Below are 55,754 nucleotides of genomic sequence, written 5' to 3' on the forward strand. Positions count from 1 at the left end.
TATCGCCCTGTGTGATTTACTGAAAGCCGTATCAATTGCCCCATCCGGTGGCATTGCCAAAATGATGATCGCCGCCGGCGATGTGCAAGTTGATGGCCAGATTGAAACCCGCAAAACCGCCAAAATCCGCGCCGGAATGGTAGTGAGTGCGCTGGGGGAGACGATCAAAGTCGTTTGATATGTAATTTGGGTTGCTTTGAAAATATATCTTCAGACCGACAAAACGCGGGCTGTACTGCTGTATTGGCCCGACGGCTGATTTTGCGTGGGGTGCCGAAAAAATGGAATTTAAATAGGGAGAAAATTTTCTAGTAACTTGCCCATGAAAGCCCGGTTTCTTGCCTATGATTGAGACTGCCCGCCGTTGCGTCGCAATGGCACTGTGTCTCTGACCGGCCTGCTTTTCAGTGGAGCACCCCAATGAATACATCATTCCTTGCATTTCCTCTGTCGTATGCTCTGCTATGCGCAGGCTTTTTCCCAGTAGTACTGAAGGCGGCTGACACCGTCGAGCCGGAACCACCTGCCGAACGCAATTTTGAGGCCGAGTTCTCTGCCAACCAGTCCGATCCATTCGGTTTTGTTGCAACCGGAGAATTAACCGGACTCTTGGGGGAGCAGTATCCTGTCTATTCCCGTCTGCAGCTGGGGCAGAATTATCGTGAATTGCTGATGCGGGCGGGGCTGCCATTATTTGGCCAGCAAGGTTTGATTGTTTTAACCGGTCGTGGTCTATATTCGCGTCAGGAGTATGATTTTGGTTCTTCTTTGACCAAAGCGTGGACTCGCGAATCGACTTTCGGCATTGATATTAGTGGCAAGCTGTTTGGCTTTAAAACGGGTGCCTACGGTAGCTATAGCAAGGCTCCGGCTAAAGACTTAGGGAGCGTGTTACAAACCATAGAAACGGATGATGTTTATCGGCAATATCTGCAACCACGGCGTTTGTCGGGTAATCGGGACTGGTCTGGCGGCCTTATGCTTAGCGGTGTAGTTAATCCGACTTTGCGTACTAGCCTGAGTCTGGGGGTTCAGCGGGTTGAGCGTATTTTAAGTAGTGGCACCCAAGTAAATACCGGCATGACGAGTAGTCTGGCCGTGGATTGGCTGCCTGGTGGCGGTAGTATGCTCAATGTGAATGGCAATATTAGTCGTGACACTTATGGCGCGAACATTCGCTTCTATTACCCTATAGTTCGTCAGGTTTCGGCATTTGTTCAATGTAATGGCAGCCGTTATCGCGCAAGTCGCGATAATCAGCTTGCATGCGGGGTCGGTGTGCAATACCGTTTTGGCGCCTCGCCCGCGATAACTACGTTTGAAACCGATACTCCAGATACCTTTACTCCGCGCGAATTGATGGATCAAACACGCCAGATCCCGGTGTATGCAACCCATAGCACTACGCCGGTGCAGGTAGATAACACGGCCAGCCCAATACTGCTGACAGAAATCAGCAAATCCGGCCTAGATGACAATAGTTCATTTGACCGGCAAACCGGTGATATTGTGGTTACGACAAACAGTAATCTGGTCTGTGGTAGTCCGCTGCGATTTACTCGTATCATGGGAGGCAGTGAGGCTAGTTTGCCTCTGAGTCTGCTTAGTACTAATCCGTCCAGTACGCCACAAGTGATCCGCTTCGATACACGTGGTTTGCGTCCTTATCTGCAGGGAGGGGCTGCTCCTGCTACATTCATCGCCAGTTTTGAGCAGTGTACGGTGACTTTGACCAGCTCTGGAGAGCAGCTGATCATCCGCAGCGTAACGACCAAACCCAATCTGCCGGATTCACCCTCAATGCTGCAGGCACCATTAGTGAGTATCACGGGGACGGCCAGTTTAAGTATCAGTAATCGCCTGACTGATCCGGATGGTTTGCGTAATATTGAATACCTGCTGTATTCAGCTAGAGGCGAGCTGATTGGCCGCAATAGCAGTGGCAGTTTTAGTGGATTGAACGCTAATACAGTCTATCAGGCTCAGACCCGCGCCGAAGCGTTGAATAAATCAACTGGGGTCTATAGCCAGATTACCTCTCCATTGACTACAGCACAAACACAGGCCGCGACGCCGCCTGTTGTTGGCAATGTGCCGGATCAGAATGGCCAGGTTGGCAGCGCAATATCGCTGACTCTGAGCAACTTTGTCACTGCAAGTAATGGCGATGCAATTACCGGCTACATGCTAAGTGGAGCACTGCCATCCGGTCTGGTTTTCGATAGTACTAGCGGGGTGCTAAGTGGCACGCCGACTGCTGTTGGCTTTGCCACGCTTAGCCTGAGTGCAATGGATAAGGATGGTGTGTCAAATAGTGATAGTTTTGTACTGACAATCGACCCCGCTCCCGTACCGCCCGTGGTGGCCAGTATTCCTGATCAGATAGCGCAAGCGGGTTCCGCGTTTTCCTTGAATCTGGGTAGTTTTGTTAGCAGTACGAATGGCGATGCAATTACGAGCTATATGCTCAGTGGTGCTTTGCCATCCGGCCTAGTTTTCAATAGCAACACGGGTATATTGAGTGGCACGCCGATCGCAGCAGGGACAGTAACACTTGATTTTAGCGCTGCAGATAAAGATGGTGTTTCAAATAGTGATCGTTTTGTACTGACAATCGCACCTGCTCCCGTACCGCCCGTGGTGGCCAATATTCCTGACCAGACCGGACAGGTTGGTTCCGCATTTTCGCTGAATCTCGGCGGTTTTGTCGCCGCTACAAATGGTGACGGAATTACTAGCTATATCCTAACTGGTGCTTTGCCATCTGGCTTGGTTTTCAATAGCGGCACGGGGATATTGAGTGGCACGCCAATAGCGGCTGGGACGGTAACACTCAGTTTTAGTGCCGCTGACAAAGATGGTGCTTCGAATAGTGATAATTTTGTACTAACCATTATTCCTGCGCCCGGCACTCCTCCGGTTGTTGGTTCTATCTCGGATCAATTTTATAACTTTGGCACCTTCTCGCTCAATTTGTCCAATTTTGTAACGCCAACCGATGGTGATCCGATCTTGAATTACAGCTTGAGCGGCTCTCTGCCCGCTGGCCTGAATTTCAATTCATCTACCGGTGTCATTTCTGGCCTTGTGAGTGACACTTCCGGTCTGGATTTCCCGCTTAGTTTTTCGGCAACAGACAAGAATGGACAATCCAATGTTGTTTCTTTTACGCTGATTAACAGTTTCTAAGTGAAGGATAAGCAGCTTGGTTTCGGGGGTGGTGATGTGTTCCCATGAGTATATGCGAGGGTAGGTTAAACAAATAAGTGCAATAAGGGATTGATCTTGCATGAGTTGATACTGCCAGAGGCAGATCGTTTCCCCAACAATTTTACTGAAAAACCTGACGATATCTTCGATTAAACCGAATATTAATCTGTCTTTATCTTATTTAATCTTGTAAGTGCTGCTGCGGCCTTGATCGACAATTTTGACGAAAACCGTGCAGCGCACATAACAAACAGACGAAGAGGGTAAACATGGTTTTTCTGAGAGATATCAGGGTGGTGTTGGGGGTTGCTGGTGATTGCAACCGGTATTCTGGTGCATTTTTTTGTTGCATCGGTGGCCGCCAATCACGTGGGCGTTGAATTTAACAGGATTGACGGCCGTGTCGAGCCTGTGCCTTTATCGAGTGGCTGGCACATCATCGGGGTTGGCACCAGCGTGGTCGAATTTCCGACCTTTACGCAGACCTATACCTGGACGCAGCAACGGGGCGAGAGCGCGGGTGGCGATGAATCGATGAATTTTCAGGTCGCCTCCGGTGTGGTGATTAATGCGGATATCAGTATTTCTTACAGCATTGATTCAAGTAAAGCGCCTGTGCTGTACCAGAAATATAAACGCGGTTATGAAGAAATCACCAGCCAGATTATCCGCAATGCTATCCGCAATGCGCTGAATAATTATGGTACAGCCTACGATGCCGAAGGCCTGCTGGCTGGTGGCAAAATCCGTCTCGCTGAGCAAGTACGGGCCAAAATTAATCAGGAAATGAATCAATACGGCATCGTGGTTGAGCAATTTGGTTTTGTGAACGAAATGCGCTTACCGCCCAATATTCAAAACGCGATCAATGCCAAGATTCAAGCCACGCAAGAGGCGCTGCAATCAGAAGCTTTGCTGCGCAAAAACCAAGCCGATGCCGCCAATGCGGTTGCGGTAGCCAAAGGTAAGGCCGAGGCGAAAATTGCCGAAGCCGAGGGGGACGCTAAAGCGCTGGAAGTGGTCGGTGAAGCGATCAAGAAATACGGCGCCGAAGCGGCGCAAGTGAAAAACCAAACGCTGTGGATTGAGAAATGGAATGGCCAATTGCCAACGACAAGTTTGGGCAATAACACCACGGCGATGGTGGGCGTGAAATAAGTATCTGGAAATAGCAAAAAATACCCCTGCAACGATTTAGCGGCAGGGGTATTTATCTTTTGGCTATGCTCAATATGGCTTTCGAAGGTATACCTATTCCAGTATCCCTTCGGCCACATTGCCCCACGGGCTGTCTTCAACGTAGATTTTTTTGCCTTTGAATTTGAGCTTTAGGCTGTAGCGTTCGTATTCTTCGGGCGGGAAGCTTTCGATCAACAGCGTTGTTTTATCCTGCCATTGCATCCGCGCTGCGTATTGGCTGTTCGGTGCAGACTTTACTGCTTCGTTGTTGACCGGATATTGATACGTTGAGTATTTCCATTCACCTGCAAAGCCAGTAGGGATTTTTTCGATAATGTGTGGCATGTCTTTTAGGTGATATTCAAGTGTCGCTTGATCTTTTGCTAGCGTGAACTTGATTTTAGATAGCCAAAAATCATTAAAACGAATTGCTTTATGGTGCAGTTTCTTTTCCAGCGGTGAGCGCAAAGTGCTTGCCGCAGCGCCTTGTTCAAACTGGCTGATCTGCTCTGCTAATTGTTGCGTAGCGGCTGGATCGCTGGCGGCCGATGTATCACTTTGTAAAAAGCGCTGACCGACTTGATCAAGCCCAATCACGTCCATTTCTTTGAGCGGGCTTTTGGCCGTCATCACCATCGTGATATTTTCTTTGGGTAAAACCGCAATCGTTTGGCCACCCCACCCATTGCTGCGTACCAGCCCTTGCCGACCCACCACTGTGCGCCGTAGGCAGGGATGTTAGAAAATTTACCCACCGTGGCTACTCGCTGTTGCGTACTGTAGGTAATCCATTGTTGAGGAATGATTTGCTGGCCTTGCCACTTTCCTTGCTGGCGGTAGAGCTCGCCAAATTTGAGCATATCGCGCGGCAAAATATACAGGCCGCGACCGCCACCATATTGACCATGCTTGTTTTGTACCCAGCGGGTATTTTTGATGGCCAGCGGTTTAAATAGTTTGGCTTCGGCGTAATCGGCCAATGGCATACCTGTGGCCGCGCTAATCAAGGCGCCGAGCAAATCCGACTCGGCGCTGTTGTAGGTAAATTGACCGACTTTATCGGAGTTAATCGGATAGCTTAAATACGCTTTGATCCAATCGTCGGCCTCGCGCACTTTGCCCCAATCATTGAAGGCGCTACCAAAATATTCACTTTTCCATTCAACGCCGGTCGACATGCTGGCCAATTTTTCAACCGTTAGGATTTTGGCGTTTGGCAATTCAGCATACTGCGGCAGGATGTCGGCTACGGTGTTGCTGAGTTTCAATTTACTCTCGCCAATCGCGATGCCGAGCAAGGCCGAAACGACGCTTTTGGTTACCGAATTGATCTGATGCACGATATCACTGCGATTGGGGGCGGCGTAGGCCTCGAGCACGATCTGGCCATTGCGCGCGATAATCACGCTATCGACATTGGTGCCCGGCGTTTGCAAATACTTCATCATATTCGCCAATTTGCTTGAGCTAAGGCCTTGGCTTTCTGGGCTGACCTGATCGAGTGATGCGGCAAGACTAGGGTTGGTACAGATTAGAGAAAAGGTACTGGCAATAAGGAAGGGCTTCATCGGCAAATGTTCAATGGCTGTCATTAAAATTTCTCAGATATTTTGTCTGGTTTAATTATTACAGCAATCAAGGTTTACAGATTCAGCCGATTACGCCGGTTTGTAGCCCCTGCCCAAGTGTAGCTATTGAGCTAAAGTCCATGCTGCGGCTGTGCCGTATAGACAAAAGCCAGACAAGGCACGCTGTGCACTGTCTGGCTTTTGGAGATGGCTTGAACAGGGGTTGCGACTATTCAATCATCTCTTTGTAGGCGTACCACGTGGCGTGCCCAAGTAGTGGGAAGATCACAATCAGGCCGACCAGATAGGTGGCAAAGCCAATTGCAGTCAGGATAACGATCAGTGCGGCCCAAATCACCATGGTGCTGATGTTTTCTGCTACAGCACGCAGGCTTGTCATCATGGCTGTAACACTATCTACTTCTCTGTCGGCCAACATCGGGATCGATACGGCAGTCAGTGCAAAAACAAAGCAGGCCAGCAAGAAACCTGCTGCCCCCCATACCAGTGTGAAATTGAGGTACTCGCCAGTTAGTGCCTCAATGATTGAGGCTCCGACGGGCACCTGGCCGTTGTATAACAATGCAAACAGAATGGCCGAGACACGCTCCCACGCAATCGCTACCATGCCCAGTATCACACCCAGAAATGCGATCTGGCTCAGATTGCGGGTCACGTCACGCAGCGATTGCATAAATGAGGTCGTCCGGCCTTCTTCCCGCTCGCTGGTCAGCTCGTAAATACCAGCAGCAGCCAAGGGCGATAACAGCAGAAAACCGGTGATCAGTGTGGTAAAGAAATGGCCGTTTGGATCGGCGATGCCCAGCATCAGCCAGCCCACAGTAGTAATGATGAGTCCATATGCCAAGCTCGGGCCGGGATGTTGCAGCAAATCGGCCATCCCCATTTTCAGCCAAGCCAGCGGGCGATCGGCTGTGACTTTGCGGGTTTTGGGCAGCGTGAAGTGTTGATCCAGTTCGCTTAAATGCAGGTCCATGATCATGCTCCCGAGATAGGCTTTGAGAAGGCGGTAATGATTCTTGTTAGACCGGATTGAAGCAGGATGTTGGTTCGAACCGACGGGCGGCTATGTTGCGATGCAATAAAAACTGGCTAAGAATCAATAACTTGCCAGAGCTGGAAACTTTGCTAGCTTATAGAAAAGCGCTGCTGGTTGTCAGCAGGGGCGGAGATTGCAGCGATGAACCTTTCTTGTCGTCATCACCGAAACATCTGCATTGCCATCGCCAGTGTGGCCACTGTGCCTGTAATGGCAGCAGGCGAATTCTGGACATTCACGCCGCCAGCGAGCCAGATGGCGCTGAATATCGAAGGCTTACATAGCTATCTGATGGTGGTGATTCTGGCGATCTTTGTGCTGGTGTTCGGCTTTATGTTTTATGCGATTTTGCGACACCGCAAATCACTGGGGCATGTGGCCAAGCCATTCCACGAAAACGTTACCATCGAGATTCTGTGGACCCTGATTCCTGCCATTATCTTGTTGGCCATGGCTTGGCCAGCCGCCAGTGTGGTGCTGGCGCAGAGAGACACGCGGGGTGCAGCCATGACGATCAAGGCCACAGGTTTTCAGTGGTTCTGGTCTTACGATTATCTTGATTACGGTTTTGGCTTCAAGAGCAAGCTGGCTACGCCACGTGCCCAGATTGATAATCATCACGGTGAAGGGCAGGCCAAGGGCGAGCATTATCTGCTGGAAGTTGATCATGAAGTGGTGGTGCCGGTTGGGCAAAAAATCCGCATTTTGACGACTGCAAATGATGTGATTCATAGCTGGGGCGTTCCCGCTTTTGGCGTCAAACAGGATGCAATTCCCGGCTTTATCCGTGATACCTGGTTTACTGCCGACAAAATCGGCACTTTCCGTGGTCAATGTGTTGAGCTGTGCGGCAAGGATCATGCCTTTATGCCGATTGTGGTGAAAGTAGTCAGCCAGACCGACTTCAAGCAGTGGGTGGCCGAGCAACAAGCTCGCGCCAAGGCCATGAAGGACGACCCGAACAAGACCTGGACTCAGCCCGAGCTGCTGGCGCGCGGCAAGCAGGTGTACGAAGCCAATTGTGCTGCGTGCCATAAAGTGGACGGTACTGGCGGCGGGCCTTTCCCCAGCATGGTGGGTTCTAAGCTGGTTACAGGTGATAAGGCCGGGCATGTACAGATGGTGCTCAATGGCAAAAATGCGATGCCAGCCTGGGCTAGCTTGTCCGACGTCGAGATTGCCGCTGTGATTAGTTACGAGCGCAATAGCTGGGGCAATCAAAGCGGCTTTGTATTGCCTGCCGAGGTTCGGGCAGCCCGAGGAGCGAGTCAATGAGCACAGTGATCAAGGCGGCAGATACAGTTGATACTCACGGGGTAGATACTCATGGGGGGCATCACGCTGAACACCATGCTGGATGGGTGCGCTGGCTATATGCCACCAACCATAAAGACATTGGCACGCTTTATTTGTGGTTTGCCTTTGCCATGTTCATTACCGGCGGAGTGATGGCGCTGGGCATCCGAGCCGAGCTGTTCCAGCCCGGATTGCAATTCTGGCAGCCCGAATTCTTCAACCAGCTCACCACCTTGCACGGCATTATCATGGTGTTTGGCGCGATCATGCCCGCGTTCACTGGCCTGGCCAACTGGATGTTGCCGCTGATGCTGGGCGCGCCGGATATGGCGTTTGCGCGGATGAATAACTGGAGCTTCTGGCTGCTGCCTCCTGCGGCTGCACTGCTGCTGATTTCGTTGTTTGTCCCCGGTGGCGCAGCGGCTGGCGGCTGGACTTTGTATCCGCCGCTGTCGGCGCAAGCTGGGATGGGGATGGATCTGGCGATTTTCAGTATTCACCTGCTGGGTTTGAGCTCGATTATGGGCTCGATCAATATCATTACCACCATTCTGAATATGCGTGCGCCGGGCATGACACTATTGAAAATGCCTTTGTTTGCTTGGACATCGCTGGTGACCGCGTATCTACTGATTGCTGTGGCACCCGTGCTGGCCGGGGCGGTGACCATGTTGCTGACCGACCGGCATTTCGGCACCCATTTCTTTAGTGCTGCTGGTGGTGGTGATCCGGTGTTGTTCCAGCATATTTTCTGGTTTTTCGGCCACCCCGAGGTCTACATCATGGCCTTGCCCGCGTTCGGGATTGTTAGCCAGATTATTCCCACCTTTGCCCGTAAGCCACTATTTGGCTATGTCTCGATGGTGTATGCCACCTGCTCGATTGCCATTCTGTCGTTTATGGTCTGGGGCCATCACATGTTTTCAGTCGGCATGCCCGCTACGGCGCAGCTGTTTTTCATGTTTCTGACCATGCTGATTGCCGTGCCAACCGGAGTCAAAGTATTTAACTGGATCGCCACCATGTGGCAGGGTAGCCTGACTTTTGAAACGCCGATGCTGTTTGCGATTGGTTTTGTCTGCCTGTTTACCGTTGGCGGTTTTTCCGGGCTGGTATTGTCAATCGCGCCGGTCGATACGCAAATGCACGATACCTATTATGTGGTCGCGCATTTTCACTATGTACTGGTCGCTGGTGCTTTGTTTAGCCTGTTTGCCGCGGTGTATTACTGGCTGCCGAAGTGGACGGGCTATATGTATCACGAAGGCCGCGGCAAGCTGCATTTCTGGTGGTCGATGGTCTGGTTTAACGTCACCTTCTTTCCAATGCACTTTCTGGGGCTGGCCGGTATGCCACGGCGTATTCCGGATTACGCCTTGCAATTTACCGATTTCAATACGGTAGCCAGCGTGGGAGCATTCTGCTTTGGTCTGGGTCAATTGCTGTTTTTTTATAATGTGATTCATACCATTCGTGGTGGAGTAGGGCCCGCGCCTGCGTCTCCATGGGAAGGCGGCAATACACTGGAGTGGGAAGTCGCCTCGCCTGCGCCGCACCACACTTGGGAAAGTCCGCCGGATATTGAAACAGTCAGGCGCGGCCTGATCGCGCAGGCCGTGGAGGAAAAACCGTGAATTCGAACATCAAAACAGCACTTAAACTCACTGCTCTGGCGCTGCTGTTTTTCTGCCTGGCTATTATCAGGCAGCTATGGGTATTGAGCTAAAGGCTAGATGAATATTGCTCTGCAGCTCATTACATGGGTGGGTATGTCATGACCTCAAGCACTGCGCAACGCAAAAATCAGGTGTTGGCCGTCAAGCTCGGCCTGCTGGCCTTGCTGATGTTCGGCTTTGGCTATGCCTTGTCGCCGTTTTATGCCGCCTTCTGCCAATGGCTAGGAATAGATCGCGCCGATGCCAGCCTCACCCGGCCCGGTACATCGATCCGGGTAGAGTTTGACGTGAATGTCGCACCCGGTCTGCCCGTGGCGATGCAGGCACTCGATGGCGTGGTGACCGCGCAGGCGGGTGGCTTGCTCAAATCCCGCTTTGTGCTGCGCAATGATAGTGACCAAGCGCTCACGGTGCGGGCGGTACCCAGCTTTGCGCCGGTCCGCGCTGCTGGTTTGCTGCAAAAGCTGGAGTGTTTCTGCTTTGACGCCCTGACTTTGCAAGCACGCGAAACGCGCGAAGTGACGGTGGTGCTGCTGATCGCCGAGCAGTTACCGCTAGAAATGGGCGCTGCCACCCTGTCATATAGCCTGCAACGCGGTGCTGCCGCCGGGGCGGGCTAGGGGATGTGGGATAGCATACGCGCGGTTCTGGCTGCATTTTTTGGGGTGCGCAGCCGCGAGCAGGCCCGGCAGCAATTCAAACCGGTGCAGTTGATTATGGCCGGGTTGTTGTGTGCGCTGCTGCTGGCTTTGCTGGTGTATGGCGTTGTGCAGTATCTGGTGAGCAGAGCAGGTCTGGACTGAACTCGGGGGTGGAGTATGAATGTCGAAAACGGAGTCCATGACGCGCACTATTATGTGCCGCCACCGTCGCGCTGGCCGATTGTCGGCTCGGCCGCTTTGTTTCTGCTGGGGCTGGGGGCGGCCTTGTCGATCAACCAAGTTGTGCTGGGCAACTGGGCCTTGCTGGCCGGGTTTGCCATTCTATTCTGGATGTTGACTGGCTGGTTTGGCGATGTGGTTCGCGAATCCGAAGCAGGACAATATGGGCAGCAGGTTGATTACTCGTTCCGCTGGGGGATGAGCTGGTTCATCTTTTCCGAGGTGATGTTTTTTGCCGCGTTTTTTGGCGCCCTGTTTTATACCCGCCTTATCTCAGTGCCTGAGCTGGGGCTGGCTGGTGATACGCAAAGATTGCTCTGGCCTGCTTTTCAGGCAGGCTGGCCACTGGAAACCGGCCCGAAAGCGGCTGATTATGCCGCGATGCATCCTTTGGGCTTGCCAGCGATCAACACGGCGCTGTTGCTAACGTCGGGAGCCACACTCACCTGGGCGCACTGGGGCTTGCTGCAGCAGAAACGCCAAGTATTAAGCCGGGGCTTGGCCGCGACCATTGCACTGGGTGTGCTGTTTCTGGGGCTGCAGGCGTATGAGTATCACCACGCCTGGACCGCGCTGAATCTGACACTGGCATCCGGTGCTTATGGCGCGACGTTTTATCTGCTGACCGGCTTTCATGGCATGCATGTGCTGGTGGGGACGCTGATTTTGATCACCATGTGGTTGCGCGTGCAACGTGGGCATTTCACGCCCATGCAGCATTTCGGTTTTGAAGCTGCGGCGTGGTATTGGCACTTTGTCGATGTGGTGTGGCTGCTGCTGTTTGTGCTGGTCTACTGCCTGTAAAGCAGGTCCCGCCCACACGCCCAATGACACGTGTCTGCTTCACCTGAATCTTGCGCTGGGCTCGCTATAAATTTCTCTATAAATAAATAAGTACAGCAGCGATTGAATGACGCTAATGGATGAAATAGCGACTAAGCAGTAGCAAGACAAACAGCGCTATCGACAGTCCTACGCGCCAGGCCAGCATCTGCCACATTGGCTCGGACGCACCGCGAATCAAACGCAGCAAGGCCTGCCCGAGGGCAAGCAAGATGGCAAGGAGGAGCACAATGACCACAATTCTCATACCGGATTCTCCACATCTGCCTGCCGGACAGCACCGAGACGACGGGCATTCCCGCCATTCACGCGGAGCTGCCATTTTGCTTTCCATGATTGTGCTGACCCTGTGTCTGGGCGTCTGGCAGCTATGGCGCGCTTACGACAAGCATAGGCTACTCAACGAGATTGCGCGGGTACAGGCTTTGCCCGAATTAAGCTGGGAGCAGGGCGTGCCGCCAGTCTGGCGGCATGTTCAGTTGCAGGGGCGCTGGCTTGGCCAGCATGAAATCTGGCTTGATCATCGCACCCAGGCTGGCCGCGTCGGCTATCACATCATCACGCCATTTTTACTGAAAGATGGCACGATCCTGATGGTTAATCGTGGCTGGTGGCCAGCGAATGAACAGGCACAGCCGCCCGCGGCCAAAGGCATGCCGCCAGTGGTGGTACAGCCCTGGCCGCGTTATATCGAGCTGGGTGCTGCTCCTGTGCAAGGGCGCGTTTTTCAGAATCTAGATCCGGGGCGATTTGCCGCCTGGGCTTATCTGCCTTTTCCTGCAGCCTATGTGCTCGCCCGCGAATCGGCACCAGGCTTGAGCCCGCTGGCGGCCGAGCGTCCCTTTGGCGTTGAGCGGCACTTAGCCTATGCGGTCAGCTGGTTTTTGCTGGCCGGAATTGGTAGCCACCTGTTCCGGCGTTATCAACGAGGAGGTATAGGGGTATGACGTTGCAGCATAGAAACAGAATGATTTTGCTGTCGATACTCGGTATGTGTATTTTGCCCATTCTACTGGCCCAACTGGCGTGGCAATGGGCCAGGCCACAAGGCGGGAGCAGTTTTGGCCAATTACTGGCTCAGCCCTTGCTTGAACCGGCGGTGCCGCCGGTGTGGCAATTACTGGCTTACTCTCAGGATGGATGCGGAACTCAAAGCCATGAGCTGGCGCAGTGGGCAGGGCAGCTACAAAAGGCGCAAGGGCGCGTGCAAGAGCGGATCAAAGTGGCCGCCTGTCCGTCTTTGCCGTCGTCAATGCAGAGTGGTATTTATCTGATTGACCCGCACGGCAACGCGGTCTTGCGCTATACGCCGACGCAGCTGGCCGAGGCGGGTGGGCGACAGGCTGCGCTGCGCGAAATTGGTCGGGTGCTGAAAAACAATCCGGGGCTTTAAATGAGCAAATTCAGCCGTTCCCTTTTGTTGCTGTGTATCGCCTGGACTGCCGTGCTGATGACGCTGGGAGCCTATGTGCGGCTGGAAGACGCCGGGCTGGGTTGCCCCGACTGGCCGGGCTGTTACGGGCACCTGACTGTGCCGGATGAACATCACGAGCTGCTGCATGCCGAAAACCGCTTTGGCATGCCGGTTGATATTGGCAAGGGCTGGAAAGAAATGATTCACCGCTATGTTGCGGGTGGGTTGGGTTTGCTGGTGCTGGCCTTAAGCTTGCTGCTGGCGCGTGAACGCAGGCAGCATGGCCAGCCTGTTTGGCCAGCTTTGCTGCCGCTGGTGCTGGTGCTGGTGCAGGGCGCTTTTGGCATGTGGACAGTCACGCTGAAACTGATGCCTGTGGTGGTCACCGCGCACCTGATCGGCGGCATGCTGATTCTGATGTACTTATTGTGTCTGGCGGCTCGCGACATGCCTGGCTGGCCGTGGCCGGCAGCGCTGCGCCCTTTATGGTTGCTGGCCATTGCGCTCGTTGGCCTGCAGATTGTGCTGGGGGGCTGGGTCTCGACCAATTATGCCGCGCTGGCTTGTGATGGGTTTCCACAGTGTCAGGGGCGCTGGGTGATGAGCGAGGGCTTGCTGGAAGCCTTGCGGCCAGATCGTGCGCTGGGTGTCAGCGCCGACGGCCAGCCGCTGATGATGCATCATCTGGCCGCGATCCACTGGTTGCACCGGCTGGGGGCATTATTGGTTTCGCTCACGCTGTTGTTGCTTAGCTACCGCTTATGGCCATTGAGTGCGCGCTATGCCCTGCTGATTCTGCTTGCCTTGCTGCTGCAAGTGGGCTTGGGTATCGCCAATGTCCTGCTGGGATTGCCGCTCTGGCTGGCTTTGGCGCATCACAGTGGTGCAGCCTTGTTACTGGCGATACTGCTGTTTGGCTTTGCCCGGTACCGGCCCCAATTTCACGCAGTGGTCGTGGCGCCGCTGAGCCGCTTGGCTGCTGAATCCGGCGTAGCCTGAGTTTAAATTTCTGGTTTGCATCTGCATCTTCATCTGTAGCAGGGGGGCGAAAATGGCTGTTTCAGAGCTAAATACACCGCAGTTGGGGCTGGCCTTATTCCGTCTGGGTAAGCCGCGTGTTGTCGCACTGATCGTTTTCTGTGCCTGGATCGGCATGTTGCTCGCCAGCAGCAACCAGTTTCGTCCCGGGGTGATGCTGGCCGCGATTCTTGGCATCGCTCTGATTGCCAGCGGCGCAGCCTGTGCCAATTGCCTATTTGAAATTGAACGAGATGCGCTGATGCTGCGCACCCATTTACGGCCTTTGCCGCAAGGGATGATCAACTGGCAGTGGGCAGCGGCGTATGCTTTATTGCTCACGGTGAGCGGGGCATTTCTGCTCGGGCAGTTTGTAAATACCCTTACCCTGTATTTAACGCTAGCTACCTTTATTGCTTATGCTGTGGTCTATACCCGCTGGTTAAAACCAGCCAGCCCGCAGAATATCGTGATCGGCGGCGCTGCTGGCGCCATGCCGCCTATTCTGGGCTGGGCGGCGATGACCGGGGAAGTTTCAGCCATCGCGGCGTCGCTGTTTTTGATCATCTACGCCTGGACGCCACCGCATTTCTGGGCGCTGGCGCTGTACCGGATGGAGGATTATCGCAAGGCGGGCTTGCCCATGCTGCCCGTGACCCATGGCCGGGCTTTTACCCGGCTGGCTATCTGGCTATATAGCTGGATTTTGGCTGCCACGACGCTATTGCCCGTGGCCGTCGGATTTTCGGGCGGGGTTTATCTGCTGGCGAGTCTGGGCTTGAATGGCTGGTTTTTGCTGGGAGCGTGGCGGGTGTATCGCAGCGACGCTGATGAGGATGCCCGTCGCTTGTTCCGTTGTTCAATCTCGTATCTGGCGTATCTGTTTCTGGCCTTGCTGATCGATCATTATGTTTTTGCCCTTTAAAACATGCTGATCATTTCCTGGCAGGCTTCATCCATTTCACTGCACAGATCGGTGTACTTGGCGTGGCTTAGTTCTTTGGGCTCGTGCAAATCGGGCAGATCCAGTTTTTGCATTTCGGCAAAGCCACCAGCAAACAGATTGGCCACGTAGATCACTTCACCCAGATTGCGCGGCGTATCAATAAAGGGGCGTGGCTGGTCGATTTCATTGACTGCTGCAACCACTTCTTCAGGCAATCCTAGCGAGTCGAGCAAGATGGTGCCAACACTCTCATGCCATTGCGCAACCAGATATTCGACGGTTTTCGGGCGCTCGGATAATTCGGGGTAGCGTCCGGCGCGGTCAAGCATGAAAAATGCGCCCAGATCGTGCACCAGCCCGGCCAACATGGCAATTTCGGGGTTAACACGGGTCAGGCGTCGGGCAATCACGCGGGCGATCATCGCCGTTTTCAGGCTGTGGATCCAGAACCAGTTGGCGGTATTGTCAAAGGCGCTTAATTCGCGCGATCTGACCAGTTGCTGCATCGCGCAAGCCAGCGCGGTCGAACGCGCGGTTTCCATGCCAAGGCGGGCGAGGGCCGAACCCAAATCCAGGACCATTTTACCCATCGGGTTGTAGACGACCGAATTGGCCAGCTTGAGCAATTTAGCCGTGATCAGCGGGTCTTTCTGGATCTCATGCACAATGCGTTGAACCGACGCGGTTTTACTCTTCATGACCGTGCTGATTTGCACCGAGGCGTCAAAACAGGTCGGGAAAATCACTTCATTCTCAAGCTCCTTGGCAATGTCGATCAACATGCTCAAGCGCTCATCATGCAGCTGTTCCGGTGTTTTATTGGCATATTGCAGAATGGACATGATTTTCAATTCTGAAAAGTCGATACACCAGCATAGTTAATGTCTGCGCCCAGTACAAAATTTGTTGCGATGCAAAAATGGCCGGATGGGCGATCAGGGACGGGGAAAGCGATGGCGCCTCCCGTCCCGTACTGGATCAGAGCGCAATGCTCTCGATGTGATGGCAGGCAATCATGCGATTGGCCAATGGGCGTAGTGGCGGCACCTCGGCCCGGCAACGCGAGTCGGCGTAGGGGCAGCGGGTGCTAAAGGCACAGCCAGTGGGGGGATTCAGTGGCGATGGCAGCTCGCCGGTGAGCTTCATTTTGGCGCGGCGGTCTTCCTGCCGGATTGCCGGAGTGGCCGACATCAGCGCGCGCGTGTACGGGTGCAGCGGCTGCTCGAAAATGGTTTTCTTGTCGCCGTATTCAACGGTGCTGCCGAAATACATCACCATCACATCGTCGGCAATATGTTCGACCACCGCCAGATTGTGGCTGACAAACACATACGCCGTGCCCAGCTCGTCCTGCAGATCCATAAACAGATTCAGAATCTGCGCCTGAATCGATACATCCAGCGCCGACGTTGGCTCGTCAGCCACCAGCACGGCGGGCTTGAGCATCATTGCGCGGGCAATCGCAATCCGCTGGCGCTGCCCGCCGGAAAACATATGCGGGTAGCGGTGATAGTGCTCGGGGCGCAGCCCGACAATGTTGAGCATCTCGCGAACACGCTCTTCACGTTGCTGCGCATTCAGATCGGTATTGAGCAGCAAAGGCTCGGCCAGCATGCTGCCAATCTGTTTGCGCGGATTCAGGCTGGCGAATGGATTTTGAAAAACCATCTGCACCTTGGGGCGCAAGGCTTTGAGTGCTGCGGCATCGGCGTTGGCGATATCTACACCGTCAATCACCAGATGGCCCGAGCTGGGCTCTTCGATCAATGTGAGCTGACGCGCCAGCGTCGATTTGCCACAGCCCGATTCGCCGACGACGGCCAGCGTTTTGCCTGCGGCAAGCTGGAACGACACATCGTTCAGCGCTTTGACCGTAGCATGGCCTTGCATAAATCCACGGCTGACGGTGTAGTGCCGCGACAGCCCCTTGGCTTCCAGAATGTTATTGGGTGTATTTTGATTATTCATGGGTGGGTATCCCGCTGGAGTCCAATGGGGTAAAGCAGCGTACGCTAGTACCCATTAGGGGTAATAGAGCAGGCTTGGTGCTGCGGCAGGTGTCGGTGACGTAAGGGCAGCGCGGGCTGAGTAAACAGCCTTGTGGCCTATCGTATTGGCCAGGGACGACCCCGGCCAGCGTTGACAGGCGGCGCGCGCCCTTGCTGTGTTCCGGAATCGACGAAAGTAGCGCCTGGGTATACGGATGGCGCGGCGTGGCAAACAGTGCATCGGTGGCGCTGCTTTCAACGACTTCACCGGCGTACATCACCACCATGCGTTGCGCCACTTCGGCGACGACGGCCAGATCGTGCGTAATCAGAATCAGCGCCATCTCATTCTGTTTCTGCAGATTGACCAGCAGCTCCATGATTTGCGCCTGTACCGTCACATCGAGCGCGGTGGTTGGTTCGTCCGCGATCAGGAGTTTGGGCTCGCAGGCAATCGCCATCGCGATCATGACGCGCTGGCTCATCCCGCCCGAGAGTTGGTGTGGATAGGCTTCCAGCCGTGATTTGGCATCAGGGATTTCCACTTGTTCGAGCAATTCCAGCGCCCGGCGTCGTAATGCTGCGCCGCGTAGCGGGGTATGCAGCTTGAGCGTTTCCATCAGCTGAAAGCCCACGGTATACGCCGGATTCAGGCTGGTGAGTGCATCCTGAAAAATCATCGCAATGTCTTTGCCGATGATCCGACGCTTTTGCGCCGCTTTCATGCCGAGCAAATCCTGGCCGTTAAACTGCAGGGCATCGGCGGTGACGCGGCCCGGTGCATCGATCAGGCCCATCATCGCCAGCATCGTCACCGATTTGCCCGAACCTGATTCGCCGACGATGCCGACGATTTCGCCACGGTTGACCGTCAGATCAAGGCCGGAAACGGCGTGAAACGGCTGCGCTGTGTTGCCAAAGCTCACATTGAGATTGCGAATGTCTAATAAACTCATGCTTGGACCCTCAGGCTAATTTTTTCAGTTTCGGGTCTAGCGCATCGCGCAAACCATCGCCCAAGAGATTGAGCGCCACCACGGTCAGCAAAATCGTCACGCCGGGCATGGTGACTACCCACCACGCGCTGTCGATGTAATCACGCGCCGACGCCAGCATGGTGCCCCACTCGGGCAGCGGCGGCTGTGCGCCCAGCCCCAAGAAACCCAGCGCCGCAGCGTCGAGAATCGCTGATGAAAAGCCCAGCGTGCCTTGTACGATCAGCGGTGCCATGCAATTGGGCAGTACGGCGTTAAACATCAGACGCAATTTGCCCGCACCGGCCAGCCGGCTGGCGACGACATAATCTTTATTCAGCTCGGTCATCGCCGATGCGCGCGCTAGACGAACGTAAGATGGCAAAGACACAATCGCAATGGCCAGCATGGTGTTCAGCAGGCCCGGCCCCAGCACGGCCACGACGGCGACCGCGAGCAGCAAGGAGGGCAGCGCCAGCATAATGTCCATCAGACGCATAATGCCGTTGCCGAGCATTTTCGGATAAAACGCCGCCAGCAAACCCAGCACGATGCCGGGCAGCATCGACAATGCCACCGAGACCACGCCGATCATCAGGCTCAGGCGTGCGCCGTGCATCAGCCGCGACAGAATATCCCGCCCCAGCTCGTCGGTGCCCATGATATGCAGCCAGCTGCCACCGCTAACCCAGACGGGTGGCGTCAGCAAGGCATCGCGGTATTGCTCGATGGGTGAATGCGGCGCCAGCCACGGCGCAAACAGCGCGGCAATGACCAGCAGGCCGAAGAAAATCAGCGCAATCAGCGCGCCACGATTGGCGCTGAACGACTGCCAGAATTCCTTTAATGGTGAAGGGTAGCTCAGTGCGCCAGCGGCATCGTTCAGTGTTGTTTGAATAGGTGTGCTCATACTTACCTCGCGTGGCGGATGCGTGGGTTAATCACTCCGTAGAGGATGTCCACCAGCAGGTTGACGGAAATCACCAGGGTGGCGATCAGCAAAATGCCGCCCTGTACGACGGGATAATCACGGCGGGAAATCGAATCGATCAGCCATTTGCCAATGCCGGGCCAGGAGAAGATGGTTTCGGTGAGCACCGCGCCAGCGAGCAGCGTGCCCACTTGCAGGCCGATCACAGTGACCACAGGCATCAGCGCATTGCGCAAGGCGTGCACGATCACTATGCGCGTGCGGCCCAGCCCTTTGGCGCGGGCAGTGCGGATATAGTCTTCGCGCAGCACCTCCAGCATGGCCGAGCGTGTCATCCGGGCAATCACGGCCATCGGAATCGTTCCCAATACCACGGCGGGCAGCACCAGATGGTGCAGCGCCGATTTGAAAGCACCTTCTTCACCCGAGAGCCAGGTGTCGATTAGCATAAAACCGGTGACCGGATTGATGTCATATTCCAGCGCGATTCGGCCGGAAACCGGCGTCCAGCCCAGATGCACCGAGAACAGCATAATCAGGATCAGCCCCCACCAGAAAATCGGCATCGAGTAGCCGGTGAGCGCACCGCCCATCGTCACGTGATCAATCACTGTGCCGCGGCGCGTCGCCGCCAGCATGCCTGCGGGCAGGCCGATGGCACAGGCAAACATCATCGCGCACACGGATAGCTCGACGGTGGCCGGGAATAATTTTAGAAATTCGCTCAGCACTGGCTCTTGCGTCACAATCGACTGGCCGAAATTGCCCTGCAGCACATTGAGCACATAGTGCCCGTATTGCACATACAGCGGCTGGTCCAGCCCGAGGCGCTGCATGGCGGCGCGATAAAACTCGGGGTCGATCTGGCGCTCGCCCATCATCACCAGAATCGGATCGCCCGGAATCATGTGGATGAGCGCAAAAGCGAGCAGGGTCACGCCGATAAAGGTCGGAATGACGACCGCGATGCGGCGTAAAATGAAACTAAACATGCTGACTCTCCCAGCAAAATGCGCGGCATTTCGCAGCGGGTTGGCAAGCAGTGGCGTTTCTGCAGCGGCCGGCGTTGGCGCACTGGATGCGCGGGGCGTCAGTGCGGGCTCTGGTGTGCAGAAAGCAGCCTGGCTACTTGTTTGGAAAAATCGCAGCCCGGTGGCGGGCTTGCAGGGTATATCAATATAGCCCTGATCTGACAATGCTTACAGCTTGATACTAACAGGTGTATGCGGAGCGCCACGCGGCACTCCGCCGCGCCAGGGTCGCAAGCAGGCCCCGGCGCGAATGGCCTTATTTCAGGCTCACACCGTAGAAGGAGTTCAGACCAAACGGGCTGATCTTGAAGCCTTGTACTTCCTTGCGCATCGGCTGATACACCGTCGAGTGCGCCAGTGTGGTCCATGGCAGCTCGCGTTTGAAAATCAGCTGGGCTTTTTCATACAGCTTCACGCGTTCGGCCTGATTGGTGGTGGCGCGGCCAGTGGTGATCAGATCGTCAAATTCCTTATTGCACCAGCGCGCGTAGTTATTGCCGCCAACTGCTTCGCAGCCCAGATTCACGCCCAGCCAGTTATCAGGATCGCCATTGTCGCCAGTCCAGCCGATCAGCAGCGTGTCAGCTTCGCCCGCTTTGGCGCGCTTGATGTACTCGCCCCATTCGTAAGTGACAATCTTGGCCTTGATGCCGATTTTTGACCAGTCGTTCTGGATCATTTCGGCCATCAGCTTGGCGTTCGGGTTATACGGGCGTTGCACCGGCATCGCCCACAAAGTTACTTCGGTGCCCTCGGCCACGCCGGCTTTTTTCAGCAGCGCTTTGGCCTTGGCCAGATCGAGTGACGCATCTTTCAGGTTTTTATTGTAAGACCACTGGGTGGGGGGCATCGGGTTGGTCGCAACCTGGCCTGCGCCCTGGAAAACGGCGTCAATGATTGATTTTTTATTGATCGCCATATCGAGCGCCTGGCGAACTTCCAGCTTGTCGAATGGTTTGCGCGTCACGTTATAGCTTAGCCAGCCGGTATTAAAGCCTGCCTGACTCGGCACAACGAGTTTGGGATTGGTTTGCATGGCTTTCAGATCGGCCGGTTTCGGGTAGGCCATTACATGGCATTCACCTTTTTGTAGCTTCTGATAGCGCACCGACGCATCGGTGGTGATGGCGAAAATCAGCTTATCGAGCTTCACATCACCCTTGCGCCAGTATTCCTTGTTCGCGTCGTAGCGGATATTGGCGTCTTTCTGGTAAGACTTGAAAACAAAGGGGCCAGTGCCGATAGGCTGGGTGTTGAGCTGCTGCGCTTTGCCCGCTTTGAGCAGGCCTTCGGCGTATTCGGCCGAATGAATCGAGGCAAACGACATCGCCAGATTTTGCAGGAAGGCAGCGTCAACTGTTTTCAGTTTCAGGCGCACAGTGTACGGGTCTACTTTTTCAATCCCGATCAGATTGGTGTCCAGCGCCATATCGGACGCGTAGGGGAAATCGGTCGGTGCGGCTTTATTAAAAGGGAAATTCTTGTCGGTAAAGCGCTTGAACGAGAACACGACGTCATCGGCGTTAAAGTCGCGCGTTGGCTTGAAATACGGCGTGGTGTGAAATTTCACGCCTTTGCGCAGCGAGAAGGTGTAGCTCAGATTGTCGGCGCTAACGGTCCATTTTTCGGCCAGACCGGGGCGAATCTGTGTCGAGCCGGGAGAAAACTCGACCAGACGATTGAAAATGGTTTCGGCTGAGGCATCAAAATCGGTGCCGGTAACATGGCGAGCCGGATCAAAACCGGACGGGCTGCCTTCCGAGCAATAAATCAAAGTACCGGCCGCACTGGCGGTGCCGCTGATCAGTGCAATGGCACTGGCGATGACGACGCGACGCATTTTCAAGGTCATAGTATTTCTCCACAGGAGTGACTGACACTCTTACATTGATGGGACAGGTGAATCGTAGTCTGACGCCCGGCAATCTGACATTCGGACTATCCCGCACGAATCATGAGCTTATGATTCAAGTCAATATTGCGAAACGGGGATGTTGAAGCGGCGGTGCTGAGCGGATTTTTCCGCGTCGCGGAGGAGGGCGTGAGCAGGCCAGCCGAGGTGAAGGCCAGGATCATCGCAACGGCGCTGCTGCCCGCGCACCGTTGCGATTGGCTAGGAAATATTTCGCGTTGAGTTTAAAGGGTATTGCTCTGTAGCTGTTTTATAGGCTGATCTACAGGGCTATACCCTGGTTTAGTTGAGAATCAACGTCGCCGTGCGGCCATGGCCGTGGGTTAGCACCGGACGCGCTTCGCTGCTCATGATGGTGCGGCCGTTTTGCCGCAATTTGGCACTGACCAGATAGCGGTGTTTAGGGTTGATGGCCGCCGGATCAAAGCGCAATACCACCGCTTTGGGCGTGCCTTTTTCCAGAATCTGGCTGTGTCGGGCGACAACTTCACCGGCCTTGCTACTATCCAGATTACGCAGCTCAAGCACCTGTTCGCTGCCGGGCCGCAACGCACGATCAAGCCAGTGCACATTCACCGAGACGGTTTCTACGGCCTGATTGATGACCACCCCATACATCGAAAAGCTTTGGGTCAGCTCTTCGCTACTGAGGCGTAGTGCGGCAAATTGCTGCGCGGCAGCGCTGCCCGGCTCGAATGGATGATCGCCCGCCAATTGGGCGAAATAAGTACGCTGGCCATCCGTGCCCAGCAGCAGGGTATTGGCCGGTAGCTGGCCGACTGGTCGCTGGCTGGCGGGGAAAACCAGCAGATTGAGCAAGCGCGCGCTGGTGCCGTTTTCAGTTTGAAAATGGTATTCCAGCTGATGCGTGGCCGTGTTGCCCTCGTATTGAATGGCCGGGTCAATATCGCTGCCAGCCTGCGCTGTGAGTTTCACATCCTGAGCCAGCCAGCGCTCTGGCGGCACGAACACAATACCGCTAGACGCATCGCGCACCGGCGTCAGCGGCTCGCTATCACGGCTGGCGGTGCAATCGCTCGCCAGCGCTGTTTCGCCCTGCAGCAGCATGGCCTGAGCACCCTTGATCCACACGGTATAGTCGCCATTGCTGTATTTGCTGCCCGAGGCGCTGATAACTTGCGTCAGCGTCATGCGCGTCAGGCCATTCACCGGTTGATACAGGCCGCGCTGTACTTGAACCTGATCCTGGCCAAGACTGCGAACCTGAAAAATATCGCCACTGCCACAGCGGAAAGTGACGTTGTAAGTGGTTTGCGCCAGCGCCAGCGAACTGAGCAGGCTGGTGGCGAGCAAAATCCATCTGTTCATGGTGGAGTCCTGTGGGTGAATTGAAATTAAAACCGGGCTTCGCCGGTAAAAGTGCTGGGCGCGCATGGAGCCTGCATCAGGCTGCGCGGCACTTGCAGCACCATCACCAGCTTGCGGATGGGCTCGCTACGTTGCAGGACCAGCTCGCTGATTTCCATCGCCTGCTCATCGCCCAGACCGCTGGCAATAATGCCCATTGAATCCACCAGCAAGGTTTGCTTTTCCAGCGTCAGGATGTCGGGCGTGGCGGCCAGCTCGGTGATGAATAATTCGCACAAGGCATCCGGGCTGCGCGCTTCGTTGCACTGTTGCAGCTGCCCGGTGAGCGAATTGATGCGGCTTTGCTGATGGGCATATTCAGGCGTGTGCGCCTGTGCCATCCGTAGCATGGTGCGGGCATTGAGCAATTCGGCATCAAGCTGCGCTTTATCCTGCTCCAGTGTTGCAATGCGCAGGCTGGCTTGCATTGCGATCAGCTCCAGAATCCGGCGCGGGCCGGAGGCGAGCAGGCTGGTGAGCGAGTCGGCAGTGGCGTTGACACGATAATTGCTAAATTGCAAAACCTGCTGTGGTACATCCTGCCGGATTTGCCCGCCTTCTTCGACCATGCCGTAACGCATTTTTTGCCGCGAATCTGCGGTAAAAATAATGTAGCAGGTGTCGATAAAGGGGTTCTGGGCAAACCAGTTTTGCAGCAGCGGATTTTGCCCGATCAGCTCGCCCATCCGGGACGGGGTGGCAAACAGCAGTTGCAAGATACGCTCCTGCCGCCAGCTCGGTACATCGAGCGCCAGCGGCTCCGGCCATTGGGCCGTAAAGCGTGCTGCATGATCCTGCGCCCAGCGCACATAAGGCGAGAGGCGGCTCTGGTATTTGCGCGCCAGCTTGATGGCCGGGCTGGCGATCTCGGTTAATGCATCGACCAGCTCGGGGTCGGCACCTGGGGGCGGAGCGGTTCTATTAAATAGACTTTTTAAAGTATCAAACATGGTTAGGGGTTTTTGGCGTAAAGCGTCGCCTCATCGGGTGGTGTTAGTTGGCGTACGACCTGTGCTGGGTTGCCAACGGCCAGCGAGCACGCCGGAATATCGCGGCTCACCACACTGCCTGCGCCAATCACGCTATGGTCGCCAATCGTTACACCGGGGCAGATAATCGCGTTGGCACCGATCCAGACATTGGCGCCAATCGTGATCGGTTTGGCCCAGAATGCCCATTGCTGGCGCTCGGTAGGGTCTACCGGGTGGGTGGCAGTCTGGATTTGCACATTCGGGCTGATCAAGGTGTGGTGACCAATACTAATCGGCGCTGCAGCAGCGATTTCAACATTGACATTGATAAACGCCTTGCGGCCGATGCTGATCAGCTGACCACGGACAATCTTGAGCGGCCCGTTGATGGTCACTTCATCGGCCTGGGCAAAAATCTGTTTGAGCAACGCCGCTTTTTCTTCGCTTTGATCGTATCCCAACTGATTGTACTGGCGGATCAGTATCCGCTCTTGCGTTAAGTCATCGTGTCCAATTTCATCAAAAGCAAATTTGCGGATATTGTCCGACATTGATACGCCCCAATATTAGTGATGTCTGATTTAGAGTATACTTCTTGCTTTGCAGTATAAGCCACCTATCATTGTAAGGATTGGTGATTTTTAACGCCGGGGAGCGGGTAAAGCGATGAAGACTTGGGGTGTAAAGGCTCGGTTAATGGCAGGATTTGGCCTGGTTCTGGTCTTGCTGCTGGTAGTTACACTCGCCGCTTTGATGAGTCTGGGCACCATCAAAGGCAAGATTGGCGAGCTGGTTGGCGAGCGTTATCCCGCCGCCGTCGCGGCCAATGAGCTGGTGATGGTGGCGTATGAAACCGATTTGCTGTTCCGTAATGCCGCCTTGGCTGAAGATTACGAAGGCATGGATACCGAGCTGAAAAAGCTCGACGAGCAATTGCAGCGTGAAAATGCGCTGTTAGCCAAGCTTAAAGCGATGCCAATGGACGCGCAATCGAAAGCGTTGATGGACGAAGTGGGGCGTGTTCACGAGACGATTGCTAAACAGAAAGTGACTTTGGTCAGCCAGTTCCAGCTTGATCGCACCACCGGTGCAACCTTTATCAACAACACCTATGCGCCGGTAAGCAATGCCTACCGTGATGCTGTGCTCAAGCTGGTTCGCCATCAGGGCTCGGTGATGGAAGACGGCAAACAGCAGGTGGCCAGTGGCACGACTGCGGCGCTGAGCGTGATCTCCATCGTGGCGGTGCTGGCCATTATTACGGGTCTGGTGCTGGCTCTGCTGATTGCCAATCAGGTGATTCGCTCGCTGCTTGCCGCCAGCAATGTGGCAGAAAAAATTGCTGCCGGAGATTTGACCCACGATTGGCGCGGGCAGACTATTGGCAAGGATGAAATCGGCCTGCTGCTGTCATCGCTGAAAAAAATGCAGGAAAATCTGACGCAAATTATCGGCCAGATTCGTGATAATTCGCACGATGTCGCCAACGCTGCCCGTACTCTAAGCCATGCATCGCAGCAGATTCATAGCGGAACCGATTCGCAATCGTCGTCGGCGAGCAATATGGCTGCAGCCGTTGAACAGATGAGCGTCAGCATGGATCAGGTGGCGCATAACTCGGTTGATGTCGAGCAAAAAGCGCGTGATGCCGGCCAACTGGCACAGGTTGGCAGCGGCGATGTGGGGGCTGCTGTACGGGAAATGCAGGCCATTTCCGGTGAAGTGAATAGCGCCGCACAGCAAATTACCGAGCTGGGGCGCAATATCGAAGAAATCGGCAGCATTGTGGTCGTCATCAAGGACGTGGCCGACCAAACCAATTTGCTGGCGTTGAATGCGGCGATTGAAGCGGCACGTGCTGGTGATATGGGGCGCGGCTTTGCCGTGGTGGCCGATGAAGTGCGCAAACTGGCCGAGCGAACCGCCCAGTCGGCATCACAAATCACCGCGATGGTCAGCTCGATACAGGGTAGCGCTCAGGATGCAGTAGTCCGCATGAGCAATGGCAGCCGCCGGGTCGGCGAAGGGCTGAATCTAGCGAATCAGGCCAGCGACAGTATTGGCAAGATCAATGCCAGCAGCAGCAATGTGGTTGAATCGGTCTTCGGCATTTCCGAGCAAGTGCAGGAGCAAAGAATGGCGGCACGCGATATTGCCGTCAATGTGGAGCAAATCGCCCAGATGGCCGAAGAAAACTCGGTGGCTGTGCGCAATATGGTTGATTCAATCAGCCAGCTTGAATCGATGTCCAGCCAGCTCTCGCAAACGGTGCAACGCTTCAAGGTGCGCTAAGAAAGATCAGGACACCATGGTCTGGGCGGCCTCGGTGTCCGGATTGGGCTGATTAGAGTTAGCGATACTGGCTGATTGATTCGGCCACTCGTTCCAGTGGCAGTACATCGCGCGTGGCGCCTATGCTTAAAGCTTCTTTGGGCATGCCAAAGACCACGCAGCTCGATTCGTTCTGGGCAAAAGTCTTGGCTCCCACATCCAGCATTTCGCGCAATCCGCGCGCGCCATCGTCGCCCATTCCGGTCAAAATATAGCCAACTCCATTGCGGCCTGCCGCGCAGGCTACCGAACGGAACAGCACATCAACCGATGGCCTGTGGCGGCTCACTAATGGGCCTGCCATTACTTCGACAAAATATTGCATGCCGCTTCGGCGCAAGAGCATGTGCTTTCCACCCGGGGCGATCAAGGCCAGACCGGGTTCTATCCGGTCGTTGTTGCGGGCCTCGCGAACTTCAATTTCGCACAGGCTATTGAGCCGCGCGGCAAAGCTGCCGGTAAATTTCTCCGGCATATGCTGCACAATCACAATACCGGCACATGTCTTTTTCAGCTTGGGCAAAATGGCTTCCAAAGCCTGAGTACCGCCAGTTGAGGTGCCAATCGCAATAACTTTGGCAGTGGCGGGGATTCTATCGAGCGGATTTGGCGGTTTTAAAATGGCGTCGGCATTCAGCTTGGGCGCGCCCATTCTTTCCTGAATGCTTGACTGGGTGGCGTTCATTCCGGCGCTGCTGGCCGCTGGCCGGGCGCTGCCAGTGCTCAAGCTATGACTGGCAAAGCTGTTCATCGTCATCATGCCTCCGTCATGCCGGGCAGTAAAGCACCGGCATGATTGTTGGTTGATGGTGACGATGGCTGAAACATTCTTTCTCCTTGGCAAACAGCTTGCCTATTTACCGTGATAGCAGACCCTAGCCTTTCTTGCCAACGATCCAGACCCCCGCCAATACAATCGCCGCACCCAGCCATTGTAGTGCGCCCAGTGTTTCACCCAGAATACTGACGCTAAAAATAATCGTCAGTACCGGCCCAAAACTGCCTATCAAAGCTGTGCGTCCTCCGCCGATACGCTGCATGGCCGCCGTTGTGGCATAGACGGGCAAAATGGTCGAGAACACCGCGATCAAACCGGCATAAGCCCAGACCTCGGGTGTTTGTACCAGCGTGCCGATTGGGCGGGTCAATACAAAATGCAGCAGCATGGCGAGGCTGGACACCGTGAGCCCCAGTTCGGTAAAACGCATTGACCCAACTTGGGTGATGAGTTTGGGGCTTAAAGTCATATACAAGGCAAAGCTCAGGGTGCTGGCCAGAACAAACAGAATGCCAATCCAGTCGGAGCGGGCATGCGCCAGATCAGGCAACAAGACCAATGCAATGCCCAGATAGGTTAAAGGCATGGCCAGCAGCACGCGTTTTGAAATGCTTTGTCCCAGTAAAACGGCGCCAAACACAATGGTAAAGGTTGGATAGAGGCACAAAATCAGCCGTTCCAGGCTGGCGCTAACGGTTTCCAGCCCGATGAAGTCCAGAATGCTGGAAAGGTAATAGCCCAGAATGCCCAGCCCGACAATGCCCCATTTTTGTGCGCGGCTGAGTGGCTCGGCTGGGGCGGCCCGATAAAAGCGGATCAGTTGCAGCGCCGAGCCCGCCAGGATCATGCGCAAGGTGACCAGAGTGACGGCATCCACGCCGTAGCGGTAGGCCAGTTTGGCGAAAATGGCCTTGGCAGCAAAGCCAGTTGAAGCCAGAAAAGCCAGAGCAACGCCGATCTGATAGGGGCTGAAACGCGAGGTAATGTGCTTAAACATAGGACTACTCCCGGGTAATGCGGAAACTATCCGGGGAGGGATCGCCTGCCGCGGGATGGTTTTCCGCGGTAACGATGCCAAAACAGGCGAACGCTAGCGCGCAGGCGCGACTAGCAGCCACGCAGCAGCGTGGGCATGGAGGGCGATCAAATAGGTGTAATGGGTTTTGATGGCTTTCATGGCTTGATCATGCCTTCATCGTCTGTAAGCCGTCAACCCGGCACGCTGTAACCAGATGTTCTGGCTCAATTTGCGCCAATCTGTGTTTGCCGCTGCCCGCCAAAACCGCCAGAATAAAGCTGGACCTTGGGGGGTGGGCATGCAGGTATTGAAAGATTTTTCGTTCTCGGCGCTGGTCGCGGGCTTTGTGACGGTGCTGGTGGGTTTTACCAGCTCGGCGGTGATTGTGTTTCAGGCCGCGCAAGCGCTGCACGCCACGCCAGCGCAAACAGCGTCGTGGATGTGGGCACTGGGGCTGGCGATGGGGTTAACGTGTATTGGGCTGTCGCTACGCTATCGCGTTCCGGTGGTCACCGCATGGTCAACGCCGGGCGCGGCGATGCTGGTGACCAGCGTTGCCGGCATCAGCATGCCCGAAGCGATAGGCGCGTTTATGTTGTCGGGCGCGTTGATTGTGCTGGTGGGGATCACGGGCTGGTTTGAACGTGCGATGCAGCGCATTCCGCTGGCCTTGGCCTCAGCGATGCTGGCTGGTGTTTTGCTGCGCTTTGGCTTTGGTGCATTTACCGCTTTGCAAAGCCAGCTCTGGCTGGCGATCAGCATGATTGCTACGTATCTCATCTTGCGTCGCTGGCAGCCACGCTACGCCATCGTAGGGGTATTGCTCGTTGGTACTATATTAGCCGCGTCGCAGGGGCAATTACATCTGGGGAGTATTGCATTCGAGCTGGCGATGCCGGTGTGGACGACGCCGACATTCAGTTGGCAAAGCGTCGCCAGCGTCGCCTTGCCGCTGTTTATGGTGACGATGGCGTCGCAAAATGTGCCCGGTGTCACCGTACTGCACGCCAACGGCTATCGCCCGCCGATTTCGCCGATGATTAGCTGGACCGGTTTAACGACGATGGTGCTGGCACCATTTGGTGCTTTTGCGATCAATCTGGCGGCGATCACCGCCGCGATCTGCATGGGCAAAGACGCACACGAAGACGCCGCCAAACGCTATGTCGCAGCGGTGGCCGCCGGGGTGTTTTACGTGCTGATCGGCGTATTCGGCGCGACGGTTGCCGCGCTGTTTGCCGCTTTTCCCAAAGAATTGGTCATGGTCGTCGCCGGTCTGGCGCTGCTTAATATCATCGGTAATGGGCTGGCGCTGGCAGTGCGCGAAGAAGCACATCGCGAAGCGGCGATCATCACCTTTGTCGTCACCGCTTCGGGTGTGACGCTATTCGGGATTGGCTCGGCGTTCTGGGGTTTGGTGGCGGGTGGTGTGGCGACGCTGGTGCTGCGTAAATCCTGAGCATCTGCTGTTTATCCCCCTTTGATAAAGGGGGGACGACTGCGTTTGGCGATTCAGTGATGATTTAAACCGCCTCACCCCGACGTACCGCATCAATCAGCTGCCACGCCACGCTGTAGCTGCTTGGCAAATCGGGCAGCGCGGCCAGCTTGAACCAGCGCGCGTCTTCGATTTCGCCTTCCTGGCAGATGATTTCGCCCGACTCGTAGTCGGCAATAAAGGCCAGCATCAAGGAATGCGGAAAGGCCCAACTTTGGCTGCCAAACCAGCGCAGGTTTTTAATCCGCACGCCGACTTCTTCGAGCACCTCGCGGTGCGCGCATTGCTCCAGACTCTCTCCGGGCTCGACAAAACCGGCCACGGCGCTATACATGCCCGCGCGAAAGTGCGGCGAGCGTGCAAGTAGCAGCTCGTCTTCGCGCCGGATTAGTACCATCACCGCGGGTGAAATGCGTGGCCAGACGCGATGGCCGCAGCTGCTGCATTCACACGCCGCCTCGTGCGCCAAAGGCCGGTTCGGCGCGCCGCACACGCCGCAAAAGCGGTGCGTGTGATAAAACGTGGCAATCTGGCTGGCGCGCCCGGCCAGCAGCCATAATGCTTCGCCAATCAGTGCATGGCTGGCGCGTAGCTCCAGCGCTTGCAATGTGTCGGGCAAAGCCAGCTCGCGCCAGTACAGCAACTGGACGGTCCGCCCCTGATAATGGCCGATGACGAGCTGATAATCGGCGCTAGGCAGGTGCGCAATGTGCGCTGCACTCGCCAGGCCGCTTTGATCACATAGCAGGGTATTGCCATGCAGGGCAATCAAAATATCTTCTGCATGGATATGCTCTGGATGGGTATGTGCGGGAGTGAAATCGTTGGGCAGCATGGGCTCGGGCTTGAATGACGTTGAGCTATGAATTAGCAGGCTCTAGTGTAACGTGCACCTTGTGCGCACGCGAATTGATCTTTGATCTGGGAAGCGCGCGTGCCCTGTCTTGAATTTGTCTTGAAAATTAAATCTTTTTGTAATGTATGCCAACTAGAATCGCCAGCATATCCAAGCCCTGTGGGCCACATTCAGAGAGAAGACAAGATGAAACGCATTGCCCTGATCGCGACTTTGCTCGCCGCTGCTACCTTCAATACTGCCCAAGCTTCCGATGCTTGTGTTTGGGCTTGTCTGGCCATGAAAACCAAAGCGGCACTCGACGCTGACCCTGTTTTGAAGCCATTTGATATTCAGGTGAAGGCCACTGATACCTACGACGTGAAATTAAGCGGTTCGGTTGATGAAGGCGAGCAAATGGCGCAAGCTGGCATGATCGCCGAAGGCATCAAAGGCATTAAATTCGTGAATAACGACATCATGCCAAAAAACTGATTATCCGGTTTTTTGCCGCAAGCCAAACCCCGCAGTGCGGGGTTTTGTTATTTTCGGGTATCGTTATGGCCCAGTGCGCCAAGAGACGAGTTTCCTGCCGATGCAGCCGTGGTTTGTTTATCTATTGCGCTGCCGCGACGGCAGTCTGTACACCGGCGTAGCGGTCGATGTGGCCAAGCGCTTTGCCGCACATCAAGCGGGCAAAGGTGCCAAATACACCCGTGCCCACCCGCCCGAAGCCATTGTGCTGGTGCTGCCATGCGCCAACCGCAGCGTGGCGCTCAAGCTTGAATACGCCATCAAGCAGCTTAGCGTGGTGCAAAAACGGCGCTGGCTGGCCAGTGCGCCTACTCAGCTGGGTCAGCAGTTTTTGTGCAGTGCCGAGGGTATGTGGCTAGAAGTCAATTCCTGATTGATTTCCGGGAAGATACGTTGCCGTGTATTCTGCGCTTGCCTTGACTTCGCTTCAAATCAGCTTGAATGCGCTTCATGGCTTCTTTGCCCGCCGGGCTCAGGAATTTGGCTATCTTTGCATAGCTCAGAGTGATCCATTCATCGCAGAGCGGGTGGCTGATCGACGGCGAAAAAGTCAGCCCCTCTGCGCTGGGAAATACATGCCAATTGTATTGTGTGTTGGCCGTTTGATTGCATTCCTGCTCTGACAGTTGCGTCACGAGCAAATGGTGCAAGGCCTCTGTGAGGACAAGCGTATTTTCATCGGTGGTATCAATGGCCAGATGGTTGAGCCAGTGCCAGACATTCACCGGCTGGGATTGGCCGCGCTGGAAAGTTTGATACCGCTTGCTGTAATTCATGCTCGCCCCGCCACAATAGCCTCCGCTATGACTGGCAAGCACATACCAGTGCTGCGTGAGCAAAGGCAGCGATTGCGTCTGATACAAATCGCCTTTTCTGCCCAGATTGATGAGCGTATTGCGAAAGCAGTCGCTCTGTTCCCGCTGTAAGGCCTTCATCTGCGCCACCACTTCGGCTGTCAGGCTGGGTATTTGCCAAGGGTGCTCGCCAACAATAACTTGTTTGATTTCATTGGCTTCATCCGCTGGTTCGACGTCAATGCTCACGATCAGATAAGGTAATTGATCAAGGTGGGCAACACGGGTTTTGATGCCCGAATTTCGCTCCAATCCACTGTGAAATGCATCGCTCCAGCATGCGGCATTGCGTTCCCCATCGGCGACGACTTTTTTTAGGCGGATGGCTAGGCTGTTTTCTTTGTGACGCCAGGTGCCAAGCAGCTCATCGTCCGCGCTGACCGTCAGCTTGTCCCAGTATTGATCATCGTAGGTCTGCCAGCTGCTCACGGCTTGCGGTAATTCATCTTGCAAATCCAGGCTGATGGGGTCGAGTGTCGTGGCTGAATAAGCCAGCCCACGGACATGGTATTCATCGACTTGAAAGCAAGTCGTGATGGATTCATCGCCTATCTGTCCTCGCCAGACGCCTTCCCACTCCTGCGTGGCGGCGTGGCTGATGCTGACATTGACCAGAAAAAGCAAGGCAAGATAAGTGCGCATGGTGTGATCCGCAGCGAGGAGGGTGGATCACATCATGGCAAAGGCGGGCGGTTTTGTAATGCTTTGCAGCGGTACTGTTGCGGCTAAAACCTGAATGAAAACTAATCGTCGTCGCCCGGCAACTCACGCGGCGCATCGAGCGCAGTAATGGTTTTGCGCAAATACAGGGCCAGCAGCAAGCCCGGAATCGCTACGATGGCCGAGAAAACAAAGAAATGCGCCCAGCCCAGCGCAACGACCAAATAGCCCGAAGCCGGGCCGACGTAGACGCGGCCAAAGGCGGCCAGTGCCGATAGCAGGGCAAATTGCGTTGCGGTAAAGCGCGGATTGCATAAGCTCATTAGCAGTGCGACTGCTGCTGTAGTGCCCATGCCGCCCGCCAGATTTTCGCCGCCAATGGCAAAATACAGCAGCGGCAAGCTGGGCGCGCCGTACAGGGCGATCAGCCAGTAGCCCAGATTGGTCAGCGCCTGTAGTGTGCCAAACACCAGCAGGGCGCGAAATAGCCCCCAGCGCAGCATCAGCACCGCACCGCTAAAGCCGCCGACAATGGTGGCGATCATGCCAAACACTTTATTGGCCGAGCCGATTTGCGTTTTGGCATAGCCCATATCGAGCAAGAATTTGGTCGACAGGCTGCCGGCAAATGCGTCGCCCAATTTATACGCGACGACCAGAACCAGCAGCATAATGGCGCCATCGCGGCTGAAAAACTCATGCAGCGGCTCGACAATCGCTTCGCGCAGCGAGCGGGGCGGCTGGTGCTGCACTTCCGGCTCGGGCGAGAGCAGCGTTACCACCGCCATGCCTGCCATCAAGGCGGCCATCACCCAGTAGGTGTGCTGCCAGCTCAGGATGCCATCGGCCAGAATCAGGGCCAGTGCACCGGAAGTCAGCATCGCCATGCGGTAGCCAAATACCCCAACTGCCGCGCCTGCGCCGCGCTCGGTTTGATGCAGCGTTTCGGTCCGGTAGGCGTCAATCACCACATCCTGCGTCGCCGAGAAAAACGCGACCAGAATCGCCAGCACAGCAAAAGTGGCCAGATGCGTTTGCGGGTTCAGCCCGCCCATCGTTGCAATCGCCCCCGCCAAGGCCAGTTGCGCCAGCAACATCCAGCCACGACGACGGCCTAAAAAAGGCATCGGGAAGCGATCAATCAATGGCGACCAGAGGAATTTCCACGTATACGGCTGGCCGACCAGCGTGAACCAGGCGATGGTTTTGATGTCGAGACCGGCATCCGACAGCCAAGCCTGCAGCGTTGAGCCGGTGAGCGCCAGTGGCAAGCCCGAAGCGAAGCCCAGAAACATCGCCGCAGCGATGCGGCGATTGTTAAAGACTGCAAGGTAGTGATTGATATTCATGGGTATATCGCTGTAGGGCTTATTCTGATTGGTTTTGGTGGCAATACCGTGGTATATTAAAGGGCGAGCGGGTAGTCGTAATCCACAATCAGCGGCGCGTGATCGGAAAACTTCTCGTCTTTATAAATACTGGCCGCAGTCGCGGTGGCGGCGATTGCTGGCGTTGCAATCTGATAGTCGATCCGCCAACCGACGTCTTTGGCGTAGGCCTGGCCACGATTGCTCCACCAGGTGTAGCCGGGAATTTCCGGGTAGAGCGTGCGCCAGGTATCAACCCAGCCGCTATTGAGCAGCTGGGTCATCCAGGCGCGCTCTTCGGGCAGAAAGCCCGAGTTTTTCAGATTGCCCTTCCAGTTTTTCAGGTCAATCTCATGGTGTGCGATATTCCAATCGCCCATGATAATCACATCACGTCCTGACTCGCGCAGCGCGTTCAGCCGTGGCCAGAAACGCTCCAGAAAGCTGAATTTCACGTCCTGTCGCTCTTTCGACGACGAACCCGACGGCAGATAGAGCGACACTACCGATAGATTGCCAAAGCGCACTTCCAGATAACGCCCCTCGGCATCGATGTCGGCAATGTCCAATCCGGTAATCACTTCGTCCGGTTTGTGGCGGCAATAGAGGCCGACGCCGCTATAGCCTTTCTTTTCTGCGTAATGGAAATAAGCGTGAAATCCGGCGGGCGTATGCTCGGGTGTGAGGTCGGCTTCCTGGGCTTTCAACTCCTGCACGCCGATGACATCGGCGTTCTGGCTGGCGAGCCAGTTAAAAAAACCTTTGGTCGTGGCAGAACGAATCCCGTTCAAATTGGCAGAAATAATGCGCACGCGACGTATCCTTGTAATGCTATGCTTACGGGTATTGTGAATTTAAGTGTTAAAGCAAAAGTTTCCACGCGGCTTCGTCTAGCGCGAATACTTTTGTCCACTACCTACAGCTTCAGGACTATCCGATGACTAACTTCCGTCAAGATTTCATCCGCTTTGCCGTTGAGCAGAAAGTACTCTGTTTTGGCGATTTTATCACCAAAGCGGGTCGCAACTCGCCGTACTTCTTTAATGCTGGTTTGTTTAGCGACGGTACGTCGGTCGGCGAATTGGCGCGGTTTTATGCGCAGGCCGCCTTGGCATCGAAAGTTCAGTTTGATGTGCTGTTTGGACCTGCTTATAAAGGCATTGTGTTGGCCTCGGCGACTGCGGTGGCGCTGGCTAACGCGGGGCATAATGTGCCCTTTGTCTTTAATCGCAAGGAAGCGAAAGATCACGGCGAGGGCGGGGTACTGGTCGGTGCGCCACTCAAGGAGCGTGTGATGATTATTGATGATGTGATTTCCGCAGGGACTTCGGTGCGCGAATCGGTGAACATGATCCGTGCCGCAGGTGCCGAGCCGGCTGGTGTATTGATTGCTCTCGATCGCATGGAGCGCGGCCAGGGCGAGCTCTCCGCAGTGCAGGAAGTCGAGCAGCAATTTGGCATTCCGGTTATCCCTATTGCATCTTTGCAAGATTTGCTGACTTTCCTTGCTGATCAGGACGGAATGACTGAGAATCTGGCCAAAGTCCAACAATACCGTAGCCAGTACGGAATAGATCAAGGTTAAGTTATGCGGCGTTTTATTGCTTTTGCTTTGCTGTGCACGGTAGCTCTGAGCGTTCAGGGGGCTACGCTTTACCGTTGGGTTGACGAGAACGGCAAGGTGCAATTTAGCGATAAACCGCCGTCTGGTCAGAGCAAGGACGTGACCGAGCTGGACAAGCATGGTCGCGCCCGCAACACCGGCAATAACCAGAGCGAGGCCGAGCGCGCAGCAGAGCTTGAGCGGCAACGTGTCGCCACCGAGCAGCGCCGCAAAGACCGAGCCTTGCTGCAATCGTTTTCCAAGCCTGAAGAAGTCGATATTTTGCGTGACCGCCAGATTGAAGCGCTGGCCGCAGCCCAGCAAACCAATCGCCTGCGTTTGCAAACGCTGCAAGAGCGCCAGAATCGACTGAATCAGCAGATTGAGCGTTTAAAAAAGAACAAAAAACCGATCTCAGCCGATTTGCAGACAGAACTTGATCTAAATCGCGACGAGATCAAGACAATTAATCAATCATTAGCCCGACAAGAGCTTGAGCTGGTCAAAATCAAGGAAAAAGCCGAGGCAGACAAAGCCCGCCTGATCCAGCTGCGCAATATCCAGCCCAAGTAAGCACGAACAGGCCGCCACATACGGGTTTTATCGTGTTGGTGGCCTTTATTTTGAATGGCACACTAAGCCCACTTTCTTTGATGAAAAAGACGATGACTACAGCAACGCCACGAATTGTTTTGGGAATTGATATCGGCGGCACCGGGATCAAGGGTGCGCCAGTGAATGTTGAAACCGGCGAGCTGGTCGCCGAGCGTCACCGTATTGAAACGCCGCAGCCCGCGACGCCCGAAGCCGTGGGTAAAGTGGTCAAGCAGATTGTTGACCATTTCCAATGGCGCGGCCCGATTGGCTGTACTTTCCCGGCCATTGTGCATAATGGCGTCACCCTGTCGGCCGCCAATGTGGATCAAAGCTGGATTAATGCGCCCGCGCAAAATATCCTGTCAGCAGCAACGGGTTTGCCTTTAATCGTGCTCAATGACGCCGATGCGGCGGGCGCGGCGGAAGTGGCTTTTGGTGCGGCCAAAGGCCGTGGCGGCAAGATTATCGTGATCACGCTGGGCACGGGTATTGGTAGCGCGCTGATTGTGGATGGCAAGCTGATTACCAATACCGAGTTTGGCCACCTGATTTTCCCGAAAGATATGATTGCCGAGAAATATTGCTCTGCCAAGGTCAAGGAAGACAAAGAGCTCAGCTGGAAAGATTACAACCCGCGCTTGAACGCCTACCTTGAGCACTTGCAGCTGCTGTTCTCGCCAGATCTGGTCATTATTGGCGGCGGTGTGAGCAAAAAAGCTGATAAATTCATCCCCGAGATGAAAAACCTGCGCTTTGAGCTGGTTGCCGCCACCTTGAAAAATGAAGCCGGGATTGTTGGTGCGGCGCTGGAAGCGGCCAAGCAGTTTAAGGTTTAACAGGGGTATTGCCCTCAAGCTTAATTGCTATAAGTCCCCCAGAGATATACCCCGACCCCGGCTTCTGCCGGGGTTTTTATTTGTCTTATATCGTGCTGCAGGCCCATTAAGACTTTGAATTGGTGATCAATTTTCTTATTTAATCCGCAAATGCAGCATCGCTACCGCTCCCAGCTTTTGATAACAGACTGAAATGCCATGGGCATGGCTTTTTTGCTGGTTCAGGAGGCGACAATCGTGCTTACCCAAGTGACTGTTTTGGCGTAGAATATTGCCCCTTTACCGCTGTTTGGGGCCCTGTGCCATGCTTTACCCTGATCGTTATGATGTGATTGTTGTTGGTGGCGGCCATGCTGGCACCGAAGCGGCGCTGGCCAGCGCGCGCATGGGCCGTAAAACCTTGCTGCTCACGCACAATATCGAGACGTTGGGACAGATGAGTTGCAATCCTTCCATCGGCGGTATTGGTAAAGGCCATCTGGTCAAGGAAGTCGACGCGCTCGGTGGTGCGATGGCGCTGGCAACTGATATGTCCGGCATCCAATTCAAAACACTCAATTCCAGTAAAGGCCCGGCAGTACGCGCCACCCGTGCCCAGGCCGACCGCGTTCGCTACAAAGCCGCGATTCGTCATATGCTGGAAAATCAGCCGAATCTCGATCTATTCCAGCAAGCGGTGGATGATTTGATTCTGGATGGCGATAAAGTCGTCGGCGCGGTCACGCAAATCGGCATCGAGTTTCGCGCCAGCGCCGTGGTGCTCACGGCTGGTACTTTCCTTGGCGGCAAAATCCACGTTGGCCTAGAAAATCACGTCGGCGGTCGCGCTGGCGATCCGGCGTCGATTACCTTGTCGCAAAAATTGCGAGAATTGCAATTGCCGGTTGGCCGCCTGAAAACGGGTACGCCGCCACGCATTGACGGTCGCACGATTAATTTTGACATACTCGGCATTCAACCGGGCGACACGCCAGAGCCAGTGTTTTCACTGCGCGGCTCGCGCGAGATGCACCCGAAACAATTACCATGCTGGATCGCGCATACCAACCTGAAAACGCACGATATTATCCGCAGCGGCTTTGATCGCAGCCCAATGTTTACCGGCAAAATCGAAGGCGTTGGCCCGCGTTACTGCCCGAGTATCGAAGACAAAATCAACCGTTTTGCCGATAAAGATAGCCATCAGATTTTCCTCGAACCCGAAGGCCTCGATACCAACGAATTTTATCCAAACGGCATTTCAACCAGCCTGCCGTTTGATATTCAGCTCGCCGCTTTGCAATCAATCGAAGGGCTGGAGAGTGCTCGAATTTTAAGACCTGGCTATGCGATCGAGTACGATTATTTCGACCCGCGTGCGCTGCAAAATAGTTTCGAGAGTAAAGCGATTAAGGGCCTGTATTTTGCCGGTCAAATCAACGGCACAACGGGTTATGAAGAAGCCGCAGCGCAAGGCTTGTTCGCTGGCTTGAATGCCGCGCTATACGCGCGCGACGAAGCGCCGTGGTGTCCGGGTCGTGACGAGGCCTATCTGGGGGTATTGGTCGATGACCTAATCACCAAGGGCGTTACCGAGCCATACCGTATGTTCACCAGCCGCGCTGAGTTCCGCTTGCAGCTGCGCGAAGACAACGCCGATTTACGTTTGACCGAGCACGGCCGCCGCCTTGGTTTGGTGGGGGACGAACAATGGCAGCTATTTAGCGAGAAACGTGAATCGATTGCGAAAGAATTCGAGCGCCTGAAATCAACGTGGGTGAACCCACGCATTTTGGCGGCAGCCGAGGCCGAGCGTGTGCTCGGCAAAGCGATTGAGCGCGAATACACCTTGGCCGATTTATTGCGCCGCCCTGAAGTGACCTACGAGAGCTTGATGAGCTTGGAAGTCGCAGGCCCGGGCGTGTCGGACGAAAAAGTCGCCGAGCAAATCGAAATTCAAGTCAAATACCAAGGCTATATCGAGCGCCAGCAAGGCGAAGTCGCCAAGCGCGATACGCTGGAAGACGTGGCCTTGCCGGATGATTTCGATTTCACCCAGGTGCCGGGTTTATCGAAAGAAATTCAGCAAAAATTGAGCACGCAGCGTCCGCAAACGCTGGGCATTGCCTCGCGGATCTCGGGTGTGACGCCAGCGGCGATTGCGCTGTTGGTGGTGTACATCAAGAAAAGCCGGATGGCCGCAGCTGCCGATGAGTCGGCAGTAAAGGATGTGCAATGAGTGACACAATGAACGGCCATTTGGCGGCGATGCTGGCGCAAGGCTTGGCGGCAATGGATTTGCCGCTCGATGTTGCGCAGCAGGGCAAATTGCTGGCCTACGTGGCCTTGCTGCAAAAATGGAATAAAACCTACAGCCTGACGGCAATTCGCGAACCCGAACGTATGGTGACGCATCACTTGCTCGACTCGCTCGCGCCGCTCAAATTTTTGCCTGCAACGTCGCTGCGTATGGTGGATGTCGGTTCGGGCTTTGGCACGCCGGGCATTCCATTTGCGATTGCCCGCCCGGATTGGCAGCTGACTTTGCTCGATTCCAATCATAAAAAAACCACCTTTTTACGTCAGGCCGTGCTGGAGCTGGCTTTGCCCAATGTCCAGATTGTGACGGGGCGAGTCGAGGCCGTGCAGGCCGATACGCCGTTTGACGTGATTACCTCGCGCGCATTTGCCGACTTGAGCGACTTTATTCGCTGGACCGAGCATTTGCTGGTCGATGGGGGCGAATGGGCAGCCCTCAAGGGGGTATATCCTCAGGAGGAAGCTGCAGGCTTGCCTGCCAACGTATACGTCGATCATATTGATGCCCTGCACGTGCCGGGCCTCGATGCCGAGCGGCATCTGGTGCATATCCGCAAGCGGGTTTAAGTACGGTGAATCGGTGCAGCGCATCAATTGGTCAGCAAAAAGCCGTATTGTCCGAGTAAACTAGCGAATCGGTGAAGGTCTGAGCACAGAGAGTGGATGAATGAAAATATTGGCGATTGCGAATCAAAAAGGGGGCGTTGGTAAAACCACTACCGCCGTCAATCTGGCCGCCAGTCTTGCCCACTTGGGCAAGCAGGTGCTGCTGGTTGATCTCGATCCGCAGGCCAATGCCACGATGGGCTCGGGCATCGATAAAACCAAATTGCGCCATTCGGTGTACTCGCTGCTGATTGGCGAATCCGAGATGGCGGCAACGGTGAAACGCTCCGAGTCTGGCGGCTTTGATGTCTTGCCCGCCAGCCGCGATCTGGCCGGTGCCGAGGTTGAGCTGGTCGACGCCGAGGCGCGTGAAACGCGGCTGAAAAGCGCGTTGGCGCAGGTGGCGGGGCAGTATGATTTTGTCATTCTCGATTGCCCGCCCGCGCTGAACCTGTTGACACTGAATGGCTTGGTCGCTGCGGATGCGGTGATGATTCCGATGCAGTGCGAATATTACGCGCTCGAAGGCTTGTCTGATCTGGTCAATACGCTCAAGCGTATCAAGCAAAATCTAAATCGTAAAATTGAAATCGAAGGCTTGCTGCGCACGATGTTTGACCCGCGCTCGACGCTGGCACAGCAGGTATCCGATCAACTGGTGAAGCACTTCACTAGCAAGCTGTATCACACGGTGATTCCGCGCAATGTACGGCTGGCCGAAGCGCCAAGTTACGGACGGCCGATTTTGGCTTACGACAAATCATCCAAAGGCGCGCAAGCGTATCTGGCGCTGGCCGAAGAGTTGCTGGCGCGGCATGGCGTGCAAGAAGCCATGCCCGTGATGTAACAGATGCAGAGGTAATGCCTGCAAAAGCATGGCCAGCTTGGCTTTGCGATAGATACCCCAATAAATAAGTGTTGGAATGGCAATGGTCAGTAAAAAATTCAAAGGTCTGGGGCGTGGTCTTGACGCCTTGATGGGCGAGCCATCGGCCAGCGACGAGCTTAAAACGCTGGCTGTTGAGCAGCTGCAGCCAGGTAAGTACCAGCCCCGTTCGTTGATGGACGAAGACGCATTGCAAGAGCTGGCGGCGTCGATTCGTGCGCAAGGCCTGATGCAGCCGATATTGGTGCGGGCGATTGCGGACAATCAGTCTGCGACTGAGCGCTATGAAATCATCGCCGGCGAGCGCCGCTGGCGTGCGGCGCAGCTGGCTGGCTTGAGCGAAATCCCGGCGCTGGTACGCGAGATTGCTGACGAAGCCGCGCTGGCGATGGCCTTGATCGAGAATATCCAGCGCGAAAATCTGAATCCACTCGAAGAAGCCATCGGCATTCAGCGTCTGGTTGACGAGTTTGGCCTGACGCAGGAAGCGGCGGCGCAGGCTTTGGGTAAATCCCGCTCCGCGGTGGCCAATTTGCTGCGCTTATTGAATCTGGTGCCTGCGGTGCGCGAGATGTTGCTGGCCGGGCAGCTGGATATGGGGCACGCACGTGCCTTGCTACCGTTGAACGAAGATCGTCAGCTGGAAGCTGCTAGGCATGTCGTGCTCAAAGGTCTGTCGGTGCGCGAAGTCGAGGCGCTGGTGAAAAAAATGCAGGCCGAGCCACAGCAAAAACCGGCGTTGCCAGCCGATCCGCAAATTATTGCGCGTCAGGAGAACCTTTCAGCTCGATTGGGGACCAAGGTACGGATTGTGACGGGCAAACAGGGTCAGGGCAAAATTACCATCGAGTACGAAAACGAAGCCCAGCTGGACGCCTTGTTGGCACGGATGTAAATCTGGTGCGCCGCTTGCACCAAAAAGTGGCGACAATTCTGAATTGATGATTACTCGTTTAAAAAGAAAGGCTTTTCTCTTTACCCGTCTGGCATCATTTGAAAAATAAATGCCGCTAAGTCAATGTGTAAAATTGACGTAGGGCAAATCTACTCCGTATAATCGCGGGGTTTCACTTACGGTGGGACGATGGTCAAGACAGCACAGATTCGGGGCGTGATTCGCTTGCAGCTAGCGATCACCGTGGTACTCGCTGTAGCGCTCTTACTGATTTTGGGTCAAAAAGCAGCAATTGCAAGTGGTTTGGGTGGATTAATCGCCATTTTGGGTAGCGTGTTGTACGCAATGATCGCGTTTAGCGTGAAATTTGCGCCGCCAGCCGAAATCATGCGCCGCCACTTTGCTGCCGAAATGGCCAAGCTTTGTGTAACGTTGCTCAGCTTTGCAGCGTTATTTGTTTTGTATCGGCAGGCAGCATGGCTGTGGGTGTTCGCAGGATACCTGGCAGCGGCTAGTGCCTACTGGTTTGGGCTTTTAATTAACAGACGGTAATAAAAGAAATCATGGCACAAGATGCAACTAGTTATATCCAGCACCATTTGACCTTTGCCAAATCGGCCAGTGGCATCCATTTGGATACCTTCTGGGTTGCGCTGATTTTGGGTTTGTTGTTTGTCGGCGTTTTTGCTTATGTCGCCAACAAGGCTACCGCTGGCGTGCCAGGTCGTTTGCAAAACTTTGTTGAGCTGATTGTTGAAATGGTCGACAACCAGATCAAGGATGCTTTCCACGCAAAATCAAAAGTGATCGGCCCATTGAGCCTGACGATTTTCTGCTGGGTGTTCCTGATGAACTCAATGGACTTCTTGCCCGTTGACTTGCTGCCGATGGCGGCGCAATGGGTTGGCTACACCTTCTTTGGTGCTGACCCTCACCACGTTTACCTACGCGTTGTACCGACTGCTGACGTGAACCAGACTTTTGCAATGTCTTTGACTGTGATGTTGCTGATCATTGGCTTCTCGATTTCTGCCAAAGGTCTGTTTGGCTGGATCAAAGAATTGTTCACCGCACCATTCCACGCTGATGGCTTGGTTATGACTATCATCCTGATGCCAGTGAACTTTGCTTTCCAGCTGATCGAATTGGCCGCTAAACCAATCTCTCTGGCTCTGCGTCTGTTCGGTAATATGTATGCGGGCGAGTTGATCTTCATCTTGATCGCCTTGCTGCCATGGTGGATCAACTGGGTGCTGGGCGCGCCTTGGGCGATCTTCCACATTCTGGTTGTAACGCTGCAAGCCTTTGTATTCATGATGCTGACCATCGTTTACCTGAGCCTGGCTGTAGAAGACCACTAAGATTTCTGTCCGTTGGCGTGTGTCGGTTGGGTGCACGGCGTCGGACACAGTTTTACCCAACCTAGTAAATTTGATTTAACCCTTAGGAGTATCAAAAATGGCAACACCTGAAGTAATTGCTTCCGTACAAGGTATGACTGTAATCGCTGCTGCGATCATCATTGGTCTGGCTGCGATCGGTACCGCTCTCGGTTTCGCAATCCTCGGCGGTAAATTCCTCGAGTCTTCTGCTCGTCAACCAGAAATGATCCCAGTTTTGCAAACTAAACTGTTCATTATCGCTGGTCTGTTGGACGCGATCTCTATGATCGGCGTTGGTGTTGCGATGCTTTACACCTTCAACAACCCATTCCTTGCTGCCCTGACTGCTGCTGCTCAGTAATCATTTGATCAGCCTTTAAGGAGGACATTCAGCGTGGAATTTAATTCGTCTCTCATAGGTCAGATGATCACTTTCGCGATCCTGATCTGGTTCACGATGAAGTTTGTTTGGCCTCCGCTGACCAAGATGATGGATGAGCGCGCCAAGCGCATCGCTGATGGCTTGGCTGCGGCTGACCGTGCAAAGCAAGATCTTGAAAATGCTGAGAAAAAATCGGCAGACAAACTGCGTGAAGCTAAGCAACAGGCAGCCGAGATCATTGCTCAAGCGGAAAAGCGCGCTGCACAACTCGTCGATGAAGCCAAGAGCCATGCCAAAGTTGAAGGCGAACGCCTGATCGCTGGCGCTCAAGGTGAAATCGAGCAGCAAATTCAACATGCAAAAGAAACGCTCCGTCAGCAAGTGGCCACTTTGGCTGTAGCTGGTGCCGAGAAGATTCTGCAGCGCGAAGTCGACGCTGCCAAGCATGCTGATATGCTGTCATCTATCAAAGCGGAATTGTAAGAACAGTCATGGCAGAACTTATAACCGTCGCTAGACCCTACGCTGAAGCGGTATTCCGCTTGGCCAAAGAGAGCAATACCTTGCCTCTGTGGTCGGACGTACTTGCCAACCTTGCGACTATCGCAGGTAGCAAGGATGCCCTTGACGTAGTGGCTAATCCAAAGTGTTCTGCTACTCAGGTTCAGGAGCTGTTGGTCGGGCTCCTGGGCGTTGATGCTAACGCAGAGGTTAAAAACTTCCTGGCAACAGTGATTGAAAACAGTCGCTTTACGGCCCTTCCGGCCGTAGCGGCTTTATTCGAAGAACTGAAAGCGGCAGACGAAGGTGTAGCGCAAGCGCATATCGAGTCTGCTTTTGCTGTGACTGATGCCCAACTGGCCGAACTGACGGCTACGCTCAATCAGCAACTCAAACGCAAGATCACAGCCGATGTTAGCGTGAACCCCGATCTGATCGGTGGTGTGAAAGTAACTATCGGTGATCTGGTTATTGATGCCTCAGTACGTGGCAAATTAACTGCGCTTGCAACGAGCCTGAAGAGTTAGGAGAAATCATGCAACTTAATCCGTCCGAAATCAGTGAACTGATTAAAGCTCGGATCCAGAATCTGCCGCAAGGCGCACAGGCCAGCACGACTGGTACTGTTGTGTCGGTAACTGACGGTATCGTGCGCGTGCACGGCCTGTCTGAAGTTATGCAAGGCGAGATGCTGGAATTCCCGGGTAATACCTTCGGCTTGGCGCTCAATCTGGAGCGTGATTCCGTAGGTGCCGTAATTCTGGGTGACTACAAACACATCGCTGAAGGCGATGAGGTTAAATGTACTGGCCGCATTCTGGAAGTTCCAGTCGGTCGTGAGTTGGTTGGCCGCGTAGTAAACGCATTGGGTCAGCCTATCGACGGTAAAGGCCCATTGGGTACTACACTGTCAGCTCCGATCGAAAAAATTGCACCAGGCGTTATCGCCCGTCAATCTGTATCACAACCACTGCAAACCGGTATCAAATCAATCGATACCATGGTGCCAGTAGGTCGTGGTCAGCGTGAGTTGATCATTGGTGACCGTCAAACCGGTAAAACTGCCGTTGCACTGGACGCGATCATCAATCAGAAAGGCACTGGCGTAACGTGTATCTACGTTGCGATTGGCCAGAAAGCATCTTCTATTGCGAACGTGGTTCGCAAACTGGAAGAGCACGGCGCTTTGGCTCATACCATCGTCGTTGCTGCTGCCGCTTCTGAATCAGCTGCACTGCAATACATCGCTGCATACTCTGGTTGCACGATGGGTGAATTCTTCCGCGATCGCGGTGAAGATGCATTGATCGTTTACGATGATTTGTCTAAGCAAGCAGTTGCTTACCGTCAGATCTCGTTGCTGTTGCGTCGTCCACCAGGTCGTGAAGCCTTCCCTGGCGACGTATTCTATCTCCACTCACGTCTGCTCGAGCGCGCTGCGCGTATCAACGCTGATGAAGTTGAGAAATTGACTAACGGCGAAGTGAAAGGCAAAACCGGTTCTTTGACTGCATTGCCTATCATTGAAACCCAAGCAGGTGACGTATCTGCATTCGTACCAACTAACGTAATTTCGATTACTGACGGTCAGATCTTCTTGGAAACTGACTTGTTCAACGCGGGTATTCGCCCAGCGATGAACGCGGGTATTTCGGTATCACGTGTAGGTGGCGCTGCGCAGACTAAAGTCATCAAGAAACTGGGTGGCGGTGTACGTCTGGCTCTGGCTCAGTACCGTGAATTGGCGGCATTTGCCCAGTTCGCGTCTGACTTGGACGAAGCGACTCGTAAACAGTTGGAAAACGGTAAGCTGGTTACTGAGTTGATGAAACAAGCTCAGTACAGCCCACTGAAAGTTGGCGAACTGGGCGTGACCCTGTTGCTGATCAACAAAGGCGTATTTGCTGATGTTGCAGTTGACCGTGCTCTGGCATTCGAAGCTGCTTTCCTGAGCCACCTCAAGGCAAACCACGCTGATGTATTGGCGCGCATCGATGAGAAAGGCGAACTTTCTTCTGATGATGAAGCTTCAATCCTGAAAGCTGTGGAATCCTTCAAGGCCGGCGCTGCTTACTGATTTGAGACGTAGATAAAAGGATCAGATCATGGCAGGCGGTAAAGAGATTCGTACCAAGATCAAAAGCGTAAAAAACACGCAGAAGATCACCCGCGCCATGGAAATGGTTGCCACGTCGAAAATGCGCAAGGCTCAGGAACGTATGAAAGCGGCCCGCCCTTACGGTGAAAAAATCCGTAATGTGGCCGCTCACCTGAGCCAGGCTCTTGTCGACTATCAGCACCCATATCTCCAAAAGCGCGAAACCGTCAAACGGGTTGGCCTGATTATGGTGACCTCGGACAAAGGCTTGTGTGGTGGTTTGAATACCAACTCGCTGCGTCTGGCTTTCAATAATGTGAAAGACTGGCATCAAAAAGGCGTTGAGACGGTTGTAACTGCAATCGGCAATAAAGGTTACGGGTTTATGAACCGAAACGGCGCGAAGGTTATTTCTTCGGTCGTAGGTTTGGGTGATACCCCGCACCTGGAACAGCTGATTGGCCCGATCAAAGTAATGATCGATGCTTATATCGCTGGTGAAGTGGATGAAGTTCATATCGCTTACACCCGTTTCGTTAATACGATGAAACAAGAGCCAGTGCTAGAGCAATTGTTGCCACTTGCGAGCGAAACATTTGAGCCGGCTACCAAGCCTGCGCGTACTCATAACTGGGAATACCTGTATGAGCCAGATGCGAAAACTGTGATTGATGACTTGATGAACCGTTATATCGAGGCACTGGTTTACCAGTCCGTAGCGGAAAACATGGCATCTGAAAATGCAGCTCGTATGGTCGCAATGAAGGCCGCAACCGATAACGCTGACAAGGTGATCGGCTCCCTGCAACTGCTGTACAACAAAACGCGTCAAGCTGCGATTACGAAAGAACTTTCGGAAATCGTATCTGGTGCAGCAGCAGTTTAATGGGCCCTGACGGATTAACTGGATTAGGAAAAACGATGAGCCAAGGTAAAATCGTACAAATCATTGGACCAGTTGTTGACGTGCAATTTCCACGCGACAACCTGCCCAAGGTGTATGACGCGCTCAAACTGGTCGACATCGATCTGACGCTGGAAGTTCAGCAGCAGCTCGGCGACGGCGTAGTGCGCGCCATTGCCATGGGTACTACCGATGGTATTAAACGTGGTACTAGCGTAAACAACACTGGCGCACCAATTTCGGTGCCGGTAGGTAAAGCCACGCTAGGCCGTATTATGGATGTATTGGGTAACCCAATCGACGAAGCTGGTCCTGTGAACGCTGAGGCAACTCGCGCTATTCACCAGACTGCGCCTAAGTTCGATGAGTTGAACCAAAGCATTGACCTTCTGGAAACTGGTATCAAGGTAATTGACTTGGTATGCCCGTTCGCCAAGGGTGGTAAAGTTGGTCTGTTCGGTGGTGCCGGTGTAGGCAAAACCGTAAACATGATGGAATTGATCAATAACATCGCTAAAGCGCACAGCGGTTTGTCTGTGTTCGCTGGTGTAGGTGAGCGTACTCGTGAGGGTAACGACTTCTACCACGAAATGAAGGACTCTAACGTTCTTGATAAAGTGGCGATGGTATACGGTCAGATGAATGAGCCTCCAGGCAACCGTTTGCGCGTAGCGTTGACGGGTCTGTCGATTGCGGAACACTTCCGTGACGAAGGCCGTGACATCCTGTTCTTCGTAGACAACATCTACCGTTACACACTGGCCGGTACTGAAGTATCCGCTCTGTTGGGCCGTATGCCTTCAGCGGTAGGTTACCAGCCAACACTGGCTGAAGAGATGGGTGCTCTGCAAGAGCGTATCACTTCTACCAAAACTGGTTCGATTACATCGATTCAAGCCGTATACGTACCTGCGGATGACTTGACTGACCCGTCTCCAGCTACCACATTTGCTCACTTGGACGCGACCGTGGTATTGAGCCGTGATATTGCGTCTCTGGGTATCTACCCTGCGGTAGATCCACTGGATTCGACTTCACGTCAGCTGGACCCACAAGTGGTTGGTGAAGAGCACTACACGGTTGCCCGTGGTGTTCAGTCTACGCTGCAAAAGTACAAAGAATTGCAAGACATTATCGCGATTCTGGGTATGGACGAGTTGTCTCCAGAAGACAAATTGATCGTTACTCGTGCGCGTAAGATCCAGCGTTTCTTGTCTCAGCCGTTCCACGTGGCCGAAGTGTTCACGGGTTCTCCAGGCAAGTACGTTCCGCTCAAAGAAACCCTCAAGGGCTTCAAGGGCATCTTGAATGGCGATTACGATCACCTCCCAGAGCAGGCCTTCTACATGGTTGGCGGCATCGAAGAAGCGATCGAAAAAGCCAAATCGATGCAATAAGGGGTTAAGCAATGGCCATGACCATGCATGTGGACGTAGTTAGCGCTGAAGAGCTGATCTACTCTGGTGTCGCTGAATTTGTTTCAGCGCCTGCCGACAAGGGTGAGATCGGTATTTTGCCGCGGCACGCACCGCTGTTGACCCGCATTCGCCCGGGCGCGATCCGTATCAAGATCGCGAACTCGAACGAAGATGATGTCATCCTGTTTGTTTCAGGCGGCATGCTCGAAGTTCAGCCGGATGGGGTAACGGTATTGGCCGACACTGCGATTCGTGGTGCAGACATCGATGAAGCCAAAGCGCAGGAAGCCAAGCGCAAGGCCGAGGAAGCGTTGAAAAACCACGCTTCCACGATGGATTTTGCCATGGCGCAGGCCGAATTGGTCGAAGCAGTTGCAAAACTTGCTGTCATCGACAAGATCAAACGGCGCGGCCACTAATCATCGTTCTGCGATGGTTTTGCACTAAAAAACCAGCCCTCGGGCTGGTTTTTTTATGGCTGCTATTTTGATGGGTATATTGCTGTGGGCAAGACTGTGATTGTCCTGTGGCGCTATACCCCTTACCTTAGGCTAGTTTGCGCACAAAGTGCAAATGCCCCATCTCGCGGACATAGCCCATTTTCTGATACAGGCGATGCGCCGGGACATTCTCCGGTGAGGTTTCCATCGTCAGAATCGCCACGCCGGTGGCCTTGGCTTCGCGTTCAACTTGCGCCAGTAACGCCTCGCCAATCTGCTGACCGCGATTGTCGGGTAAGACGAACAGATCATTGAGCACCCAGCAGCGGCACAGTGCCATAGATGAAAAGCTGACATAAACCTGGGCAAATCCAATCGCCTTGCCTTGCGCATCACGCGCTAGGTACAGACGTGAATCGCCTACGGCCAACCGCTCGGCCAGAAAAGAGCGTGCTTCTTCGCGACTTTGCGAGTGATTGGCGTACTGCGGGGCATGATCGATATAAAACTGGCGATAGGCGCTAAACAGCGGTGCCAGATCATCCAGATCCAGAATGCTGGCGTGGGTAATGGCAAAACGGGTTTCAGGCAGGGTATGGGCAAGCACAGCTTTCTCGTTCTTGTTGTGTGAAGTTACTTAATGTTACAAAAAAACCGAGCGCAAGGCTCGGTTTTCATCATGCTTGTTGTAATTCACCAAGCCGCACTACATGCTCAAATGCCGTCTTGCGGATTATTCATTTGCAAGCGCGCTTCCAGATCGGCGACGCGCGCCTCCAGCTGGGTCACCGTCTCGCGAGTGCGGGCCAGCACTTCCTGCTGAATCTCAAATTCTTCGCGCGTCACCAGATCGAGCTTATTAAACGCGCTTCCCATCATGGCGCGGACGTTTTTTTCCATATCCTTGGCGGGGCTGGCGGCAATGGCATCGGAAATCTTGCCAGCGATTTCATCAAAAAATTTATCTTTCAGCATACGGTGCTCCTTGCGTGAGTCGGGGGTGGCTTAGCTATGAGTTTAGCAGATGCCATTTAGTTTCAATGCGCTGGATGCGTGCACTAATTAAGTGCGGCGAGGTTTTTTGTCGTCATCAGCCTGTATCAAACTAGTGCGAACTTGTCCAGTGTGCGCGCTATCATGCTGATTTTTATTGGATAAATAAATTGGCATGCTTAGTGCTAAGAGTTCATCGTCAAAAAATGATTTCCTAGCCAAGGAGCAAACCATGAAATTTGTTACCGCAATCATTAAGCCTTTCAAGCTCGATGAAGTTCGCGAAGCTTTGTCCGAGATTGGCGTACAAGGCCTGACCGTGACCGAAGTGAAAGGCTTTGGTCGCCAGAAAGGGCACACCGAGCTGTATCGCGGTGCCGAATACGTTGTCGATTTTCTGCCCAAAGTAAAAATCGAAATCGCCATTGCCGACGAGCTGCTCGACCAGGCGATTGAAGCGATCGAAAAAGCGGCGCATACCGGCAAGATTGGCGATGGCAAGATTTTTGTCTTCGATCTGGCCCATATCGTGCGGATCCGCACCAGCGAAACCGGCGAAGCGGCCATCTAAGTCTGAGTCATCTGGAGATAAGCAAAATGAAAAAAATACTAGGGTCTATTGCGCTGCTGGGCGCAATGTTTTTCGCCACCCCGAGCTTTGCCGAGCAAGTGGCTTCGACGGTTGAAGTGGCCTCAGCGGTGGTGGCCAGTGAAGTCAAGGCCGAGGCTTCTGCACCCGTTGCCGCTTCTGCCGTGGTGGCCAGTGCAGTAGAAGCTGCGCCGGCAGCGCCAGCAGTGACGATCAACAAGGGTGACAACACCTGGTTGCTGATTGCTGCGGCTTTGGTGATTCTGATGTCGATTCCCGGCCTGGCGCTGTTCTATGGCGGTCTGGTGCGCAGCAAAAACATGCTGTCGGTGCTGATGCAGGTCTTTACTGTGTTCAGCCTGATCTCGATTCTGTGGGTGGTCTACGGCTACAGCCTGGCATTTACCGAAGGCAATGCGTTTATTGGCTCGCTCAATAAGATCATGCTCAAAGGTGTAACGCCGGATTCAATTGCTGCGACCTGGAATAAAGGCATCGGCATTTCGGAAATGATCTACATCGTTTTCCAGGGCGCGTTTGCGGCCATTACCTGCGGCCTGATCGTTGGCTCATTTGCCGAGCGGATCAAGTTCTCCGCTGTACTGGTGTTCTGCGTGATCTGGTTTACCTTCTCGTATATTCCAATGGCCCACATGGTTTGGTACTGGGCTGGTCCTGATGCCTACACTTCGGCTGAAGCCGGTGCTGCAGCAACGGCCACCGCAGGTTACCTGTTCAAAGATGGTGCGTTGGACTTTGCCGGTGGTACGGTCGTGCATATCAATGCTGCGATTGCCGGTCTGGTTGGGTCCTACTTTGTTGGCAAACGCGTTGGCTACGGTCGTGACCCAATGACGCCGCACAGCCTGACGATGACGATGATTGGTGCCTCACTGCTGTGGTTTGGCTGGTTTGGTTTCAATGCCGGTTCTGCGCTCGAAGCGAACGGTATTGCTGCACTGGCCTTCCTGAATACCTGGATTGCCCCAGCGGCAGCGGCGATGAGCTGGTTGATTGCCGAGTGGATTCTGAAAGGCAAGCCATCCTTGCTCGGCGCGGCGTCTGGCGCGGTAGCGGGTCTGGTGGTGATTACCCCTGCTGCGGGTTTTGTCGGTGTGGGTGGCGGTCTGGTGATGGGTCTGATCGCTGGTGTGGCCGGTTTGTGGGGCGTGCATGGCCTGAAGCGCCTGCTTGGTGCAGATGACTCGCTCGACGTATTTGGCGTACATGGCGTATGCGGTATCCTCGGTGCGATCCTGACTGGCGTGTTTGCCAGCCCGGATCTGGGTGGTACTGGCGTGTGGGATTATGTTGCCAATGGCGTGGCCAGCGGTTACAGCATTGTTACCCAAGTCAAAATTCAAGCTATCGGCGTGGTGTTGACCATCGTTTGGTCAGGTGTCGTGGCCGCGATTGCTTACAAACTGGTTGATATGACCATCGGTCTGCGCGTGAAAGAAGACGAAGAACGCGAAGGTCTGGACGTCACCAGTCATGGCGAGAAAGCCTACAATCTGTAATCGATTTGAAGTGTTCCTGTGTACTTGTAAACCAAGTGCAATTGATAAGCCCACCTCTTGGTGGGCTTTTTTTTCGGCAAGCTGGCTGTAATTTGCTAGATTGGTAGCTCTGTTTTGCATCCATGCCAGGTAGGGCGATGAAACACATTCAAATCAAGCAGTGGCTATTGATTCTGGCTTTGACGGTGGTCGCCGGTTTATTGGCTTTAGCTGCTAACTCATGGCTTAGCCATCGTGATATATCCCGGCAAGTTGGTCTTGCCGGGCAATTGGCCTATCAAAGCAATCTGTTAGGCCAGCTGCGCAGCCAGGTGATCGAGATTACGCTGATTGCTATGGACAATATTGTCGACAAGGAAGAAGGCAAGGTTCATCCAGAACGGATTGCCGAATCCGACAAGCTCAGCCAAAGCATTGAAGCAGCGATTGCCGGTGTGGACGATCCGGCGCTCAAGGCCGAGATTGCCGCGCAATTTGCCCAGCTCAAGCAGGGCGCCGTTGTCGAGCTGCCCAAAGTGATCGAAGCGCGTGCCGATGAAGCTACTTTTGCTGCGATGGACGATAAAATCGACGGTGCCGCCACTAAACTGGCCACATTGATCGAAGCGGCGGACGCCAAGGCGCAGACAGCTTTCGATACTGCTTTGCAGCAGCAGGACCAGGTGCTGGATGATTCAACCCGGCAGATGCTGATTTTGTTCCTGCTCGTCGGCGTGGTGGTTTGTATCGCCTTATGGTGGATTGCCCGGCAGATTTATTTGCCACTCGAAATCGAGCCTCAGTCCTTGCGCGAGCTGGTGAGCAAAATTGGTGCCGGTGATTTGAGCCAGCCTATTCCTTATCAGAATCGCGAGTCAGTGCTGGCAGGCGTGAGCCTGATGCAGCAGGAATTGCAGCAGGTGGTGAAAGCCATCCGCAATGTTTCCGAGCAATTGGGGCAATCGGCCGGTGGGCAAACCGAACGCGTGCAACATTTGCGCGCCCGCGCCCAGACCATGCGGCAGGCCGTGGACGGCATTCAGGATAGCGTTTCTCAGACCAATAGCGGCCTGGCGCAGATGACGACAAGCACGCATGTGGCGATTGATCTGGCGCGCGAGGCTGGATTGCGCGCCTCCGATGGCATTGCGCGGGTCAAATCGGTGGCTGGCAGCATTCAGGTGCTGGCAGGCGGGATTAACCAAGCGGCGTCTGCGGTGCAGGAGCTGGGCGATCAAACCGAGTCGATTTCCAGCCTGGTCATCAGCATTCGAGAAATTGCCGACCAGACCAATTTGCTGGCGCTGAATGCGGCGATTGAGGCGGCGCGAGCCGGTGAGCAGGGGCGTGGTTTTGCCGTCGTTGCCGATGAAGTGCGCAAACTGGCCGAGCGCACGACTCAGGCGACGCAAGATATTGTTTCGGCCATCAGCAATATTCGCGGCCAGACTGCGCAAGTGGTCGATGGCATGACACAGAATGTCGCCTTGGCCGATCAGGGCCTGCAACAGACTCAGGTGGCCCAAGACAGCATGTCGCTGATTGTCGATAGCAGCCAGAATGTGGTGAATGCGGTTGACGAGCTATTGGGCGTGATGGGGGTTCAGAGCGAGCAAAGCGTCGCGGTGACCCGGCATCTGGATGAAATTGATCGCAGCTCGCAGGAAAACCTGACTATTTTCGGCTCGGCCGCCGATCAGTCTCAAGCCCTGAGCCAGCAAGCCCGCGAGCTGGCGCAAACCGTGGCCAAATTCAAAGTTTAATTGCGATACAACTATCGGTGGGTATATTGCTGTAGCCATTTTTTAATATGGCCTGTAGCAATATACCCATTGTTGTCTGATTGAATCATCAGTTATATCGCTGCCTGAATGCTGCCCGGCTTGCGGCGTGAATTCCTAGCGCTGCTGATGCTTTTGCTCAACTAGCTGATCGAGCAATTGAAACAGCGACTGGCTGGCATGTTCAGCGCTGGTAAATTGACGCTGGATCTGCTGTTGCAAGCCGGTGTCGTCCGGCCAATTGTGTGCGGCCAGTGCGACAATCTGGTGCATGGTTTGATAGAGCTGCTGCTGTGGCATGGCCAATTCACGGAAAGCAGCGTATTGATTGTAATCGCGCAGCTCGTTCACGCTGGCGTACCAGCGGCCAAACACGCTGTCTGTGGCCTGCATCTGCAAGGTTTGCTGCGCTTTGCGCGCCAGATCGCCGCCCATCATATTGATATAGCCATTCTGTTTGAAGTACAGAATTTCCACCTTGGCCTGCGAGGCGTGGCAGACGTCCTGCACATAGGCAATCCGTTGCAAAGCCTGTTTGGCGCGCAGCTCGCTGCTCTGGAAACGTTGCTCGATGCCGCTCACATGCTCGCCTGATTCATGCGCCATTTCGCGCATGCTGCCGCTAACCCGGCTAATGCTAGCCGCTTTTTCCTGCAAGGCCGTCATCACCGCACCGATTTCGCTCGATGCCGCCTTGCTGCGTTCGGCCAGTTTGCGCACTTCGTCGGCAACTACCGCAAAGCCGCGCCCCTGCTCGCCAGCGCGCGCCGCTTCAATCGCCGCGTTGAGCGCCAGCAGATTGGTCTGATCGGATAAATCGGCAATCATATTGACCGACGAGCTGACCTTGGCGGCCAGCGCGCCAAAGCCATCGACGGCGGCGCTGGTGTCGTCGATATGCCCGATGATGGCCAGCAGCGTATTGATCAGCTGTACCACTTGCGCCCGGCTGTCTTCGGCGTCGGCCACATTCTGGCTCGATAGCCCAGCCAGCTCGTCGGTCGCACTGGCGATGCCGACCATATCGCCCTGCGTCATTTCCAGATTGGCGAGCAGATTGCGGGTGTTGAGCTCACCCAGCTGCGAGAGCAAGCCGTTACGGCGCTCCTGTAATGCGTTTTTTTCCAGCACGATCAGCGATTGATTGGTGCGATCTAGCGAGTCCCGAAAGACGCCGTGCAGACCCACAGGCTGCGCCTTGCGGAAAAAACGCCCCTGGCTGGCCATTTGCAGCGCGGTTTGCTGCTCGCGAAAGCAGGCTTCCAGTTGATCAAGCATATCGTTGATCGCCCAGCTGATGCGGCCAAATTCATCGGTATTCGGAATATGCAAAATCCGCCCGCCAACTTGTCCGGCGGCCACATCGCTGGCCACGCGCTCCAGCTGCTGCAACAGCGCCAGATCGGTCCGCGATCTCATGACATACAGATGGCCGCAAACGATGCCCGCCAGCAAAAGCAGCAAGGACCAGCTGTTAAATCCATGCAGATACCAGGACAGCAGGAAATGCAGCCCCAGCAGGCTGCACAGGAAAATCACCACCAGCGTCACCCTAGAGTGAAAGGACAAATTCTTCATAGCTCACCCCCTGTTGTTGCAGTACCGAGTTCAGCAGCGCCAGCGAAGCATTGCAGGCGTCGCGCGCGCCTGCGGCTTGTTCGGCGGCCAGCATTTGCTGGTATAAACCTGTGCAGGTATCGACCGCTGAGCGTTTTGGGCAGCGGCGTACAGACAGATACCCAATGATATTGCCTTGTGCATCGTAATCTGGCGTGACATTGGCCAACACCCAGTAAAAGCTGCCGTCCTTGGCCATGTTCTTCACGTAGGCAAACACTTCCTGCCCGCTGGCGATGGTGTCCCACAGGTATTTGAATACGCCGCGCGGCATATCGGGGTGGCGAAT

General features: G+C 54.6%; 58 protein-coding genes (2 of these 58 only partly in view). 35 read left to right on the forward strand and 23 right to left on the reverse strand.

Going from position 1 to position 55,754, the window contains the following annotated elements; translation table 11 throughout:
• From ABHF33_RS08955 to ABHF33_RS08965, 3 genes are all read left to right on the forward strand, one after another.
• Positions 1-178: the 3' portion of an RNA-binding S4 domain-containing protein gene (locus ABHF33_RS08955; protein WP_348943641.1), read on the forward strand. It extends 35 nt beyond the left edge of the window; 178 of the gene's 213 nt are visible here — the last part of the coding sequence; its start codon lies off the left edge, out of view; its stop codon occupies positions 176-178.
• A 242-nt stretch (positions 179-420) separates the two neighbouring features.
• Positions 421-3,189, forward strand: coding sequence for a putative Ig domain-containing protein (locus ABHF33_RS08960; protein WP_348943642.1), 2,769 nt, complete (start codon positions 421-423; stop codon positions 3,187-3,189).
• Between the two features lie 333 nt (positions 3,190-3,522).
• Positions 3,523-4,368, forward strand: coding sequence for an SPFH domain-containing protein (locus ABHF33_RS08965; protein WP_348943643.1), 846 nt, complete (start codon positions 3,523-3,525; stop codon positions 4,366-4,368).
• 93 nt (positions 4,369-4,461) lie between these two features.
• Here the strand turns inward: ABHF33_RS08965 and ABHF33_RS08970 are convergent, their stop codons facing one another.
• From ABHF33_RS08970 to ABHF33_RS08980, 3 genes are all read right to left on the reverse strand, one after another.
• Positions 4,462-5,025 (reverse strand): hypothetical protein, encoded by a 564-nt coding sequence (locus ABHF33_RS08970; RefSeq protein ID WP_348943644.1) that lies wholly within the window; start codon positions 5,023-5,025, stop codon positions 4,462-4,464.
• Positions 5,019-5,981, reverse strand: coding sequence for a serine hydrolase domain-containing protein (locus ABHF33_RS08975; RefSeq protein ID WP_348943645.1), 963 nt, complete (start codon positions 5,979-5,981; stop codon positions 5,019-5,021). The genes ABHF33_RS08970 and ABHF33_RS08975 overlap by 7 nt, the downstream gene beginning before the upstream one ends.
• A 205-nt stretch (positions 5,982-6,186) precedes the next feature.
• Entirely contained in the window at positions 6,187-6,954 is a 768-nt protein-coding gene (locus ABHF33_RS08980) for a DUF2189 domain-containing protein (RefSeq protein ID WP_348943646.1), read from the reverse strand.
• Between the two features lie 204 nt (positions 6,955-7,158).
• Between ABHF33_RS08980 and coxB the strand changes: the two genes are divergently transcribed.
• From coxB to ABHF33_RS09005, 5 genes are all read left to right on the forward strand, one after another.
• Positions 7,159-8,292: a cytochrome c oxidase subunit II gene (gene coxB, locus ABHF33_RS08985; protein WP_348943647.1), complete on the forward strand. Its 1,134-nt coding sequence runs from the start codon at positions 7,159-7,161 to the stop codon at positions 8,290-8,292.
• Positions 8,289-9,947 (forward strand): cytochrome c oxidase subunit I, encoded by a 1,659-nt coding sequence (gene ctaD, locus ABHF33_RS08990; protein WP_348943648.1) that lies wholly within the window; start codon positions 8,289-8,291, stop codon positions 9,945-9,947. Before coxB ends, ctaD begins: the two co-directional genes overlap by 4 nt.
• A 140-nt stretch (positions 9,948-10,087) precedes the next feature.
• A complete protein-coding gene (locus ABHF33_RS08995; protein ID WP_348943649.1) occupies positions 10,088-10,609 on the forward strand; it encodes a cytochrome c oxidase assembly protein in 522 nt (173 codons plus the stop codon).
• 3 nt (positions 10,610-10,612) lie between these two features.
• Complete coding sequence (locus ABHF33_RS09000) at positions 10,613-10,792, forward strand: DUF2970 domain-containing protein (protein WP_348943650.1); 180 nt, start codon at positions 10,613-10,615, stop codon at positions 10,790-10,792.
• Positions 10,793-10,807: 15 nt separating this feature from the next.
• Entirely contained in the window at positions 10,808-11,674 is an 867-nt protein-coding gene (locus ABHF33_RS09005; RefSeq protein WP_348943651.1) for a cytochrome c oxidase subunit 3, read from the forward strand.
• A 112-nt stretch (positions 11,675-11,786) separates the two neighbouring features.
• On the opposite strand, the gene ABHF33_RS09010 is transcribed toward ABHF33_RS09005, so the two are convergent.
• A complete protein-coding gene (locus tag ABHF33_RS09010; RefSeq protein ID WP_348943652.1) occupies positions 11,787-11,960 on the reverse strand; it encodes a DUF2909 family protein in 174 nt (57 codons plus the stop codon).
• Between ABHF33_RS09010 and ABHF33_RS09015 the strand changes: the two genes are divergently transcribed.
• Genes ABHF33_RS09015 through cyoE form a run of 4 tightly spaced genes read left to right on the forward strand, consistent with a single transcriptional unit; the run spans position 11,944 to position 15,069 of the window.
• Positions 11,944-12,660 carry an SURF1 family protein gene (locus ABHF33_RS09015; protein ID WP_348943653.1) on the forward strand — a complete coding sequence of 239 codons (717 nt, stop codon included), beginning with the start codon at positions 11,944-11,946 and terminating at the stop codon, positions 12,658-12,660. The genes ABHF33_RS09010 and ABHF33_RS09015 overlap by 17 nt on opposite strands.
• Positions 12,657-13,106, forward strand: a complete 450-nt coding sequence (locus tag ABHF33_RS09020) for a hypothetical protein (protein WP_348943654.1) — start codon at positions 12,657-12,659, stop codon at positions 13,104-13,106. Before ABHF33_RS09015 ends, ABHF33_RS09020 begins: the two co-directional genes overlap by 4 nt.
• The gene (locus tag ABHF33_RS09025) at positions 13,107-14,126 is read left to right on the forward strand and encodes a COX15/CtaA family protein (protein WP_348943655.1); all 1,020 of its coding nucleotides are present in this window, start codon (positions 13,107-13,109) and stop codon (positions 14,124-14,126) included.
• Positions 14,127-14,178: 52 nt separating this feature from the next.
• Entirely contained in the window at positions 14,179-15,069 is an 891-nt protein-coding gene (gene cyoE / locus ABHF33_RS09030; RefSeq protein ID WP_348943656.1) for a heme o synthase, read from the forward strand.
• Here the strand turns inward: cyoE and ABHF33_RS09035 are convergent.
• From ABHF33_RS09035 to ABHF33_RS09075, 9 genes are all read right to left on the reverse strand, one after another.
• Positions 15,066-15,932, reverse strand: coding sequence for an HDOD domain-containing protein (locus ABHF33_RS09035; protein WP_348943657.1), 867 nt, complete (start codon positions 15,930-15,932; stop codon positions 15,066-15,068). The two genes, cyoE and ABHF33_RS09035, sit on opposite strands and share 4 nt — an antisense overlap.
• A gap of 136 nt (positions 15,933-16,068) precedes the next feature.
• The gene (locus tag ABHF33_RS09040; RefSeq protein WP_348943658.1) at positions 16,069-17,058 is read right to left on the reverse strand and encodes a peptide ABC transporter ATP-binding protein; all 990 of its coding nucleotides are present in this window, start codon (positions 17,056-17,058) and stop codon (positions 16,069-16,071) included.
• On the reverse strand, positions 17,051-18,034 hold the full coding sequence (locus ABHF33_RS09045) for an oligopeptide/dipeptide ABC transporter ATP-binding protein (RefSeq protein WP_348943659.1): 984 nt from the start codon (positions 18,032-18,034) through the stop codon (positions 17,051-17,053). Before ABHF33_RS09045 ends, ABHF33_RS09040 begins: the two co-directional genes overlap by 8 nt.
• Before the next feature lie 10 nt (positions 18,035-18,044).
• On the reverse strand, positions 18,045-18,962 hold the full coding sequence (locus ABHF33_RS09050) for an ABC transporter permease subunit (RefSeq protein ID WP_348943660.1): 918 nt from the start codon (positions 18,960-18,962) through the stop codon (positions 18,045-18,047).
• Positions 18,963-18,964: 2 nt separating this feature from the next.
• The gene (locus ABHF33_RS09055; RefSeq protein WP_348943661.1) at positions 18,965-19,975 is read right to left on the reverse strand and encodes an ABC transporter permease subunit; all 1,011 of its coding nucleotides are present in this window, start codon (positions 19,973-19,975) and stop codon (positions 18,965-18,967) included.
• A 295-nt stretch (positions 19,976-20,270) separates the two neighbouring features.
• Complete coding sequence (locus ABHF33_RS09060; protein ID WP_348943662.1) at positions 20,271-21,866, reverse strand: ABC transporter substrate-binding protein; 1,596 nt, start codon at positions 21,864-21,866, stop codon at positions 20,271-20,273.
• Positions 21,867-22,208: 342 nt separating this feature from the next.
• Positions 22,209-23,255 carry a YbaY family lipoprotein gene (locus ABHF33_RS09065; protein WP_348943663.1) on the reverse strand — a complete coding sequence of 349 codons (1,047 nt, stop codon included), beginning with the start codon at positions 23,253-23,255 and terminating at the stop codon, positions 22,209-22,211.
• A gap of 26 nt (positions 23,256-23,281) precedes the next feature.
• Positions 23,282-24,244 (reverse strand): hypothetical protein, encoded by a 963-nt coding sequence (locus ABHF33_RS09070; RefSeq protein ID WP_348943664.1) that lies wholly within the window; start codon positions 24,242-24,244, stop codon positions 23,282-23,284.
• Positions 24,245-24,246: 2 nt separating this feature from the next.
• Positions 24,247-24,816 (reverse strand): sugar O-acetyltransferase, encoded by a 570-nt coding sequence (locus ABHF33_RS09075; protein ID WP_348943665.1) that lies wholly within the window; start codon positions 24,814-24,816, stop codon positions 24,247-24,249.
• Positions 24,817-24,931: 115 nt separating this feature from the next.
• Here ABHF33_RS09075 and ABHF33_RS09080 point away from each other — a divergent pair, with 115 nt between their 5' ends.
• Positions 24,932-26,557, forward strand: coding sequence for a methyl-accepting chemotaxis protein (locus ABHF33_RS09080; RefSeq protein ID WP_348943666.1), 1,626 nt, complete (start codon positions 24,932-24,934; stop codon positions 26,555-26,557).
• 58 nt (positions 26,558-26,615) lie between these two features.
• Here ABHF33_RS09080 and ABHF33_RS09085 read toward each other — a convergent pair whose 3' ends face one another.
• Complete coding sequence (locus tag ABHF33_RS09085; protein ID WP_348943667.1) at positions 26,616-27,356, reverse strand: chemotaxis protein CheB; 741 nt, start codon at positions 27,354-27,356, stop codon at positions 26,616-26,618.
• Between the two features lie 115 nt (positions 27,357-27,471).
• Positions 27,472-28,371: a DMT family transporter gene (locus ABHF33_RS09090; protein WP_348943668.1), complete on the reverse strand. Its 900-nt coding sequence runs from the start codon at positions 28,369-28,371 to the stop codon at positions 27,472-27,474.
• Between the two features lie 235 nt (positions 28,372-28,606).
• Between ABHF33_RS09090 and ABHF33_RS09095 the strand changes: the two genes are divergently transcribed.
• A complete protein-coding gene (locus ABHF33_RS09095) occupies positions 28,607-29,851 on the forward strand; it encodes a benzoate/H(+) symporter BenE family transporter (protein WP_348943669.1) in 1,245 nt (414 codons plus the stop codon).
• 64 nt (positions 29,852-29,915) lie between these two features.
• Here the strand turns inward: ABHF33_RS09095 and nudC are convergent, their stop codons facing one another.
• Positions 29,916-30,725: an NAD(+) diphosphatase gene (nudC, locus tag ABHF33_RS09100; RefSeq protein WP_348943670.1), complete on the reverse strand. Its 810-nt coding sequence runs from the start codon at positions 30,723-30,725 to the stop codon at positions 29,916-29,918.
• A 207-nt stretch (positions 30,726-30,932) separates the two neighbouring features.
• Here nudC and ABHF33_RS09105 point away from each other — a divergent pair, with 207 nt between their 5' ends.
• Positions 30,933-31,220 carry a BON domain-containing protein gene (locus ABHF33_RS09105; protein ID WP_348943671.1) on the forward strand — a complete coding sequence of 96 codons (288 nt, stop codon included), beginning with the start codon at positions 30,933-30,935 and terminating at the stop codon, positions 31,218-31,220.
• A gap of 100 nt (positions 31,221-31,320) precedes the next feature.
• The gene (locus ABHF33_RS09110) at positions 31,321-31,632 is read left to right on the forward strand and encodes a GIY-YIG nuclease family protein (protein WP_348943672.1); all 312 of its coding nucleotides are present in this window, start codon (positions 31,321-31,323) and stop codon (positions 31,630-31,632) included.
• On the opposite strand, the gene ABHF33_RS09115 is transcribed toward ABHF33_RS09110, so the two are convergent.
• The 3 genes from ABHF33_RS09115 to ABHF33_RS09125 all read right to left on the reverse strand — a co-directional run bounded on the left by ABHF33_RS09115 (position 31,622) and on the right by ABHF33_RS09125 (position 34,952).
• On the reverse strand, positions 31,622-32,755 hold the full coding sequence (locus ABHF33_RS09115) for a hypothetical protein (protein ID WP_348943673.1): 1,134 nt from the start codon (positions 32,753-32,755) through the stop codon (positions 31,622-31,624). The two genes, ABHF33_RS09110 and ABHF33_RS09115, sit on opposite strands and share 11 nt — an antisense overlap.
• Before the next feature lie 101 nt (positions 32,756-32,856).
• Complete coding sequence (locus ABHF33_RS09120) at positions 32,857-34,122, reverse strand: AmpG family muropeptide MFS transporter (protein ID WP_348943674.1); 1,266 nt, start codon at positions 34,120-34,122, stop codon at positions 32,857-32,859.
• Positions 34,123-34,178: 56 nt separating this feature from the next.
• Complete coding sequence (locus ABHF33_RS09125; protein WP_348943675.1) at positions 34,179-34,952, reverse strand: exodeoxyribonuclease III; 774 nt, start codon at positions 34,950-34,952, stop codon at positions 34,179-34,181.
• A gap of 125 nt (positions 34,953-35,077) precedes the next feature.
• On the opposite strand from ABHF33_RS09125, the gene pyrE reads away from it, so the two are divergent.
• The 16 genes from pyrE to ABHF33_RS09205 all read left to right on the forward strand — a co-directional run bounded on the left by pyrE (position 35,078) and on the right by ABHF33_RS09205 (position 48,965).
• Positions 35,078-35,725 (forward strand): orotate phosphoribosyltransferase, encoded by a 648-nt coding sequence (pyrE, locus tag ABHF33_RS09130; RefSeq protein WP_348943676.1) that lies wholly within the window; start codon positions 35,078-35,080, stop codon positions 35,723-35,725.
• A gap of 3 nt (positions 35,726-35,728) precedes the next feature.
• Positions 35,729-36,316 carry a DUF4124 domain-containing protein gene (locus ABHF33_RS09135; RefSeq protein WP_348943677.1) on the forward strand — a complete coding sequence of 196 codons (588 nt, stop codon included), beginning with the start codon at positions 35,729-35,731 and terminating at the stop codon, positions 36,314-36,316.
• A 92-nt stretch (positions 36,317-36,408) separates the two neighbouring features.
• Positions 36,409-37,176 carry a polyphosphate--glucose phosphotransferase gene (ppgK, locus tag ABHF33_RS09140; RefSeq protein ID WP_348943678.1) on the forward strand — a complete coding sequence of 256 codons (768 nt, stop codon included), beginning with the start codon at positions 36,409-36,411 and terminating at the stop codon, positions 37,174-37,176.
• 304 nt (positions 37,177-37,480) lie between these two features.
• Positions 37,481-39,394: a tRNA uridine-5-carboxymethylaminomethyl(34) synthesis enzyme MnmG gene (mnmG, locus tag ABHF33_RS09145; RefSeq protein ID WP_348943679.1), complete on the forward strand. Its 1,914-nt coding sequence runs from the start codon at positions 37,481-37,483 to the stop codon at positions 39,392-39,394.
• Positions 39,391-40,041, forward strand: a complete 651-nt coding sequence (gene rsmG / locus ABHF33_RS09150) for a 16S rRNA (guanine(527)-N(7))-methyltransferase RsmG (RefSeq protein WP_432803930.1) — start codon at positions 39,391-39,393, stop codon at positions 40,039-40,041. The genes mnmG and rsmG overlap by 4 nt, the downstream gene beginning before the upstream one ends.
• Positions 40,042-40,141: 100 nt before the next feature.
• Complete coding sequence (locus ABHF33_RS09155; RefSeq protein WP_348943680.1) at positions 40,142-40,927, forward strand: ParA family protein; 786 nt, start codon at positions 40,142-40,144, stop codon at positions 40,925-40,927.
• A gap of 82 nt (positions 40,928-41,009) precedes the next feature.
• Positions 41,010-41,861 carry a ParB/RepB/Spo0J family partition protein gene (locus ABHF33_RS09160; protein ID WP_348943681.1) on the forward strand — a complete coding sequence of 284 codons (852 nt, stop codon included), beginning with the start codon at positions 41,010-41,012 and terminating at the stop codon, positions 41,859-41,861.
• A gap of 216 nt (positions 41,862-42,077) precedes the next feature.
• On the forward strand, positions 42,078-42,413 hold the full coding sequence (locus ABHF33_RS09165; protein ID WP_348943682.1) for an ATP synthase subunit I: 336 nt from the start codon (positions 42,078-42,080) through the stop codon (positions 42,411-42,413).
• Between the two features lie 11 nt (positions 42,414-42,424).
• Positions 42,425-43,222: a F0F1 ATP synthase subunit A gene (atpB, locus tag ABHF33_RS09170; RefSeq protein ID WP_348943683.1), complete on the forward strand. Its 798-nt coding sequence runs from the start codon at positions 42,425-42,427 to the stop codon at positions 43,220-43,222.
• A gap of 97 nt (positions 43,223-43,319) precedes the next feature.
• Positions 43,320-43,604 carry a F0F1 ATP synthase subunit C gene (gene atpE, locus ABHF33_RS09175; RefSeq protein ID WP_157670435.1) on the forward strand — a complete coding sequence of 95 codons (285 nt, stop codon included), beginning with the start codon at positions 43,320-43,322 and terminating at the stop codon, positions 43,602-43,604.
• Positions 43,605-43,637: 33 nt separating this feature from the next.
• Positions 43,638-44,108 carry a F0F1 ATP synthase subunit B gene (locus tag ABHF33_RS09180; protein WP_348943684.1) on the forward strand — a complete coding sequence of 157 codons (471 nt, stop codon included), beginning with the start codon at positions 43,638-43,640 and terminating at the stop codon, positions 44,106-44,108.
• 8 nt (positions 44,109-44,116) lie between these two features.
• Positions 44,117-44,653 (forward strand): F0F1 ATP synthase subunit delta, encoded by a 537-nt coding sequence (locus ABHF33_RS09185; RefSeq protein ID WP_348943685.1) that lies wholly within the window; start codon positions 44,117-44,119, stop codon positions 44,651-44,653.
• 8 nt (positions 44,654-44,661) lie between these two features.
• Positions 44,662-46,203, forward strand: a complete 1,542-nt coding sequence (gene atpA, locus ABHF33_RS09190; RefSeq protein WP_348943686.1) for a F0F1 ATP synthase subunit alpha — start codon at positions 44,662-44,664, stop codon at positions 46,201-46,203.
• Between the two features lie 28 nt (positions 46,204-46,231).
• Complete coding sequence (gene atpG / locus ABHF33_RS09195) at positions 46,232-47,110, forward strand: F0F1 ATP synthase subunit gamma (protein WP_348943687.1); 879 nt, start codon at positions 46,232-46,234, stop codon at positions 47,108-47,110.
• A 35-nt stretch (positions 47,111-47,145) separates the two neighbouring features.
• Complete coding sequence (gene atpD / locus ABHF33_RS09200) at positions 47,146-48,525, forward strand: F0F1 ATP synthase subunit beta (protein WP_348943688.1); 1,380 nt, start codon at positions 47,146-47,148, stop codon at positions 48,523-48,525.
• A gap of 11 nt (positions 48,526-48,536) precedes the next feature.
• Entirely contained in the window at positions 48,537-48,965 is a 429-nt protein-coding gene (locus ABHF33_RS09205) for a F0F1 ATP synthase subunit epsilon (protein ID WP_157670429.1), read from the forward strand.
• Positions 48,966-49,092: 127 nt separating this feature from the next.
• Here the strand turns inward: ABHF33_RS09205 and ABHF33_RS09210 are convergent, their stop codons facing one another.
• Complete coding sequence (locus tag ABHF33_RS09210) at positions 49,093-49,593, reverse strand: GNAT family N-acetyltransferase (protein WP_348943689.1); 501 nt, start codon at positions 49,591-49,593, stop codon at positions 49,093-49,095.
• A 107-nt stretch (positions 49,594-49,700) separates the two neighbouring features.
• Positions 49,701-49,961 carry an accessory factor UbiK family protein gene (locus tag ABHF33_RS09215; RefSeq protein WP_157670428.1) on the reverse strand — a complete coding sequence of 87 codons (261 nt, stop codon included), beginning with the start codon at positions 49,959-49,961 and terminating at the stop codon, positions 49,701-49,703.
• A gap of 250 nt (positions 49,962-50,211) precedes the next feature.
• Here ABHF33_RS09215 and glnK point away from each other — a divergent pair, with 250 nt between their 5' ends.
• From glnK to ABHF33_RS09230, 3 genes are all read left to right on the forward strand, one after another.
• On the forward strand, positions 50,212-50,550 hold the full coding sequence (glnK, locus tag ABHF33_RS09220; protein WP_157670427.1) for a P-II family nitrogen regulator: 339 nt from the start codon (positions 50,212-50,214) through the stop codon (positions 50,548-50,550).
• Positions 50,551-50,576: 26 nt separating this feature from the next.
• Complete coding sequence (amt, locus tag ABHF33_RS09225; protein WP_348943690.1) at positions 50,577-52,088, forward strand: ammonium transporter; 1,512 nt, start codon at positions 50,577-50,579, stop codon at positions 52,086-52,088.
• Positions 52,089-52,225: 137 nt separating this feature from the next.
• On the forward strand, positions 52,226-53,830 hold the full coding sequence (locus tag ABHF33_RS09230; protein ID WP_348943691.1) for a methyl-accepting chemotaxis protein: 1,605 nt from the start codon (positions 52,226-52,228) through the stop codon (positions 53,828-53,830).
• A gap of 135 nt (positions 53,831-53,965) precedes the next feature.
• On the opposite strand, the gene ABHF33_RS09235 is transcribed toward ABHF33_RS09230, so the two are convergent.
• Both ABHF33_RS09235 and ABHF33_RS09240 read right to left on the reverse strand, forming a co-directional pair.
• On the reverse strand, positions 53,966-55,426 hold the full coding sequence (locus tag ABHF33_RS09235; RefSeq protein ID WP_348943692.1) for a methyl-accepting chemotaxis protein: 1,461 nt from the start codon (positions 55,424-55,426) through the stop codon (positions 53,966-53,968).
• Positions 55,401-55,754, reverse strand: partial view of a PAS domain-containing protein gene (locus ABHF33_RS09240; RefSeq protein WP_348943693.1) — the 3' portion only. 165 nt of this gene lie beyond the right edge of the window; only the last 354 of its 519 coding nucleotides appear in the window; its start codon lies beyond the right edge, outside the window; the stop codon is at positions 55,401-55,403. Before ABHF33_RS09240 ends, ABHF33_RS09235 begins: the two co-directional genes overlap by 26 nt.

It is taken from the genome of Chitinibacter sp. FCG-7, assembly GCF_040047665.1.
Classification (GTDB): Bacteria; Pseudomonadota; Gammaproteobacteria; order Burkholderiales; family Chitinibacteraceae; genus Chitinibacter; species Chitinibacter mangrovi.

Excerpts from the sequence above, each read along its gene's own strand:
- ABHF33_RS09020 (WP_348943654.1), top strand. The coding sequence starts at position 12,657 with ATGACGTTGCAGCATAGAAACAGAATGATTTTGCTGTCGATACTCGGT.
- ABHF33_RS09090 (WP_348943668.1), bottom strand. The coding sequence starts at position 28,371 with ATGTTTAAGCACATTACCTCGCGTTTCAGCCCCTATCAGATCGGCGTT.
- ABHF33_RS09205 (WP_157670429.1), top strand. The coding sequence starts at position 48,537 with ATGGCCATGACCATGCATGTGGACGTAGTTAGCGCTGAAGAGCTGATC.
- coxB (WP_348943647.1), top strand. The coding sequence starts at position 7,159 with ATGAACCTTTCTTGTCGTCATCACCGAAACATCTGCATTGCCATCGCC.
- ABHF33_RS09065 (WP_348943663.1), bottom strand. The coding sequence starts at position 23,255 with ATGAACAGATGGATTTTGCTCGCCACCAGCCTGCTCAGTTCGCTGGCG.
- ABHF33_RS09185 (WP_348943685.1), top strand. The coding sequence starts at position 44,117 with ATGGCAGAACTTATAACCGTCGCTAGACCCTACGCTGAAGCGGTATTC.
- mnmG (WP_348943679.1), top strand. The coding sequence starts at position 37,481 with ATGCTTTACCCTGATCGTTATGATGTGATTGTTGTTGGTGGCGGCCAT.
- ABHF33_RS09155 (WP_348943680.1), top strand. The coding sequence starts at position 40,142 with ATGAAAATATTGGCGATTGCGAATCAAAAAGGGGGCGTTGGTAAAACC.
- ABHF33_RS09110 (WP_348943672.1), top strand. The coding sequence starts at position 31,321 with ATGCAGCCGTGGTTTGTTTATCTATTGCGCTGCCGCGACGGCAGTCTG.
- ABHF33_RS08980 (WP_348943646.1), bottom strand. The coding sequence starts at position 6,954 with ATGGACCTGCATTTAAGCGAACTGGATCAACACTTCACGCTGCCCAAA.
- ABHF33_RS09095 (WP_348943669.1), top strand. The coding sequence starts at position 28,607 with ATGTTCTGGCTCAATTTGCGCCAATCTGTGTTTGCCGCTGCCCGCCAA.
- ABHF33_RS09160 (WP_348943681.1), top strand. The coding sequence starts at position 41,010 with ATGGTCAGTAAAAAATTCAAAGGTCTGGGGCGTGGTCTTGACGCCTTG.
- ABHF33_RS09230 (WP_348943691.1), top strand. The coding sequence starts at position 52,226 with ATGAAACACATTCAAATCAAGCAGTGGCTATTGATTCTGGCTTTGACG.
- atpA (WP_348943686.1), top strand. The coding sequence starts at position 44,662 with ATGCAACTTAATCCGTCCGAAATCAGTGAACTGATTAAAGCTCGGATC.
- ABHF33_RS09045 (WP_348943659.1), bottom strand. The coding sequence starts at position 18,034 with ATGAGTTTATTAGACATTCGCAATCTCAATGTGAGCTTTGGCAACACA.
- ABHF33_RS09000 (WP_348943650.1), top strand. The coding sequence starts at position 10,613 with ATGTGGGATAGCATACGCGCGGTTCTGGCTGCATTTTTTGGGGTGCGC.
- ABHF33_RS09035 (WP_348943657.1), bottom strand. The coding sequence starts at position 15,932 with ATGTCCATTCTGCAATATGCCAATAAAACACCGGAACAGCTGCATGAT.
- glnK (WP_157670427.1), top strand. The coding sequence starts at position 50,212 with ATGAAATTTGTTACCGCAATCATTAAGCCTTTCAAGCTCGATGAAGTT.
- ABHF33_RS09115 (WP_348943673.1), bottom strand. The coding sequence starts at position 32,755 with ATGCGCACTTATCTTGCCTTGCTTTTTCTGGTCAATGTCAGCATCAGC.
- atpG (WP_348943687.1), top strand. The coding sequence starts at position 46,232 with ATGGCAGGCGGTAAAGAGATTCGTACCAAGATCAAAAGCGTAAAAAAC.
- ABHF33_RS08975 (WP_348943645.1), bottom strand. The coding sequence starts at position 5,981 with ATGACAGCCATTGAACATTTGCCGATGAAGCCCTTCCTTATTGCCAGT.
- ABHF33_RS09015 (WP_348943653.1), top strand. The coding sequence starts at position 11,944 with ATGACCACAATTCTCATACCGGATTCTCCACATCTGCCTGCCGGACAG.
- ABHF33_RS09055 (WP_348943661.1), bottom strand. The coding sequence starts at position 19,975 with ATGTTTAGTTTCATTTTACGCCGCATCGCGGTCGTCATTCCGACCTTT.
- atpD (WP_348943688.1), top strand. The coding sequence starts at position 47,146 with ATGAGCCAAGGTAAAATCGTACAAATCATTGGACCAGTTGTTGACGTG.
- ABHF33_RS09235 (WP_348943692.1), bottom strand. The coding sequence starts at position 55,426 with ATGAAGAATTTGTCCTTTCACTCTAGGGTGACGCTGGTGGTGATTTTC.
- ABHF33_RS09070 (WP_348943664.1), bottom strand. The coding sequence starts at position 24,244 with ATGTTTGATACTTTAAAAAGTCTATTTAATAGAACCGCTCCGCCCCCA.
- ctaD (WP_348943648.1), top strand. The coding sequence starts at position 8,289 with ATGAGCACAGTGATCAAGGCGGCAGATACAGTTGATACTCACGGGGTA.
- ABHF33_RS09025 (WP_348943655.1), top strand. The coding sequence starts at position 13,107 with ATGAGCAAATTCAGCCGTTCCCTTTTGTTGCTGTGTATCGCCTGGACT.
- ABHF33_RS09080 (WP_348943666.1), top strand. The coding sequence starts at position 24,932 with ATGAAGACTTGGGGTGTAAAGGCTCGGTTAATGGCAGGATTTGGCCTG.
- ABHF33_RS09050 (WP_348943660.1), bottom strand. The coding sequence starts at position 18,962 with ATGAGCACACCTATTCAAACAACACTGAACGATGCCGCTGGCGCACTG.
- ABHF33_RS09010 (WP_348943652.1), bottom strand. The coding sequence starts at position 11,960 with ATGAGAATTGTGGTCATTGTGCTCCTCCTTGCCATCTTGCTTGCCCTC.
- amt (WP_348943690.1), top strand. The coding sequence starts at position 50,577 with ATGAAAAAAATACTAGGGTCTATTGCGCTGCTGGGCGCAATGTTTTTC.
- ABHF33_RS09040 (WP_348943658.1), bottom strand. The coding sequence starts at position 17,058 with ATGAATAATCAAAATACACCCAATAACATTCTGGAAGCCAAGGGGCTG.
- atpB (WP_348943683.1), top strand. The coding sequence starts at position 42,425 with ATGGCACAAGATGCAACTAGTTATATCCAGCACCATTTGACCTTTGCC.
- cyoE (WP_348943656.1), top strand. The coding sequence starts at position 14,179 with ATGGCTGTTTCAGAGCTAAATACACCGCAGTTGGGGCTGGCCTTATTC.
- ABHF33_RS09215 (WP_157670428.1), bottom strand. The coding sequence starts at position 49,961 with ATGCTGAAAGATAAATTTTTTGATGAAATCGCTGGCAAGATTTCCGAT.
- ABHF33_RS08960 (WP_348943642.1), top strand. The coding sequence starts at position 421 with ATGAATACATCATTCCTTGCATTTCCTCTGTCGTATGCTCTGCTATGC.
- ppgK (WP_348943678.1), top strand. The coding sequence starts at position 36,409 with ATGACTACAGCAACGCCACGAATTGTTTTGGGAATTGATATCGGCGGC.
- rsmG (WP_432803930.1), top strand. The coding sequence starts at position 39,391 with ATGAGTGACACAATGAACGGCCATTTGGCGGCGATGCTGGCGCAAGGC.
- pyrE (WP_348943676.1), top strand. The coding sequence starts at position 35,078 with ATGACTAACTTCCGTCAAGATTTCATCCGCTTTGCCGTTGAGCAGAAA.
- ABHF33_RS09085 (WP_348943667.1), bottom strand. The coding sequence starts at position 27,356 with ATGATGACGATGAACAGCTTTGCCAGTCATAGCTTGAGCACTGGCAGC.
- ABHF33_RS09135 (WP_348943677.1), top strand. The coding sequence starts at position 35,729 with ATGCGGCGTTTTATTGCTTTTGCTTTGCTGTGCACGGTAGCTCTGAGC.
- atpE (WP_157670435.1), top strand. The coding sequence starts at position 43,320 with ATGGCAACACCTGAAGTAATTGCTTCCGTACAAGGTATGACTGTAATC.
- ABHF33_RS09075 (WP_348943665.1), bottom strand. The coding sequence starts at position 24,816 with ATGTCGGACAATATCCGCAAATTTGCTTTTGATGAAATTGGACACGAT.
- ABHF33_RS09120 (WP_348943674.1), bottom strand. The coding sequence starts at position 34,122 with ATGAATATCAATCACTACCTTGCAGTCTTTAACAATCGCCGCATCGCT.
- ABHF33_RS08970 (WP_348943644.1), bottom strand. The coding sequence starts at position 5,025 with ATGGTGATGACGGCCAAAAGCCCGCTCAAAGAAATGGACGTGATTGGG.
- ABHF33_RS09005 (WP_348943651.1), top strand. The coding sequence starts at position 10,808 with ATGAATGTCGAAAACGGAGTCCATGACGCGCACTATTATGTGCCGCCA.
- nudC (WP_348943670.1), bottom strand. The coding sequence starts at position 30,725 with ATGCTGCCCAACGATTTCACTCCCGCACATACCCATCCAGAGCATATC.
- ABHF33_RS09105 (WP_348943671.1), top strand. The coding sequence starts at position 30,933 with ATGAAACGCATTGCCCTGATCGCGACTTTGCTCGCCGCTGCTACCTTC.
- ABHF33_RS08995 (WP_348943649.1), top strand. The coding sequence starts at position 10,088 with ATGACCTCAAGCACTGCGCAACGCAAAAATCAGGTGTTGGCCGTCAAG.
- ABHF33_RS09060 (WP_348943662.1), bottom strand. The coding sequence starts at position 21,866 with ATGACCTTGAAAATGCGTCGCGTCGTCATCGCCAGTGCCATTGCACTG.